The 53,940-nt window shown below is 63.0% G+C and carries 62 protein-coding genes, 1 tRNA gene and 1 pseudogene (2 of these 64 only partly in view); 26 read left to right on the top strand and 38 right to left on the bottom strand.

The window, feature by feature from the left end; genetic code table 11:
* Positions 1-468 carry the 5' portion of a DUF1772 domain-containing protein gene (locus tag FJ492_RS15045; RefSeq protein ID WP_140770650.1) on the bottom strand. The gene continues 18 nt to the left of window position 1, outside the view, so the window shows 468 of its 486 coding nt (coding positions 1-468); the start codon lies at positions 466-468; the stop codon falls past the left edge of the window.
* A 98-nt stretch (positions 469-566) separates the two neighbouring features.
* On the opposite strand from FJ492_RS15045, the pseudogene FJ492_RS15040 reads away from it, so the two are divergent.
* Both FJ492_RS15040 and FJ492_RS15035 read left to right on the top strand, forming a co-directional pair.
* Positions 567-650 (top strand): annotated as a pseudogene (locus FJ492_RS15040) (transcriptional regulator); the annotation flags it as partial.
* Between the two features lie 26 nt (positions 651-676).
* Complete coding sequence (locus tag FJ492_RS15035; protein WP_140770648.1) at positions 677-1,126, top strand: EVE domain-containing protein; 450 nt, start codon at positions 677-679, stop codon at positions 1,124-1,126.
* Between the two features lie 80 nt (positions 1,127-1,206).
* Here the strand turns inward: FJ492_RS15035 and FJ492_RS15030 are convergent, their stop codons facing one another.
* From FJ492_RS15030 to sppA, 4 genes are all read right to left on the bottom strand, one after another.
* Positions 1,207-2,172, bottom strand: a complete 966-nt coding sequence (locus FJ492_RS15030) for an ornithine cyclodeaminase family protein (RefSeq protein ID WP_140712036.1) — start codon at positions 2,170-2,172, stop codon at positions 1,207-1,209.
* Positions 2,173-2,209: 37 nt separating this feature from the next.
* The gene (locus FJ492_RS15025; RefSeq protein WP_140502983.1) at positions 2,210-2,587 is read right to left on the bottom strand and encodes a DUF1049 domain-containing protein; all 378 of its coding nucleotides are present in this window, start codon (positions 2,585-2,587) and stop codon (positions 2,210-2,212) included.
* Positions 2,588-2,627: 40 nt separating this feature from the next.
* Positions 2,628-2,912, bottom strand: coding sequence for an integration host factor subunit beta (locus FJ492_RS15020; protein WP_006200394.1), 285 nt, complete (start codon positions 2,910-2,912; stop codon positions 2,628-2,630).
* Between the two features lie 79 nt (positions 2,913-2,991).
* Positions 2,992-3,948: a signal peptide peptidase SppA gene (gene sppA, locus FJ492_RS15015; RefSeq protein ID WP_140770646.1), complete on the bottom strand. Its 957-nt coding sequence runs from the start codon at positions 3,946-3,948 to the stop codon at positions 2,992-2,994.
* A 353-nt stretch (positions 3,949-4,301) separates the two neighbouring features.
* Between sppA and lptC the strand changes: the two genes are divergently transcribed.
* The 6 genes from lptC to ptsN all read left to right on the top strand — a co-directional run bounded on the left by lptC (position 4,302) and on the right by ptsN (position 9,607).
* The gene (gene lptC, locus FJ492_RS15010) at positions 4,302-5,015 is read left to right on the top strand and encodes an LPS export ABC transporter periplasmic protein LptC (RefSeq protein ID WP_027143040.1); all 714 of its coding nucleotides are present in this window, start codon (positions 4,302-4,304) and stop codon (positions 5,013-5,015) included.
* Positions 5,002-5,598, top strand: coding sequence for an LptA/OstA family protein (locus FJ492_RS15005; protein WP_027143039.1), 597 nt, complete (start codon positions 5,002-5,004; stop codon positions 5,596-5,598). Before lptC ends, FJ492_RS15005 begins: the two co-directional genes overlap by 14 nt.
* Entirely contained in the window at positions 5,598-6,416 is an 819-nt protein-coding gene (gene lptB, locus FJ492_RS15000) for an LPS export ABC transporter ATP-binding protein (RefSeq protein WP_027143038.1), read from the top strand. Before FJ492_RS15005 ends, lptB begins: the two co-directional genes overlap by 1 nt.
* A 293-nt stretch (positions 6,417-6,709) precedes the next feature.
* On the top strand, positions 6,710-8,236 hold the full coding sequence (rpoN, locus tag FJ492_RS14995) for an RNA polymerase factor sigma-54 (protein WP_140770644.1): 1,527 nt from the start codon (positions 6,710-6,712) through the stop codon (positions 8,234-8,236).
* 264 nt (positions 8,237-8,500) lie between these two features.
* The gene (gene raiA, locus FJ492_RS14990) at positions 8,501-9,085 is read left to right on the top strand and encodes a ribosome-associated translation inhibitor RaiA (RefSeq protein ID WP_027143036.1); all 585 of its coding nucleotides are present in this window, start codon (positions 8,501-8,503) and stop codon (positions 9,083-9,085) included.
* Between the two features lie 57 nt (positions 9,086-9,142).
* Positions 9,143-9,607, top strand: coding sequence for a PTS IIA-like nitrogen regulatory protein PtsN (ptsN, locus tag FJ492_RS14985; protein ID WP_027056629.1), 465 nt, complete (start codon positions 9,143-9,145; stop codon positions 9,605-9,607).
* Between the two features lie 72 nt (positions 9,608-9,679).
* On the opposite strand, the gene FJ492_RS14980 is transcribed toward ptsN, so the two are convergent.
* The 3 genes from FJ492_RS14980 to FJ492_RS14970 all read right to left on the bottom strand — a co-directional run bounded on the left by FJ492_RS14980 (position 9,680) and on the right by FJ492_RS14970 (position 10,755).
* Positions 9,680-9,937: a DUF1150 family protein gene (locus FJ492_RS14980; protein WP_015315721.1), complete on the bottom strand. Its 258-nt coding sequence runs from the start codon at positions 9,935-9,937 to the stop codon at positions 9,680-9,682.
* Positions 9,938-10,001: 64 nt separating this feature from the next.
* Positions 10,002-10,427: an Hsp20 family protein gene (locus tag FJ492_RS14975; protein WP_013893014.1), complete on the bottom strand. Its 426-nt coding sequence runs from the start codon at positions 10,425-10,427 to the stop codon at positions 10,002-10,004.
* Position 10,428: 1 nt separating this feature from the next.
* Positions 10,429-10,755 (bottom strand): hypothetical protein, encoded by a 327-nt coding sequence (locus tag FJ492_RS14970; protein WP_140770642.1) that lies wholly within the window; start codon positions 10,753-10,755, stop codon positions 10,429-10,431.
* On the opposite strand from FJ492_RS14970, the gene FJ492_RS14965 reads away from it, so the two are divergent.
* Positions 10,730-11,674 carry a nucleoside hydrolase gene (locus tag FJ492_RS14965; protein ID WP_140770640.1) on the top strand — a complete coding sequence of 315 codons (945 nt, stop codon included), beginning with the start codon at positions 10,730-10,732 and terminating at the stop codon, positions 11,672-11,674. The genes FJ492_RS14970 and FJ492_RS14965 overlap by 26 nt on opposite strands.
* Positions 11,675-11,713: 39 nt before the next feature.
* Here the strand turns inward: FJ492_RS14965 and FJ492_RS14960 are convergent, their stop codons facing one another.
* The 10 genes from FJ492_RS14960 to FJ492_RS14915 all read right to left on the bottom strand — a co-directional run bounded on the left by FJ492_RS14960 (position 11,714) and on the right by FJ492_RS14915 (position 18,880).
* Positions 11,714-12,094 (bottom strand): hypothetical protein, encoded by a 381-nt coding sequence (locus FJ492_RS14960; RefSeq protein ID WP_140770638.1) that lies wholly within the window; start codon positions 12,092-12,094, stop codon positions 11,714-11,716.
* 75 nt (positions 12,095-12,169) lie between these two features.
* Positions 12,170-12,784, bottom strand: coding sequence for a LysE family translocator (locus tag FJ492_RS14955; RefSeq protein WP_140770636.1), 615 nt, complete (start codon positions 12,782-12,784; stop codon positions 12,170-12,172).
* A 93-nt stretch (positions 12,785-12,877) separates the two neighbouring features.
* Positions 12,878-14,323 (bottom strand): amidase, encoded by a 1,446-nt coding sequence (locus FJ492_RS14950; protein WP_140770634.1) that lies wholly within the window; start codon positions 14,321-14,323, stop codon positions 12,878-12,880.
* A gap of 1 nt (position 14,324) precedes the next feature.
* Entirely contained in the window at positions 14,325-15,230 is a 906-nt protein-coding gene (locus tag FJ492_RS14945) for a ribokinase (RefSeq protein ID WP_140770632.1), read from the bottom strand.
* A gap of 88 nt (positions 15,231-15,318) precedes the next feature.
* Positions 15,319-15,801 carry a hypothetical protein gene (locus tag FJ492_RS14940; RefSeq protein ID WP_140712018.1) on the bottom strand — a complete coding sequence of 161 codons (483 nt, stop codon included), beginning with the start codon at positions 15,799-15,801 and terminating at the stop codon, positions 15,319-15,321.
* The gene (locus FJ492_RS14935; RefSeq protein ID WP_140502964.1) at positions 15,776-16,294 is read right to left on the bottom strand and encodes a hypothetical protein; all 519 of its coding nucleotides are present in this window, start codon (positions 16,292-16,294) and stop codon (positions 15,776-15,778) included. The genes FJ492_RS14940 and FJ492_RS14935 overlap by 26 nt, the downstream gene beginning before the upstream one ends.
* Positions 16,261-16,653: a hypothetical protein gene (locus FJ492_RS14930; protein ID WP_140502962.1), complete on the bottom strand. Its 393-nt coding sequence runs from the start codon at positions 16,651-16,653 to the stop codon at positions 16,261-16,263. The genes FJ492_RS14935 and FJ492_RS14930 overlap by 34 nt, the downstream gene beginning before the upstream one ends.
* A 21-nt stretch (positions 16,654-16,674) precedes the next feature.
* The gene (locus FJ492_RS14925) at positions 16,675-17,145 is read right to left on the bottom strand and encodes a hypothetical protein (RefSeq protein WP_140502960.1); all 471 of its coding nucleotides are present in this window, start codon (positions 17,143-17,145) and stop codon (positions 16,675-16,677) included.
* Positions 17,146-17,369: 224 nt separating this feature from the next.
* Complete coding sequence (locus FJ492_RS14920; protein WP_140770630.1) at positions 17,370-18,248, bottom strand: bifunctional helix-turn-helix domain-containing protein/methylated-DNA--[protein]-cysteine S-methyltransferase; 879 nt, start codon at positions 18,246-18,248, stop codon at positions 17,370-17,372.
* A gap of 137 nt (positions 18,249-18,385) precedes the next feature.
* A complete protein-coding gene (locus tag FJ492_RS14915) occupies positions 18,386-18,880 on the bottom strand; it encodes a DUF2244 domain-containing protein (protein WP_140502957.1) in 495 nt (164 codons plus the stop codon).
* A 22-nt stretch (positions 18,881-18,902) separates the two neighbouring features.
* Here FJ492_RS14915 and nth point away from each other — a divergent pair, with 22 nt between their 5' ends.
* Positions 18,903-19,709, top strand: coding sequence for an endonuclease III (nth, locus tag FJ492_RS14910; protein WP_140770628.1), 807 nt, complete (start codon positions 18,903-18,905; stop codon positions 19,707-19,709).
* On the opposite strand, the gene FJ492_RS14905 is transcribed toward nth, so the two are convergent.
* Positions 19,703-20,158, bottom strand: a complete 456-nt coding sequence (locus FJ492_RS14905) for a DUF2214 family protein (RefSeq protein WP_140502953.1) — start codon at positions 20,156-20,158, stop codon at positions 19,703-19,705. The two genes, nth and FJ492_RS14905, sit on opposite strands and share 7 nt — an antisense overlap.
* 219 nt (positions 20,159-20,377) lie before the next feature.
* Here FJ492_RS14905 and FJ492_RS14900 point away from each other — a divergent pair, with 219 nt between their 5' ends.
* Positions 20,378-20,917, top strand: coding sequence for a GNAT family N-acetyltransferase (locus FJ492_RS14900; protein ID WP_140745239.1), 540 nt, complete (start codon positions 20,378-20,380; stop codon positions 20,915-20,917).
* A gap of 290 nt (positions 20,918-21,207) precedes the next feature.
* Here the strand turns inward: FJ492_RS14900 and FJ492_RS14895 are convergent, their stop codons facing one another.
* Both FJ492_RS14895 and FJ492_RS14890 read right to left on the bottom strand, forming a co-directional pair.
* On the bottom strand, positions 21,208-21,684 hold the full coding sequence (locus FJ492_RS14895; protein WP_140745241.1) for an NUDIX hydrolase: 477 nt from the start codon (positions 21,682-21,684) through the stop codon (positions 21,208-21,210).
* Positions 21,685-21,811: 127 nt separating this feature from the next.
* Positions 21,812-22,114 (bottom strand): hypothetical protein, encoded by a 303-nt coding sequence (locus FJ492_RS14890; RefSeq protein WP_246676034.1) that lies wholly within the window; start codon positions 22,112-22,114, stop codon positions 21,812-21,814.
* 85 nt (positions 22,115-22,199) lie between these two features.
* Here FJ492_RS14890 and FJ492_RS14885 point away from each other — a divergent pair, with 85 nt between their 5' ends.
* Both FJ492_RS14885 and FJ492_RS14880 read left to right on the top strand, forming a co-directional pair.
* Entirely contained in the window at positions 22,200-22,523 is a 324-nt protein-coding gene (locus tag FJ492_RS14885; RefSeq protein ID WP_246676031.1) for a hypothetical protein, read from the top strand.
* Positions 22,524-22,706: 183 nt separating this feature from the next.
* On the top strand, positions 22,707-23,288 hold the full coding sequence (locus tag FJ492_RS14880) for an invasion associated locus B family protein (RefSeq protein WP_140712010.1): 582 nt from the start codon (positions 22,707-22,709) through the stop codon (positions 23,286-23,288).
* 52 nt (positions 23,289-23,340) lie between these two features.
* Here the strand turns inward: FJ492_RS14880 and coaBC are convergent, their stop codons facing one another.
* The 3 genes from coaBC to ubiE all read right to left on the bottom strand — a co-directional run bounded on the left by coaBC (position 23,341) and on the right by ubiE (position 27,323).
* Positions 23,341-24,813, bottom strand: coding sequence for a bifunctional phosphopantothenoylcysteine decarboxylase/phosphopantothenate--cysteine ligase CoaBC (gene coaBC, locus FJ492_RS14875; RefSeq protein WP_210241539.1), 1,473 nt, complete (start codon positions 24,811-24,813; stop codon positions 23,341-23,343).
* A gap of 88 nt (positions 24,814-24,901) precedes the next feature.
* A complete protein-coding gene (gene ubiB, locus FJ492_RS14870; protein WP_140770626.1) occupies positions 24,902-26,476 on the bottom strand; it encodes a 2-polyprenylphenol 6-hydroxylase in 1,575 nt (524 codons plus the stop codon).
* Positions 26,477-26,546: 70 nt separating this feature from the next.
* Positions 26,547-27,323, bottom strand: coding sequence for a bifunctional demethylmenaquinone methyltransferase/2-methoxy-6-polyprenyl-1,4-benzoquinol methylase UbiE (gene ubiE / locus FJ492_RS14865; protein WP_140770624.1), 777 nt, complete (start codon positions 27,321-27,323; stop codon positions 26,547-26,549).
* A gap of 134 nt (positions 27,324-27,457) precedes the next feature.
* Between ubiE and FJ492_RS14860 the strand changes: the two genes are divergently transcribed.
* From FJ492_RS14860 to FJ492_RS14850, 3 genes are all read left to right on the top strand, one after another.
* Positions 27,458-28,432, top strand: a complete 975-nt coding sequence (locus FJ492_RS14860) for an adenosine deaminase (protein ID WP_140502939.1) — start codon at positions 27,458-27,460, stop codon at positions 28,430-28,432.
* Positions 28,433-28,580: 148 nt separating this feature from the next.
* Positions 28,581-29,210 carry a uracil phosphoribosyltransferase gene (gene upp / locus FJ492_RS14855; protein WP_140770622.1) on the top strand — a complete coding sequence of 210 codons (630 nt, stop codon included), beginning with the start codon at positions 28,581-28,583 and terminating at the stop codon, positions 29,208-29,210.
* A gap of 850 nt (positions 29,211-30,060) precedes the next feature.
* Complete coding sequence (locus FJ492_RS14850; protein ID WP_140502937.1) at positions 30,061-30,624, top strand: TIGR02281 family clan AA aspartic protease; 564 nt, start codon at positions 30,061-30,063, stop codon at positions 30,622-30,624.
* Between the two features lie 7 nt (positions 30,625-30,631).
* Here the strand turns inward: FJ492_RS14850 and deoA are convergent, their stop codons facing one another.
* From deoA to FJ492_RS14815, 7 genes are all read right to left on the bottom strand, one after another.
* On the bottom strand, positions 30,632-31,951 hold the full coding sequence (gene deoA, locus FJ492_RS14845) for a thymidine phosphorylase (RefSeq protein ID WP_140502935.1): 1,320 nt from the start codon (positions 31,949-31,951) through the stop codon (positions 30,632-30,634).
* Positions 31,951-32,760, bottom strand: coding sequence for a purine-nucleoside phosphorylase (locus tag FJ492_RS14840; protein WP_027143006.1), 810 nt, complete (start codon positions 32,758-32,760; stop codon positions 31,951-31,953). The genes deoA and FJ492_RS14840 overlap by 1 nt, the downstream gene beginning before the upstream one ends.
* 48 nt (positions 32,761-32,808) lie before the next feature.
* Positions 32,809-33,201 carry a cytidine deaminase gene (gene cdd / locus FJ492_RS14835; protein WP_140502931.1) on the bottom strand — a complete coding sequence of 131 codons (393 nt, stop codon included), beginning with the start codon at positions 33,199-33,201 and terminating at the stop codon, positions 32,809-32,811.
* 63 nt (positions 33,202-33,264) lie between these two features.
* Complete coding sequence (locus FJ492_RS14830; protein WP_140502929.1) at positions 33,265-34,236, bottom strand: ABC transporter permease; 972 nt, start codon at positions 34,234-34,236, stop codon at positions 33,265-33,267.
* A 1-nt stretch (position 34,237) separates the two neighbouring features.
* Positions 34,238-35,377, bottom strand: a complete 1,140-nt coding sequence (locus tag FJ492_RS14825; RefSeq protein WP_140502927.1) for an ABC transporter permease — start codon at positions 35,375-35,377, stop codon at positions 34,238-34,240.
* Positions 35,374-36,318 carry a GIY-YIG nuclease family protein gene (locus FJ492_RS14820; RefSeq protein ID WP_140770772.1) on the bottom strand — a complete coding sequence of 315 codons (945 nt, stop codon included), beginning with the start codon at positions 36,316-36,318 and terminating at the stop codon, positions 35,374-35,376. Before FJ492_RS14820 ends, FJ492_RS14825 begins: the two co-directional genes overlap by 4 nt.
* Before the next feature lie 23 nt (positions 36,319-36,341).
* Positions 36,342-37,874 (bottom strand): ABC transporter ATP-binding protein, encoded by a 1,533-nt coding sequence (locus FJ492_RS14815; RefSeq protein WP_140770620.1) that lies wholly within the window; start codon positions 37,872-37,874, stop codon positions 36,342-36,344.
* A 216-nt stretch (positions 37,875-38,090) separates the two neighbouring features.
* Between FJ492_RS14815 and FJ492_RS14810 the strand changes: the two genes are divergently transcribed.
* Complete coding sequence (locus tag FJ492_RS14810; protein WP_123151274.1) at positions 38,091-38,297, top strand: SlyX family protein; 207 nt, start codon at positions 38,091-38,093, stop codon at positions 38,295-38,297.
* A gap of 22 nt (positions 38,298-38,319) precedes the next feature.
* Positions 38,320-38,718, top strand: coding sequence for a hypothetical protein (locus FJ492_RS14805; protein ID WP_140745255.1), 399 nt, complete (start codon positions 38,320-38,322; stop codon positions 38,716-38,718).
* 62 nt (positions 38,719-38,780) lie between these two features.
* Here FJ492_RS14805 and FJ492_RS14800 read toward each other — a convergent pair whose 3' ends face one another.
* From FJ492_RS14800 to FJ492_RS14790, 3 genes are all read right to left on the bottom strand, one after another.
* The gene (locus FJ492_RS14800; protein ID WP_140502920.1) at positions 38,781-39,770 is read right to left on the bottom strand and encodes a BMP family ABC transporter substrate-binding protein; all 990 of its coding nucleotides are present in this window, start codon (positions 39,768-39,770) and stop codon (positions 38,781-38,783) included.
* A 244-nt stretch (positions 39,771-40,014) separates the two neighbouring features.
* On the bottom strand, positions 40,015-40,338 hold the full coding sequence (locus FJ492_RS14795; protein ID WP_140502918.1) for a hypothetical protein: 324 nt from the start codon (positions 40,336-40,338) through the stop codon (positions 40,015-40,017).
* 133 nt (positions 40,339-40,471) lie between these two features.
* Complete coding sequence (locus FJ492_RS14790) at positions 40,472-41,203, bottom strand: DUF2569 domain-containing protein (RefSeq protein ID WP_246676030.1); 732 nt, start codon at positions 41,201-41,203, stop codon at positions 40,472-40,474.
* Between the two features lie 374 nt (positions 41,204-41,577).
* On the opposite strand from FJ492_RS14790, the gene FJ492_RS14785 reads away from it, so the two are divergent.
* The 8 genes from FJ492_RS14785 to FJ492_RS14750 all read left to right on the top strand — a co-directional run bounded on the left by FJ492_RS14785 (position 41,578) and on the right by FJ492_RS14750 (position 50,404).
* Positions 41,578-41,667: transfer RNA gene (locus FJ492_RS14785), tRNA-Ser, on the top strand.
* 556 nt (positions 41,668-42,223) lie between these two features.
* On the top strand, positions 42,224-42,313 hold the full coding sequence (gene kdpF / locus FJ492_RS14780; RefSeq protein ID WP_015315765.1) for a K(+)-transporting ATPase subunit F: 90 nt from the start codon (positions 42,224-42,226) through the stop codon (positions 42,311-42,313).
* 20 nt (positions 42,314-42,333) lie between these two features.
* Positions 42,334-44,037: a potassium-transporting ATPase subunit KdpA gene (kdpA, locus tag FJ492_RS14775; protein WP_140770618.1), complete on the top strand. Its 1,704-nt coding sequence runs from the start codon at positions 42,334-42,336 to the stop codon at positions 44,035-44,037.
* A complete protein-coding gene (locus FJ492_RS14770) occupies positions 44,021-44,260 on the top strand; it encodes a hypothetical protein (protein ID WP_246672608.1) in 240 nt (79 codons plus the stop codon). The genes kdpA and FJ492_RS14770 overlap by 17 nt, the downstream gene beginning before the upstream one ends.
* Positions 44,257-46,350 (top strand): potassium-transporting ATPase subunit KdpB, encoded by a 2,094-nt coding sequence (gene kdpB / locus FJ492_RS14765; protein WP_140770616.1) that lies wholly within the window; start codon positions 44,257-44,259, stop codon positions 46,348-46,350. The genes FJ492_RS14770 and kdpB overlap by 4 nt, the downstream gene beginning before the upstream one ends.
* Before the next feature lie 11 nt (positions 46,351-46,361).
* The gene (kdpC, locus tag FJ492_RS14760; RefSeq protein WP_140770614.1) at positions 46,362-46,925 is read left to right on the top strand and encodes a potassium-transporting ATPase subunit KdpC; all 564 of its coding nucleotides are present in this window, start codon (positions 46,362-46,364) and stop codon (positions 46,923-46,925) included.
* Positions 46,926-46,982: 57 nt separating this feature from the next.
* Complete coding sequence (locus FJ492_RS14755) at positions 46,983-49,718, top strand: sensor histidine kinase KdpD (RefSeq protein ID WP_140770611.1); 2,736 nt, start codon at positions 46,983-46,985, stop codon at positions 49,716-49,718.
* The gene (locus FJ492_RS14750; protein WP_140504348.1) at positions 49,715-50,404 is read left to right on the top strand and encodes a response regulator transcription factor; all 690 of its coding nucleotides are present in this window, start codon (positions 49,715-49,717) and stop codon (positions 50,402-50,404) included. Before FJ492_RS14755 ends, FJ492_RS14750 begins: the two co-directional genes overlap by 4 nt.
* A gap of 24 nt (positions 50,405-50,428) precedes the next feature.
* On the opposite strand, the gene FJ492_RS14745 is transcribed toward FJ492_RS14750, so the two are convergent.
* From FJ492_RS14745 to rpsU, 4 genes are all read right to left on the bottom strand, one after another.
* The gene (locus tag FJ492_RS14745; RefSeq protein ID WP_140770609.1) at positions 50,429-51,865 is read right to left on the bottom strand and encodes an MFS transporter; all 1,437 of its coding nucleotides are present in this window, start codon (positions 51,863-51,865) and stop codon (positions 50,429-50,431) included.
* A 334-nt stretch (positions 51,866-52,199) separates the two neighbouring features.
* A complete protein-coding gene (locus tag FJ492_RS14740; protein ID WP_140770607.1) occupies positions 52,200-52,676 on the bottom strand; it encodes a DUF992 domain-containing protein in 477 nt (158 codons plus the stop codon).
* 209 nt (positions 52,677-52,885) lie between these two features.
* On the bottom strand, positions 52,886-53,728 hold the full coding sequence (locus tag FJ492_RS14735) for a tetratricopeptide repeat protein (RefSeq protein ID WP_027142988.1): 843 nt from the start codon (positions 53,726-53,728) through the stop codon (positions 52,886-52,888).
* A 141-nt stretch (positions 53,729-53,869) separates the two neighbouring features.
* Positions 53,870-53,940, bottom strand: partial view of a 30S ribosomal protein S21 gene (gene rpsU / locus FJ492_RS14730; protein WP_010911429.1) — the final stretch only. Its footprint extends 196 nt past the window's final position; only the last 71 of its 267 coding nucleotides appear in the window; its start codon lies beyond the right edge, outside the window — the gene reads right to left on this strand; it ends in the stop codon at positions 53,870-53,872.

Here is a 53,940-nt window from a genome sequence, read left to right as displayed (position 1 = left end):
AAGCAGGGCGACAACCAGCGAAACGAAGCCGACAGCCTTGGCCGCCGTGACGGCCATGTGGCCGGTCTCCCAGCGCAGCCGTATGGCTTCGAAATTGTCCGGAATCGGGCCCGGCACCCAGGTGGCGAGAACGTTATTGGCCGGTTTGACGAGAACGAACCAAAGCACCAAGGATAGCGCATAGAGCAAGGCGGCGCCTAGTGCGAACCAGAACGCCGGCCGATCCTCGCGCAGCAACCATGCCAGCAGTCCCGGGCAGGCGACCGCCGCGACATCCAGCGGCGTGCCAATGATAGCGAAGAGCAGGAACTGCCCGTTGAAAACGGTGGCCTCGCGCCAAAGCGCCGGGGACCACCGGGTGAGCCGGGGTGCCGATTCCAGGACATGGGCGAAGGACGGCCCGAGGCTGAGCGCAGCGATCGTGGCGGTCAAGACAGACCAGAAGAGCAGGAAGCCATATAGTCGCATGACGCGACAACGGTTCCGGGCCGAAGCCGTTCCGAACCGTCGCCACTTGCCGTTGCCTCAGCGCTGGCCCTATCGTTTACCACTCCCGGATAGCGTCGATGTCCCGTTCCGAACGCCTGCTTGACCTGATCCAGTCGCTGCGCCGGCACCGCCGGCCGGTGGGCGGGCAAGCATTGGCCGACGGAGAACAGGCCAATGGGGAACAGAAATGAGCGCGTGTTGGATCGCGGTAGCGTCGGCCGACCATGTCCAGCGCGGCCGGCAAGGCGGCTTCATGCAGGTCAACCACGGCAAGGCGGCACCGCTGCACCGCGTCAGGCCTGGCGACGGCATCGTCTATTACTCGCCGACCACCGTTTTGGGGGAGAAAGACGGTCTGCAGGCGTTCACGGCCATCGGCACGGTGCGGGAAGGACACCCCTACCAAGGCGACATGGGCGGCGGCTTCACGCCATTGCGCCGCGATGTCGACTGGGCGCAGGCCGAGGAAGCGCCGATCAAGCCATTGCTTGCGAGGCTGGAATTCACCAACGGCAAATCGAACTGGGGTTACCAGTTGCGCTTTGGTCTGTTTCCGATCAGCGCGGCCGATTTCGGCCTGATCGCAAAGGCGATGAGCGCCAAACTCGCTTCGACTACAGCATGTCGCGGCGAATAGGATTCGCCCGACCTGCTGCAAGCTTCTGATTTTATGCATGTCATTATCCCGGAACCGAGGACAGTTCCGGGCGACATGCATTAGCCCCTGAGCGCCTTGTAGACGGCAATGCCGGCGGCCAAGTCCTCGAGTGCCGCGCCAACCGACTTGAACAGCGTGATCTCGTCAGGGCTGCCGCGGCCTTCCCTTTGGCCGCGCGCCAGTTCGTGCAGGTCGGCGACGATGGCTTCCGGCTTCAGCACGCCGGAGGCCAGTGGCTGGACGATGTCGCCGGCCTCCTTGGTGGCGCCGGCGCGTGTGTCGACATAGACGCGGGCGCGCATGATCGCGTCGTCATCGCTTTCGCGCATCGTCGGGGTGAAGCCGCCAACCAGATCGACATGGGTTCCCGGCCGCAGAAGCGCACCCTTGATCAGCGGCGTGGTGGTGATTGTCGCCGAGGAGACTATGTCGGCCTGGCCAAGCTCGGCATCGAGATCGGTCGCCGCGCTGGCCGCGAAGCCCTCGGCGCACAGATCGGCCGCGACTTTCTCGGCGTTGGCCGGCGTGCGGTTCCAGATGCGGATGGTCTTGATTGGCCGCACGGCGCTGTGCGCCTTGGCCAGGAAGGGTGACAGCGCGCCGGCGCCGACCACCAGCAGCCGCGAGGCATCGTCACGGGCGAGATAGCACGCCGCGAGCGCCGAGGCGCAGGCCGTGCGCCACTGCGTCAGCCGCTGGCCGTCGATCAGGGCTTCCGGTTCGCCGGTGCCGCCGTCGAGCAGGAGGTAGAGCCCCATCACGGCGGGCTTGCCGATGGTGTTGTTGTCGGGCGAGACGGTGACGATCTTGACTCCGATATGGCCGCCGGCGGAACCGCCCGCGGCTTGAAAGTCGGTCCAGGCCGGCATCAGCAGCAGGGTCGACGCCGCACCGTCAGGCCTTTCGACCGCGTGATGATGCCTGACCGGCTGCACCGCGCCCTCGCGAAATGCCGTGCGCAGCGTCTCGACCAGACCAGGAAAGGTCAGCGCACGATCGACCTCGGCGGCCGAAATGGTCAGCATGAAAGGCTCCATGAAAAGAAATGCGCCGGCCGACGCTTCAATTGGTGGGCTTCGGCAATGCTGACCCTGGGCCTGACCCTGGGGCTGACTCTGGAGCCGACCCTTGGACCGGGGCTTGCGGCACTAAAGGCGCGCGGACCGCCTGGCGCAGGTTTTCCGCCTCGACGCCGCGCTGGCGTGCCAGTTTGCGGTAGCGGCCCTGCTTGACCCAGGTCGCCAGGCTGCCGACGACCATGCCGACGGCGAGCGCCAGGAACAGGAAAATAAACAGCGGCAAGGTCAGCGTCAGCTTCGGATTGCCGGGATTGAACGGGTCCAGCGTGAAGGCGACGAGTTCGCGGTTGGCGACGGCCAAAGCGATCAGGATGATCGCCAGGGGCACGAAGATCACGATAAGTATGAAGCGGTTGAGCATGATATTTTCCGTCGCAAGCGGGCCGGGACAAGCCGTCCGGCTACTTGCCGCCGTTCAGTCTTTCACGCAGTTCCTTGCCGGTCTTGAAGAACGGCACCCATTTCTCCTCGACCTCGACGGATTCGCCGGTGCGCGGGTTGCGGCCGGTGCGGGCAGGTCGGTTCTTCACCGAAAAAGCGCCGAAACCGCGCAATTCGACCCGGTTGCCCTCGGCAAGCGCGTCAGTGATTTCATCGAAGATCGCGCCGACGATGTTTTCGACGTCGCGCAGGAAAAGATGCGGATTGCGCGTGGCAATAATCTGCACAAGCTCGGACTTGATCATCAGACGGGTCCCCGTGAAAGCAGTTCGGCCAAAATTATCAGGATGATTTTATTTGCTTTTTCAGCTGTCCCAACGCGTCTCAAGGGTGCCAGACGGAAACGAGACCGTCAAGAAACAAGCGGTCGGCACCAAGTTCATGGATGACGTCGCCGCCGGAGTCCGGCAGGCCGAGCGCGCCGGCGACCGTGCGTGCCATCGCCTTCGACCACAGGAAACCGCCGCGCCGTTCCGTGTCTTTCCACTCGACCACCTTGAGCTTGGCATCGACACCCTTGGTCGCCAGCCAGTCGATCGCCACGGACTCGCCGCCGACGGCGTCGATCAGCCCGTTGGCAACACCCTGGCGGCCGGTGAAGATCGAACCGTCGGCGAGCGCCAGCGCCTGTTCGTGGGTCATCTTGCGGCGTTCCGCGACGATGCCGACGAACCAGTCGTAGCTGTCCAGGATGAGCTTGCGGACCATGGCGCGTTCGTCGTCATTGGTCGGCTTGAAGGGCGAGGGTGAGGCTTTCAGCGGCGAGGATTTCACCTCCTCCAGCTTGACGCCGAGCTTGTCCATCAGGCCGCTGACGTCGGGATATTGGATCAGCACGCCGATCGAGCCGACGATCGAGGTTTTGCGGGCGACGATATGGTCGGCGGCACTGGCGATCATGTAGCCCGCCGACGCGGCGAGCGTTCCGACCTCGGCCACGACAGGCTTGTCGGCGGCGAGCTTGCGCACCTCCTCGTAGACCGACTCCCCGCCGACGGTCGTGCCGCCAGGAGAATCGACCACCAGGATCACGCCTTTTACTTTCGGCGACTGGCGGATGGTCTCGAGCCGCTTGATCAGTTCGTCGTCCTCGGTGATGGTGCCTTCGACCCTGACCTTGGCGATGTGGTCGACGGCAAGGCCCCCGAAATCGTCGCCATAGAACCAGGTCGACAGCGCAATCACGCCGAGCGCCACGATGCCAAAGGCCGCAACACGCCAGAAAGTCAGTTTGCGCCGCAAGCGGCGGCGGTCGATCAGGTCGTCGGCTCTCAATGCCATCGTCAGCCTCACAGTCAGCGGGAAGAGACGCTTTTAGACCATGATGTCTTCATCGGGAAGCAGTTCCGTCCCGCACATGGCGCGGCGATCCGCGCGCGACGGTCCATATGCTGTCTTTTTTGTGACTGGCCTATGCGAGCGACGCGAGGTAAGTGCGAAGAACTTCAGTGATGAAAAAAGACGCAAGGGCGTCTATTTCTGCTATGAAGCACTGGCTGTTGCGCTGACCCGGTTTTGTTTGTGCACGGCAGCTGTCACATTTTTGCGGTTTTCGTCGGCTTGTGCTTGCGTGAGGTCGCTGGCGTCCCACCTATAGGCGGGGCTCCTGGGCAGGGTTTTGGAAGAAAGCAGTCATGTTAGCGCGACCGAATGAACCGACCAGCCCGGAGACGGAGTTGGCTCCCCCGGCGGATGGCTGGACGCGGGGCGAAGCTTTCGACCGCGCCCAGCGTCATTCGCGCCGCGTGCGCGTGCTCAAATTCGCCGTGCCCTTGGCCGCGGCGTTGATCGCCGTGGCCTTCCCGGTGTATTCCTATTTCGCCGCGCCCGTCTCCGTCGCGGTGCAGGCCGAAGGCACCGCCTTCTCCAACGGCAAGCTGGTAATGGCCAATCCCAAACTCAACGGTTTCACCAAGCAGAAGCAGCCTTATTCGATGACGGCGCTGCGGGCGATACAGGATGTGAGCACGCAAGGCATCATCGAACTCGAAGGCATCGACGCCAAGGTGCCGATCGCGCCCGATAATGTCGCGGCGGTAAAAGCCTCGCATGGTACCTACGATCGCGACGGCAACACGATGAACCTGACCAGCGACGTTATCATCACCACGACCGACGGCATGCAAGCCAAGTTCAAATCGGTCTTCCTCGACATGGGCAAAGGCACTATGAAGACGGGCGATCCGGTCGACGTCAGCCATGACGGGTCGCGGATCACGGCGAATACGATGTCGGTCCAGGACAATGGCAAGGTTCTGGTTTTTGAGAATAAAGTGCGCGTCAACATCGATTCCGCCGCCATGAAGACGGCAGAGGGAAACAGCGGAGAAACCAATGCGGCTCAGTAGTTCGACGCGGCTCGCGGCTGCAACTTCGGCGTTGCTGCTGCTCGGACTGGTGCCGTCACTGGCGCAGTCCACCACCCAATCAGGTCTCAAACTGTCCGGCGACAAGCCGATCCAGATCGAAAGCGACAAGCTGGAGGTTCGTCAGGCCGAGAGTGTCGCCATCTTCACAGGCAATGTCAGCGTCGTCCAGGGGCCGACGTTGATGAAGGCCGGCAAGATGACGGTCTATTACGTCAAGGATCCCAATGCCGCTGCCAAGGGGTCGGAAGCGGCAGGTGCGGCGATGACCGGCTCCGCCAACATCGATCACCTGGAGATCTCCGACAAGGTCTACATCAAGTCGGATGCGCAGGTCGCCACCGCCGATCAAGGCAGCTTCGACATGAAGACCCAGGTTCTGGTGCTTTCGGGTCAGAAGGTGGTGCTCTCGCAAAACGACAATGTCCTGGTCGGCTGCAAACTCGTCGTGCAGATGAAAACCGGGCTGGCCCAGGTTGATCCATGCGCTGGCAAACGCGTCGTGATGTCGATCACACCACCGCCGAAATCGGATGCGTCGAAATCGGGAGCGACGAACCCCTGATGGCCAGCCTGTCGTCGCTGACGGCGCGTCTTCCGGGACGGGCCGCAGGCAAGCTTTCGGCTCCGGCCGCGATCACCGTCGACAAGGCGAAGTTCAAGGGAACCTTGATCGCCAAGGGCCTGACCAAGAGCTACAAGGGCCGCAAGGTCGTCAGCGGCGTCACGCTGGGCGTGCGCGCTGGCGAAGCCGTCGGGCTGCTCGGCCCCAACGGCGCCGGCAAGACGACCTGTTTCTACATGGTCACCGGCCTGGTGCCGGTGGATGAAGGCACTATCGAGATCGACGGCTTCGACGTCACCTCGATGCCAATGTATCGCCGCGCGCGCCTCGGCATCGGCTATCTGCCACAGGAGGCCTCGATCTTCCGCGGCCTCAATGTCGAACAGAACATCCGCGCCGTGCTCGAAGTGGTCGAAAAGGACCGCAAGGTTCGCGAGCGCAGCCTCGACGAACTGCTCGAGGAATTTCACATCAGCCATCTGCGCAAGGCGCCGTCCATGTCGCTCTCGGGCGGCGAAAGGCGGCGCCTGGAAATCGCGCGTGCGCTGGCGACGCGCCCGGCCTATATGCTGCTCGACGAACCCTTCGCCGGCATCGACCCGATCGCCGTCGCCGACATCCAGCAACTGGTGCGTCACCTGACGGCGCGCGGCATCGGTGTCCTCATCACCGACCACAATGTGCGTGAGACGCTCGGCCTCATCGACCGTGCCTATATCATCCATGCCGGCCAGGTGCTGACCCATGGCCGCGCCGACGAAGTGGTGGCAAATCCCGACGTGCGGCGGCTTTATCTCGGCGAGGGTTTCACGCTCTGAGACGTTCGCTGTCCGAAACAGCGAACCGTCCCGTCTCTGTTTTCACGAATTCCGATCGGAAAGCCATTTTTTCCCGGCTCCTGGAAACGCTCTCAGCGTGAAATTTGTTTCCTGATACGATTTTTTGCGCGCCGACGACCAGTTTTCCGCGATTTTGATCCGCAATAACGCTCCGGTAAGCGAGTTTTGCTAGGCTTTGCCTTGACAAGCAAAAGCCGGGCCAGTTTCTATGGCCGGCCGAGAAATTCATTCTGGAAGTCCGGACGCGTAGAGGAGGCGTTTGAAACCGAACCATGGCATTGGCGGCGAAACTACAGCTCCGACAGTCGCAGTCGCTGGTGATGACGCCGCAGCTGATGCAGTCGATTCGGCTGCTGCAGTTTACCCATGCAGAGCTCGAGCATTTCATCGACGAGGAGATCGAGCGCAACCCGCTGCTCGAGCGCGCCGAGCCGCAGGACGATGCCGCGAGCGATCAGGCGCAGAAGCTCGAGGCTGAGCCGCAAGCGGCGCCCGATGGCGACTGGTTCGAGAACGAGACGGCATGGAGCGCCGAGGCGATCTCGGAAAAGCTCGACACGTCCCTGGAAAACCTGTTTCCCGATGATCCCGGCACCAGCGAACGGCTCGGGCCCGACCTGACGGCGCAATGGAAATCGGCTTCGGGCAGTGGCGGGGGCTCCTCTTCCGAGGGGCTCGATGCCGGCGACATGGCGGCGAGCGCGATCACGCTGCGCGACCATGTCGGCGAGCAGATCGCGCTCGCCTTCACCGATCCCGTACCGCGGCTGATCGCCGGAGAACTTGCCGATGGGCTCGACGAGACCGGCTATGTCAGGGCCGATCTGGCGGAGATCGCTGGGCGGCTTGGCACCGACGGCGTGGCGGTGGGCAAGGTGCTGGCCGTATGCCAGACCTTCGAGCCGGCCGGCCTGTTTGCCCGCGATCTCGCGGAATGCCTTTCCCTGCAGCTTGCGGTGCGTGACCGGCTCGATCCGGCCATGAAGGCCCTGATCGCCAATCTCGAACTGCTGGCGCGCCGCGATTTCCAGACGCTTAAGCGGCTCTGCGGCGTCGATGAGGAGGATTTGCTCGACATGCTGGCCGAAATCCGGGCGCTCGACCCACGGCCCGGCATGGCGTTTTCAGGCGGCGCCAGCGACTCGATCGTCGCCGATGTCGAGGTGCGGGCGGCCAATGACGGCAGCTGGACCGTCGAACTCAACGCCGAAACGCTGCCGCGCGTGCTGGTCGACCATATCTATTTCGCCCAAGTGTCGCCGCACGCGAAGAACCAGGCTGAGAAGGACTTCCTGGCCGAGTGCTTGCAGAATGCCAACTGGCTGACACGCAGCCTCGACCAGCGGGCCAAGACGATCCTCAAAGTGGCCTCGGAAATCGTGCGCCAGCAGGATGCTTTCCTCGTCCATGGCGTGCGCCACCTGAAGCCGCTCAACCTGCGCACGGTGGCCGACGCCATCGGCATGCACGAATCGACGGTCAGCCGGGTCACCGCGAACAAATACATGCTCACCCCGCGCGGCGTGTTCGAACTGCGCTATTTCTTCACCGCCTCGATCGCGGCATCGGGTGGTGGCGATGCGCATTCCTCCGAAGCGGTGCGTGATCGCATCAAGCAAATGATCGACGAAGAGAAGCCCGTCGATGTGCTGTCGGACGATGCTATCGTCGACATGCTGAGGGAAAGCGGCGTCGATATCGCCCGTCGCACGGTCGCCAAGTACCGGGAAGGCATGAATATTCCCTCATCAGTGCAGCGCCGGCGCGAGAAGCGGGCGCTCGCCAGCGCCGGCCGTTAGGCACTCGCGATTTCCACAGTTTTCGAGTTTCATTGACAAGCCACGGTGAAGTGGCTAGAAGCCCGCCCGCATGAGACGGGCTTGATGCCCGCTAGCGGATGGTCCGTCACGACAATGACCCGGGACGGTCAAGAAGGCGGCTTGTGATCAACCGGAAAGTTCGGATTTAAATCGGCGCGAGTGACGCCGCAAAGCTTGTGCGCACGGATCACGAGTATAAACTCGGGCCAGTTTGAAGCCTGAGCAAGGAAGGTCAGTTTTCAGATGAATCTGCGCATTTCGGGAAAGCACATGGATATCGGCGATGCGTTCCGCACACGCATCAACGATCGTGTCGGTGAAGCGATCGGCAAATATTTCGATCGCGGCTTCGCGGGGCACGTCACCGTCATCAAATCGGGCTCGCGCTATTCGGCGGATTGCATGATCAGGCTGGATTCCGGCGCCTCGCTGCAGGCCACCGGCGATGCCCAGGATCCGACGCTCGCCTTCGAGGCTGCTGCCGATCGGCTGGAGACCCGGCTTCGGCGCTACAAGCGCCGTCTGAAATCGCACAATTCGGGCAATGCCAATGGCGAGTTGACCGACATTGCCTATACCGTGATGGCACCGCTTGCCGATGACGATGAGGAAATCCCGGAGGATTTTGCACCGGCCATCGTCGCCGAATCAACCATGACGCTGAAGACCATGTCGGTGGCCTCAGCCGTCATCGAGCTCGATACCAAGGACAGTCCGGTGGTTGTTTTCCGCAATGCCGGAACCGACCACCTCAACATTGTCTATCGCCGGCCCGACGGAAACATCGGCTGGATCGATCCGTCCACGACCAAAGTCGCACAGGGATAAAAGCCGGCCGCACGAGGGGTGGGGACTGGCGCGGCAGGCGAACAAGGATTTTCAAGCATGGATCTGAGCGATCTTATCAGCGTTCCGGCGATCTTGCCGGCGTTGAAGGCGAACTCCAAGAAGCAGCTTCTGCAATTGCTGTCCGAGCGAGCCGCGGCGATTTCGGGCATCCCGGAACGGGAGGTGTTCGACACCATCCTGCAGCGCGAACGCCTGGGTTCGACCGGCGTCGGCAACGGCATCGCCATCCCGCATGGCAAGCTCGCCGGCGTGAAGCGCATCGCCGGCGTTTTCGCCCGGCTGGAAACCCCGGTCGATTTCGAATCGCTGGATGACCAACCGGTCGATCTGGTGTTTCTGCTGCTGGCGCCGGAAGGGGCGGGTGCCGATCACCTAAAGGCGCTGTCGCGCATCGCGCGCGTGCTGCGCGACGCCGACACGGTGGCCAAGGTCAGGGGAACGCGCGACGCCGCGGCGATCCACGCGCTTTTGTCGGACACACAGGCCTCGCACGCGGCCTGAAGCCATCTTTTTTAAGATATCACCCCAAGGGCCGCCGTGAGCGGCCCTTTTCAGTTAACCCGCTGGCCGACTTTAATGAATGGCGACGGTGGTCAGGTCGTTTTCCATGGCGCCGGCCAAGGCACGGTCACGCGCATCGGAAAGCAGGATCGGCTGGCCGTTGGCGCCAAACAGGGCCCACAGCTCCATACCGGGCGCGATTTCGCCGATGTTGGGGAAGCGGCCGAGCAGTTCATCGCTCGAGACCTTGCGCAGATAGGCGACCGAGCCTTCGCCGAGATGGGCGAACTCGCCGCTGGTCATGGTGATGGTTTCGTCAGTTCTGGTCATTTCAAGCCTCCTTGGCGCGAGGACGCCGCTCAAGGCCATCCCGCATGAGAGCCATCAGTGAAGATCAGTCTTTCACCGATATATTTATTTTCCGTACCAGCCGTTCAGACTCCGGCCGATCGAGGTCGATCGACAAAAGGCCATTCTTCAGCTCCGCCGCGATCACGCGCATGCCGTCGGCCAGCACGAAGCAGCGCTGGAACTGGCGTGCGGCAATGCCGCGATGAAGGAATTCGCGCTCGGTATCGTCGGTCTGACGACCGCGCACGACCAACTGGTTTTCCTCCGTTGTCACATCGAGATCGCTTTCGGCGAAACCGGCGACAGCAAGTGTAATGCGTAGCCTTTCGGCCTTGCCGTCGGCACCGCTGAGGCGCTCGATGTTGTAGGGAGGGTAGCTGTCACCGGACTTCGCCAGACGCTCCAGGGTCTTTTCCATGGCATCGAAACCCAGGAGAAGCGGGCTGGAGAAAGGCGTCATTCGGCTCATGTTACACTGTCCTCTCAAGAGCGACATAAACTGGAAAAACCCAAATGGCATTTTTCCCGATGGTCTTGATATGGTCCGCCCCACGACCAAGTTCAAGCCACCAAAAGACCCGCCCAAAAAGACCAAGCCGTGGACTCACAGGAATAATCGACATGGCGCTTGAAACGACGCGCGGATGCAAGGAGAAGCGCGCAGGCCGGGACGTTCCCCCGTCGAGCGGTTCGGCAGCTTGCAGCCGGTTGGCGTTTTTCGGGCGCACGATCGGTCCGGTGAGCTGATGGCTAGCCAAACAAGGAACTGAAATGCCCCAACCACGCAAGATCATCATCGACACCGATCCCGGCCAGGACGATGCCGTCGCCATTCTGCTGGCGCTCGGCAGTAGCGAACTGGACATCATCGGCATTACTGCCGTTGCCGGCAACGTGCCGTTGAAATTGACCGAAAAGAACGCCCGCAAGATCTGCGAACTGGCCGGCCGGCCAGATATCAAGGTCTATGCCGGCGCCATCCGTCCGTTGGCGCGCGAACTGGTCACCGCCGAGGAAGTGCATGGCAAGACCGGTCTCAACGGGCCGCAACTGCCCGAACCGACGATGAAGCTGCAGGAGCAGTATGCCGTCGACTTTATCGTCGAGACGCTGATGAAGGAAGAGAGCGGCACCATCACCCTTTGCCCGCTCGGGCCGCTCACCAACATAGCGCTGGCACTAATCCGCGAACCGCGCATTGCACCGCGCATCAAGGAAATCGTGCTGATGGGCGGCGGCTTCTTCGAAGGCGGCAATGTCACGCCGACCGCCGAATTCAACATCTATGTCGATCCACAGGCCGCCGATCTGGTGTTCAAGTCCGGCATCCCGATCGTGATGATGCCGCTCGACGTTACCCACAAGGCGCTGACCACGTCCAAGCGCATCGACGCTTTCCGCAAGCTTGGCAACAAGGTCGGCATCGCCACGGCAGACATGCTTGAATTCTTCGAGCGTTACGACGAGGAGAAGTACGGCACCGACGGCGGGCCGCTGCACGACCCGTGCGTTATCGCCTATCTGCTGAAGCCGGATTTGTTCAAGGGCCGCAATTGCAATGTCAGCGTGGAAACCGCCTCGGAACTGACCATGGGCATGACCGTGATCGACTGGTGGGGGGTGACCAAGCGGGAAAAGAACGCCATGGTGATGCGCGACATCGACCATGACGGGTTTTTTGCGCTGCTGGTGGAGAGGCTGAGGCGGCTTAACTGACGTTTTTTGGACAACGCGCGTTGTCACCAGCGCGCGTTGTCACCCATTGAGCAATCGATAGGTGTCGACGCCGTGCTTGTGGTGCTGCCGTTCAATAGGAACGAGAGAGCCAAGAAGATGCGGTCGCTCGACGTCATCGTCGATCGATATCCGCGTGTTGTCGTCATCAAGGCGTACATCGTAGGTGTAGTATAAATTGTGACCTACCATGGCATACGGGCTGATAGGCTTCACTCTAATGTATTCGACCACGGCCATCACGCGTTGGGTGGCGACGACCGGATTGGCCTGAAGCTCTACAATCGCGATGGATTTCATCAGCCCAAAGACGCAAAAGAAAGCGATGCCGACCACTGCGTCGCTGTACTCGTATTGCCAAATAAGCAAGCGATCCCGAAAGGAAACGTTTGATTTGCGCATAGTGAAGAATTGTGCAGTGGCGTGCAATTCTTCAATGTGTCTCTGCGAAAATTTATGAAGAAGGCGCTTTCGTGGTTACTTCGACCGCGAAAACGCCAGCCACAGGCCGCCGCCGACCATGAAGCTGCCGCTGATCCTGGACAGGAGCTTGACGCGGCTGGCCGAGAGCATGCGGCCGGCGCGGCCGGCGGCGAGCGCATAGGTCGAATCCGACATGACGGCGAAGATCATGGCGGTTAGGCCCATGACGACGATCTGCAGCGAATAATTGCCCTGCGGCGCGATGAACTGCGGGAAGAAGGCGCCGAAGAAAATCAGCGTCTTGGGATTGCTCAGCGCCACGAGCAGGCCCTGCAGGAAGAAGCCACCGCGTGGTTTCCGTGCGGTTCCGTCGGCGTTCAGCGTGCCCTTCGAGCGGAACATCTGCACGCCCATCCAGATCAGGTAGGCGGCGCCGATCAGACGCACCCACTCGAACCAGTGGCCCATGCCCGAGATCAGCGTGTTGAGGCCGATGCCGACGATGGCGATCGGGACGGCAAGGCCGGCTTGCGTGCCGGCAACGTTGGCGAGACCGGCACGAGTTCCGTGGCGGATGCTGTTGGCGATGATCAAGGTCACCGTCGGCCCGGGCACCAGGATGATGACGATGCAGGCAAGAACATAGGCGGCGTAGAGTTCCAGCGACATGATTTTTCCTCGCAATGCCGCTACGCGGCCTTTCAGGCGACAATCAATGCATGGCGGCGATAACGACGCAAGCCGGTGCGCGGCGTGCCTGGCTCAGGCGCCGGCCGGCCAAGGCAACGTCGTCTCATAGGCGGCCGCGGCCTTCAGCACGGCGAGGTCGCCGCGTGGCCGGCCGATCAGCTGCATGCCCATGGGCCGGCCCCTGCGGTCGAAGCCGACCGGCACATTGACCGCCGGGCAACCGCCCAAGGTGGCGAAGGCTGAAACCTGCATCCAGCGATGGTAGCTGTCCATCTCCCGCCCGGCGACCTCGCGGGGCCAATGGGTGCCGACATCGAAGGGAAAGACCTGCGCGGTTGGCAGCGCGATGAGGTCGAAGCGGTCGAAGATCGACAACAGCATCCGGTGCCAGGAGGTGCGCACGACCGAAGCCGCTCGGATTTGCGGCGCCGTCAGCCGCATGGCGTTCTCCACTTCCCAGACGGCTTCCGGTTTCAACAGGCCGCGCCTGGCGGGATCGTCATAATGCACTTTCAGGGCGCAGCCGCTGCTGGCCTGGCGCAGCGCCACGAAGGCCTGCCAGAGTGCTTCGAAATCGAAATCCGGTCGCAAGGGCTCGGTCAGGAAGGATACATCCGCGAACCGTGCGAGTGCTGCCTCGCAAAGGTCGAGGATGCCGGGCTCGATCGGCAGATGGCCGCCGAGATCGCCCAGCCAGGCGATGCGGCCGCCGGTCGCCACCGTCGCGAGCCCTTCAAGGAAGGAGCCCTGCTTTTCATAGGAGAGAGGCGCCTGCGGATGGTAACCGGCCTGCACGTCGAGCAACAGCGCCATGTCGGCGACGTTGCGGCCCATCGGCCCCTCGACGCCCATCTGCGCCTGAAAAACCTCGAAGTCGGGACCAGCGGGCACGAGCCCTTGCGACGGCCGAAAACCGTAGACATTGTTCCAGGCTGCCGGGTTGCGTAGCGAACCGCCGAAATCGCTGCCGTCGGCGACGGGCACCATGTCGAGTGCCAGCGCCACCGCCGCACCGCCGCTCGAGCCGCCGGCGGTGAGCGACGGATCGAAAGCATTCAGCGTTGGCCCGAACACGTTGTTGTAGGTGTTGGAGCCGAGCCCGAATTCGGGAACATTGGTCTTGCCGATGATGATGGCGCCGGCGTCGCGGATGCGTTCGACGAAGAAGTCGTCTTCCTGCGGCACGAAATCGGCGAAGATCGGCGAGCCGAACGAGGTTCTGAGGCCCGTTGTGGAGGCAAGGTCCTTGATGGCAATGGGAAGGCCAAAGAGGGACCCGCTTCCATCCGTCCGCCTGATATCGGCGGCGTCGGCCTCGCGCAGGATGTCGGCGCGGTCGCGCAACGAGACAATGGCGTTGACCAGCGGGTTGACCGCATCGATGCGATCGAGGAACGCCGTCACCACCTCGCGCACGCAGAGTTTCTTTCGGCGAATCTGGTCGGCGAGTTCGACAGCCGACAGGCGGCAGATGTCGCTGGCCGCGGGTACGGCATGTCTGGTGCGCGGGCGCATCATCTCAACGGGTTTTCTGCAAGGCCTGGTCGACATCCTTGGCCAGCGGGATTGCCGGCTGGGCGCCGGGCTTGAGGCAAGCCAGCGAGCCGGCGGCGCCGGCACGCGCCAATGCCTGTTCGAGCGTGAGGCCCGACGCCAGGCCGGCCGCGAAATAGCCGCAGAATGTGTCGCCGGCCCCGACCGTGTCGACCGGCGTGATCTTCAACGCGGGAACGGTCAGGAAATCGCTCGGCGTCGCAGCCATCACGCCTTCGCCGCCAAGCGTGACGACGATGGCGCGTCCGGTTTTCCCGGCAAAATCGCGCATGCGCGCCTTCCGATCGCGGCCGCTGAGCGCCAGCGCCTCGCCATAGAGGTCGAACTCGGTTTCGTTGGCTACGACGTAATCAGCCTTGCCGAGGAAGCCGGCCGCCTTGGCGTGGAACGGAGCCGTGTTGAGCACGGTGACCGCGCCGGCCGCCCTTGCCTGGTCGAGTGCCGCATCGATCGTCGCGAGCGGAATCTCATGCTGCAGCAGCACGACGTCGCCCTTGTTCAGAAAAGCCTTGGAGAGGTCGCCGGGCACCACGGAAGCATTGGCGCCGGCAACCACGGCGATGATGTTCTCGCCGTCGTCACCGACCATGATCAGCGCCGTGCCGGTCGAGGCAAAGGTCTCTCCCACACCCGACAGGTCGACCTTGGCCTCGCGCAGCAACGCCAGAGCTTCTGGTGCGAAATTGTCCTTGCCGACGGCGCCGACCATGCGCACCTGAGCACCGGCACGTGCGGCGGCGAGCGCCTGGTTGGCGCCCTTGCCGCCGGGCGCCGTTGTGAAACCGGAACCGCTCACCGTCTCACCGGGGCTCGGCAAGCGGTCGACATTGGCGATAAGGTCGAGGTTGATCGAGCCGACTACGATAATCAAGAAATGCCTCCTGCTGAATGCAGGGGAAGCTATCCTGCCAGGCCGCTCGATGCCAGACCACGCGAATGGTCCAGCGCGATTTGCCGCCTCACTCACACAGCACTGTGACGATGCCCTGATAGCTGCCGGCCGGGAAGATGCCGCTCGATTTGGTGGCGGTGAGGTCGACCTGCATGGCGTGGGTGCCGTTGACGACCCTTTGCGGCACGCCCCCATTGTTGTCGACGCCCGAGCCATCGAGGCGGAAGACCGAGACGAAGGTCACGTTGGTGCCACCGCCGCTCGGCGCGGACGAGAATGCCGCAGGCGCCGGCGCTGAAACCGAATAACAGTCCAGCAGGTTGAACAGCGAGCACAGCGTGGAGCTTGCCACCACGGTGGCACTGGCGCTCGATCCGCCTGCCTGCTTGGATCCGAGTATGCCGATGGCCGGATTTGCGGTCATCGTTCCCGATGCCCCGACCATGATGGTGCAGGTGCCGATGATCGCCGCCTGCGCCGGAAGGCAGAAGCCGGCGAGCGCGGCCATCGCAAGCAGCGCTCGGTTATTTCTTCTTCTTTTTCTTGCCATCGCCGCTTCCGGTCCTGATGCTCCAGCCTTCGTTGGCCCATCCGGGTGATGCGGCCACGGGCGTGGGAGCGCTGGCGGCCACGCTCGCCGTCGGGCCGTCGCCGCCGAGGCCCATCTTGAGCAGTTTCAGCTCCAGTTGCAGGCGCTCGACCTCGAGTTCATAGAGGCGGCTGCAATCGACACGTTTCGGCGCACGACCGATCGGGATCACCACGCGGCCGTAGGTGGCGACGTCGTTGTTCGACTGGCTGTTGCCTCTGATAACGCCGAGGTCGAAATAGGCGCCGGTGCCCGACACCGCCGAACGGCAGGTGGTGCCGTCGGAAGCGTGGACCTCGTCCTGGCCCTGAGGCAACGTCACGCCGGGCAAATTGAAGCCGCTCTCGTTCTGATTGAGGTTGTAGACATCCTCGGCCAGCACCGGCGAGATCCCCGCCCACATTGCCGCACACGCGACTGTCAGGACTTGCGGTGCCCAAAAAACTTTCCGCATATCTGTGCCTTTATCTGCGTCTGTTGATTGGGAAAGGGGATGCTCTCGGTACAGATACGCACTTTACGCTCGGCAGCGCCGCCGAAGGGCACGACCACAAGGACGGGGCGGGAAGCCTGCGAGCCCAGCTGAAAGACGCTCGGAGAGATCTTGGCGTCCACTGGCTGAAAATCCTGATCGTAGACGTGGATTTCGACCCTTATCTTCTGGCCGTAGGGATTGGCGGGGAAGACGCGGACCGCGAAGGCGTCGGTGAAACTGTTGACCTCGCCCCGCATCGGCGACATCGACTGGGCGTTGGCCGCAATGGCCGGCAGGCAGACGGCCACCGCCGTCGCCAGGATTCGTGCATGTTTCAAGGACCTCTCCTTCGCGACGGCCTATTCGCAGCGCAGTGTTACCGTTGCCTGATAGTTTCCGGTGGCAAAGCGGTTGCTGCCGCCCTTGGTGCCGGCGAGATGGACCGAGACAAGGTCGGCGCCGGGGACAGTCAGGGCGGTGGAGGACGCCGTTTCCGCGATCGTGTGGGCGCCGCTGGCAGAATAGGTCGGTGTCCAGGTGATGGCCGTGCTGTCGGCGGCCGGCACGGTGGTGAGGGTCACCGGATCGACGCTGAGCGAAACACCCCCGGTGGTGGTGAGCGTGACTGTTCCAGCCGAACCGCCGCTGTTGTGGGAGCTCAGCGACTGAAGGTCGGCGCTCACCGTCATCGTGCCGTTGGTGCCGACAACGAGCGTACAGGTCGCGGTGACCGTGCCATTAAAGATAACATTCTGCGTTGTGGCCATCGCCGCGCGGTCCAGGCACGCGACCAGCAAGGCTGCACCAAACACGGTGCGGAACAACTTCATCGAGATCCTCCTATTAAGTCGGATCGCCCGAATTAATATGGGTCATCATCGCTTTATCGTGGTTAATTTAGCGTAAACTTAAATAAGACGCCGAAATAAAGCTCTTGAAGGAACCGACGGTTGTCCACGGTTGTATCCAGAAATTCCAAAATCATGCGTAATAATACTGCGCATTTCCAAATGTTCGTATATATTCTCCGCAGCAGAAAGCAAAAATCGACATTTCACGACGAAATCTGCCCCGCCTCCCAGCCCAGGATGGCGCGCTTGCGGGTCAGGCCCCAGTGATAGCCGGTGAGATCGCCTGATTTGCCGATGGCGCGGTGGCACGGCACCACGAAGGAGAGCGGGTTGGCGCCGTTGGCGGCGCCGACCGCGCGGCTGGCGCTCGGCGCACCGATGCTGGCCGCGATCGCGGAATAGGTACGGGCCTTGCCCATAGGGATCTGGAGCAGCGCCTCCCAGACGCGGACCTGAAAGTCGGTCCCGATCATGACGACATGAAGCGGCTGATCGGCGCGCCACAGCGTCGGCTCGAAGATGCGCGCGGCATAGGGCCCTGTCGCTTCCCTGTCCTCGACATAGAGCGCGTTCGGCCAGCGGCCGGACATGTCCGCAAAAGCGGTGCGTTCCTCGCCGGGGTCGCAGAAGGCGAGGCCGGCAAGCCCGCGGTCGGTGGCCATGATCAGGGCAGCGCCGAACGGGGAGGTGTGATAGCCGTAGCGGATGGTGAGGCCAGCGCCGCGCGTCTTGTAGTCGCCCGGTGACATCGCCTCATGGGTGACGAACAGGTCGTGCAGCCGGCCGGGGCCGGACATGCCCAGTTCGAAGGAGGTTTCGAGCAGAGGCATGCCGGAATCGAGCAGCCTGCGCGCATGGTCCAGCGTCACCGCCTGCAGGAAGGCCTTGGGCGACAGGCCGGCCCAGCGAGTGAATAGTTTTTGCAAACCGGTCGGCGTCTCGCCGACCTCCTCGGCCAGTTCTTCCAGCGATGGCTGGTCGCGATAGTCGAGGCTGATCTTCTCGATGGCGCGGCGCACGATCTCGTAGTCGCTGCCCTCGGGCGTGATGTCCTTCTTGAGGACTGCCGTGTGTGTGCTCATGGACCTGTCTCCTTGGGCCGGAATATCGCCTCTTGGGGCGCCGATCGCCACCCGAAACTTGCCTTCTTGCAGCACTTGCCCAGATAGACTCCGGGTTCGAGCCCGGACGGAAAACCGCTTCTTTTCCTGGAATTGCTTTAGCGCGCCTTGGCGGTCGCCAGCGCGCGCGCGAAGGCGGTGGCGAAGCTCTCGCGGGAATCGGGGTCGAGGAAGCCGCCGATCGGCACGTTCTGGCCCTGTGCTTCCACGATCATTCTGGTGATGCCGATCTCGGCGTGACGGGCGACCGAAAAACGCGCCCAAAAAGGGTTGAAGCGATGCGCTTCCGATTTTCCCGAGGGGGCCGTCTTGCGGATGTCGAGGCTGGTGCGCGAGACCGACACTTCCTCGCGGGCGCGTGCGGCCCGATAATTGACGCGGAAGGCGATATAGACGGCAATCACGTCGATGCCGAAGAAGCCGAACACCGGCCAGGCGCCGCGCGACAGGAAAAACGCACCCGTGACCAGCCAGCCGAACATCAGTGCGCCCATCAGGATCAGGAAGCCCGTCCGGCCCAGCGACCGGTGTGGGGTCAGCAATGCGTGAAAGAAGGGCTCATCAGCCTGAAACGAGGCGTTTGTGTCGCTCATGACGGGATATTATAGGAGGGAAATGGCCAGCCCCAAGTCCAAAGAATCTTCCATGCCCGAAAAAGAGCCGCCGTCCGGACGGCGCGACGGCTCCAATGCCAAGCCGCGTCCACGGCCCGCGCGGCGGACTTCGCGCTACAGCCCGGCCGAAGTGCACGAGATATTCCGACGCTTTTCGGTGCAGCGGCCAGAGCCGAAGGGCGAGCTTGAACATGTCAACCCCTTCACGCTGCTTGTGGCGGTGGTGCTGTCGGCGCAAGCGACCGATGCCGGCGTCAACAAGGCGACGCGGGCTTTGTTCAAAGCCGCCGATACGCCGCAAAAGATGCTGGCATTGGGTGAAGCCAGGGTCGGCGACTATATCAGGACCATCGGTCTCTGGCGCAACAAGGCCAAGAACGTCATCGCACTATCGGAGGCGTTGATCCGCGACCATGGCGGCGAGGTGCCCGATGACCGCGATGAGTTGGTCAAGCTGCCCGGTGTCGGGCGCAAGACCGCCAATGTCGTGCTCAACATGGCCTTCGGCCAGCATACGATGGCGGTCGACACCCACATCTTGCGCATCGGCAACCGGCTTGGCCTGGCGCCCGGCAAGACCCCGGAACAGGTCGAGCAGGGACTTCTGAAGATCATCCCGGACGAATATATGCGCCATGCGCATCACTGGCTGATCTTGCATGGCCGCTATGTCTGCAAGGCGCGCAAGCCGGATTGTCCGGCCTGCGTTATCGCAGATATCTGCAAGGCAGAGGTGAAGACGACCAGCATTCCGGCACCGCTGGTGCCGATCGCTCCGCTTGAAACGATTGCCGCCGACGATCAGTAGCCGTAGCCACGCGCCATCGCCGCGGCGAAAACCGGGATCAGCAGGAAAACGAACGCCTCGGCGCGGATATAGGTCTTCACCGAAGCCAGTTCGCCGACAGGCACCGCGAAGGCAGGATTGGCGCTCGCCTGCCGGCTCCAGGACATGAAACGCACGGTCGGGATGATCGACAGCAGGCCGACGGTGCCGAATGCCGCCATCTTGGCCCAGAACACCCAGTTGTAGACGTAGAACTCCCAACCCTTGAGCCCCCAGGCGACACGGCCGATGCCGACGATGATGATGAGCGCGGCGATGATGCCGTAGTGGCGGTCGATGCCGGCGAGCCGCTTGAGCGTCGCGACCGGCAGATCCCCACGGATCAGCACGAATTCGGCGCCGATGATCCCGGCTAGCGAGAACACCAGCAGATGGTGGATGATGGCGAGCACGAGGTCGGTGGTGTCCATGCGGATTTCCTTGGATCGGCGGCAGTGGCCGGGGCGTGAAAAATTGGGACGTGCTGAAACAGCCGGCGTCGAAAATAACACCGCCGCGCGAAAATCCCATAGCGCCCGGATGTCGTGAAGGCTGCCGGACGTTGCGCCTTGGATGATGGTTCCTGGTTCCTGGCTCTTGCACCGCGCCGGCGATTTGCTAACCGCAGGCCGTAACGCGAGACAAATCCAATGAACACGACGCAAGCGACCATCGCCCCGGTCATTGAGACCCCGCGAACCATCCTGCGGGCACACCGGCTCGGCGATTTCGATGCCTATGCCACGATGTGGGCCGACCCCGTCGTCACCCGTTTCATCGGCGGCAAGCCGCGCACGCGTGAGGAAAGCTGGATGCGCTTCCTGCGTCACGCCGGCCTGTGGTCGCTGCTCGGCTACGGCTTCTGGGCCATCGAGGAGAAAGCGACTGGCCGCTTCGTCGGTGAGGCCGGGTTCCACGATCTGAAGCGCGACATGGAGCCGTCGATCGAAGGTATCCCCGAGGCGGGGTGGGCGCTCGCTCCGGCCGCGCACGGCGCCGGCCTCGCCACGGAGATCGTCAGCCGCGTGCATGGCTGGGGCGACGAGACGTTCGGACGTGCCAGAACCGTCTGCATCATCGATCCCGAGAATACGGCTTCGTTGAACGTCGCCAGGAAGTGCGGCTATACCGAGCTGACGCAGACCCTCTATCACGACGCGCCTGCCATCCTGCTGGAGCGGCTGTCCTGAGCGGCGTCAGCGACTGGACATACCCGCTCTGCTAGCATCCATCATCAAGCGAGGGCCGGAGCCGGCATGATGGCGCCCGTCGCCAGCAATGACGAGGAGACCGGCCGCGCCAAGAACCGTCGGGTGGTTCTGGTCAAGTTGAACTAAGCGCTTTCGAGCGCTTCAAACTCTTTGTTGCGACGCAATACGGACAGGAAACCGCCCACACTTTTCCGCGCGAATGGCTGTGGGCCTTTAGCGGCCCGCCGGCACGGCCGCTTCCTGCAGATGAGGGCACGGATAGTTGAGGCTTATGCCTGCTCGAGCGGCACGGGCTTGGGCAGCGCCAAGGTGTTCACCAGCGTCGAGAGATCGGGCTCGTCGATGAGCATCGCGGCCTCGGCCGGCGCCAGCCAAGCCCGCTGCCGCCGTTTGGCCTCCTGCCAGTCGGCAAGCTCTTCCGTCACTTCCAGCAGAAACACGATGACGTCAACGCGGACAAAGCGGTTGGCCAAGCGTTTCCAGTAGGAATAGGTGCCCACCGGCTGCTTCAGCGTTTTGCCAAGCACCCCGGCTTCCTCCAATGCCTCGATGGTGGCTGCCTTGTGCCCGCTCTTGCCTTTCATCGGCCACCCCTTGGGCACGATGAAGCGTCTCGTCGTTCTCGATGTGACCAGCATCACCTCGATACCGCCGCGCGGGTTCAGCCGAAAGGGAATGGCCGCCACCTGGCGGATCCTTTCGCCTTTCTTGGCCTGGCGCACGGCCTTTTTCTTGGTGGCTGCCATCTTGATAATCCAGTCGCTCCAATGCCCCTTAGCGTGATGCGACGCCTTTGCAAAATCCAAACTGCCGCAGGGGCACCTAAAGTGCCCTACCATGTAAGTCGGCTAAATAAAAGAAGATGCCCGTCGATCAGCGGCAGGTGCTGACGGCGGTGTTGCCGATTATCTGCGTCTGGCAGCTCGGCCTGACCTGCGGAACGACAGGCGGCGGCTGCTGGACGATAACGCGATCCTGGGCACGATACTGCTGTTGCTCTTGCTGAAATTGCTGCCGCTGAATCCGGCTCTGCAAGGCCTGCAGGTCATTCTGCTGGATGAGCACATTGTTTCTGGCCGCAGGATCGAGCACCTGCGCGGAAGCAGGCGATGCAAAGCCTACGGAAGCCGCCCCGGCCAGCACCGCCAGCACGAAACTCATAGGTGTACGACGCATGTACATCCGCTCATTCCTGCAAGAAAACCTCATCGCACCAGATATATAGGGTGTTTGTCCTGCGATGCCATGGCGGGAATACGACGTGGACCTCAACAACCTCGACGGCGAAGCTCCGCTGAACTTCCTGTCGATCGACAAGCTGTTCACCGAATATGCGGTGGCCAAGGGTTCGGCGACGGCTGATTCCGGCATCGAGGCGAAGACCTTGCATCCGGCAGTGGACTTCAACGTCCAGTTCAAGGTGGATAACGGCACCGATCTCGTTCTCTACGCCGACGATCCGACTTTCCTCGAACTGGCGCAGGATCCGGGTTCCGGCACTCACCGATCCGGGCGTGTTCCAGATGGCGCAGTGGCCGATTTGCGGCTGCGGAGAATCTGCCCGGCTATCCGGCATTGCACTTGACGGAAGCGATCGATTCGCCGCTCTATCGGGTCGGCGCCCGCCTCGAGCCGAAAGGCGTCAATGCGTCGGCATGTCCGTCAGGTATAATGGCGCCTTCGGGGAAACGGTCAAACAGAATGCAGTCAGCGCGTCTCTCAAGGCCAGTTTCTAGACTGGCTCGAGGCGGAGCCGGGAGAGGTCTTGATGAGGAAATACGCGTATTTCGCAGCAGTGCTGGGTGCCGCCTGTATCGCCGGCCTGCCGGCCATGGCGGCGCAAGCCAAGAGCGACAAGGTGACGGCAACACCGCCCGCCGCAGTTGACGCGCCGCAGCTGCCCGGGGGTGCATCGGCCTTGTCCGAAACTCACGGCGACTGGACGGTCAATTGCCAGATATCGGGCACGAACAAGGTCTGCAGCCTGTCGCATCAGCAGTTCAACAAGCAAAGCAACCAGCGGCTGCTGGCGATCGAGCTGTCGAGCAAGACCGGCGAGGATGCGACCGGAACCCTTGCCCTGCCGTTCGGCCTGGCGCTTGCCAAGGGTGTCGCGCTGACCATAGACGACCAGAAGCTCGATGGCAGCCTGCCGTTCAACACCTGCCAGGTGGTCGGCTGCCTTGTGCCGGTGGCGTTCGATGCCAATGTCACGCCGCTGCTGAAGAACGGCACCACACTCAAGATCGACGCGTTCGCGGCCGATACCGGGCAAGTCGTAAGCTTTTCAATTCCGCTCAATGGCTTCGGCGGGGCGCTTGCCCGCACGGCTGAGCTTTTGGCCAACTGACGGCTTAGCGCACAGCACGCGACAGGATGTTGGCGGCTTCCGTCAACACTTGTCAGACGACGATCGTTTTCAACCGCTCGGCGATGAGCGCGGCGAGCCGCGCCGCCACCTCGTCCTTGGTCATCTCAGGCCATTCCTCGATGCCGGTCCTAGACACGATCCGGACCCGGTTGCGATCGCCGCCCATCACGCCTGAAGGACCGATGCCGCTGGTCTGCGACACATCGTTGGCGACGATGAGATCGGCACCTTTCTTGCTGAGCTTGGCCTCGGCGTTGCGCAAGAGATCCTGCGTCTCGGCGGCAAAGCCGACGACCAGGCCGGGTCGCTGCTCGTGGTGACCGACACCAGCCAGGATGTCGGGGTTCTCGACCATGCGCAGCACCGGCGGGCCTTCGCCCGCGACCTTCTTGATCTTCTCACCGGCCGAATTCTCGGTGCGCCAGTCGGCAACGGCGGCGACGAATACCGCGGCGTCGGCAGGCAGAAGCTGTTCCACCGCGTCGCGCATTTCCTGCGCTCGCTCGACATGGATGGTTTTCACGCCGGCTGGGTCGGCAATGCTTACGGGACCGGAGACAAGTCGGACATCGGCGCCAAGCCTTGCCAATGCCGCGGCGATGGCATGGCCCTGCTTGCCGGACGACCGGTTGGCGATATAGCGCACGGGATCGATCGGCTCGTGCGTCGGGCCTGACGTGACGATGATCTTGCGCCCCGCCAGCGGTTTGGGCCCGGCATCGAGCAGCGCCTCGACCGCGGCGACGATCTCCAACGGTTCGGACATGCGGCCTTCGCCGGCCTCGTTGCTCTCGGCCATCTCACCCTTGGCGGGGCCGACGAAGGTGATGCCGTCCTTGCCTAAGGTGGCGCGGTTGCGGCGGGTGGCGGGATGCGACCACATCTTCGGGTTCATGGCCGGGGCCATCAGCACCGGCTTGTCGGTGGCGATGAGCACGGTCGAGGCCAGATCGTTGGCATGGCCATTGGCGAGCTTGGCCATCAGGTCGGCGGTTGCGGGCGCCACCACCAGGAGGTCCGCCTCGCGCGACAGCCTGATGTGGCCGACATCGTGTTCATCGTTGCGGTCGAACATGTCGGTGAAGACATGGTCGGCGGAGAGCGCCCCGACCGACAGCGTCGTCACGAATTCCTGCGCCGCCGACGTCATGACCACCCGCACCGCCGCACCACGCTCGCGCAGCCGGCGGATCAGATCGAGCGCCTTGTAGGCGGCGATGCCGCCGCCGATGATGAGCAGGATGCGCTTGTTGGAAAGTGTGCCTCGCGGCAAGCTCTTGACTGCCAAGGCCGACGCCACGGTCGGGGCGCCTTGCGAATTGGCCAGTTCAAGGAGGGCTTTCTCGATCTGATCGAGACGGCCAACCGGGCCGATCTGGCCGTCGACAGCGGCCCGCATCATCACCCGCGCCTGTTCTTCCATGGAGCGATCGTTTTCCGCCGCCAGCCGGCGCAGCAGTTCCTTGACCTTATCATCAAGGTTGCGGATCGTGATGCTGGCCATATGATTGCACTCTACTCATTTTGTCCGATAGCGATGATAGCAATGCAATCAAATTGCCGCAAGCCGCAGGCCTCGGAGCGACGGGGGCCTAAAGAAGCTTCCAGGCGATATAGACCAGCGTCAGCGCGATCACCCACAGCGCCACACGGCCAGAACGGCTGTAGCGTGCCTCGGCCTTGCCGATGGCGCGGGCGGTCGCCTCATCGAAGCGCAGGCCGTGCTCGGCCATCAGGTCGATCTCTCGCGACAGCCGTTCCGTACGGGCCGCGAGTTCCGGCGCCTGGCGGATTAGCGCCAGCATCGCTTTGCCGCCGTCGCGCGCGTCGGTCAGCAAGCCGCGCGGCCCGAGGTTGCCGGCTATCCAGCCGCTGACTACCGGCTCGGCGGTCCTCCACATGTTGAAAGCCGGATCGAGCGTGCGCGCCACGCCCTCGACCACCACCATCGTTTTCTGCAGCAGGATCAATTCAGGCCGTGTCGCCATGTCGAAGAGTTCGGTCACCTCGAACAGCAGCGTCAAAAGCTTGGCCATAGAAATGGTTTCGGCCGGCTGGCCGTGAATCGGCTCGCCGATCGCACGGATCGCCTGCGCGAAGGCGGAGACGTTGTGCTGGCGGGGCACATAGCCGGCCTCGAAATGCACCTCGGCGACGCGCAGATAGTCGCGTGTGATGAAACCGTAGAGGATCTCGGCGAGGAAGCGGCGCTCCTTCTTGCCGAGGCGTCCGGCAATGCCGAGATCGACGGCGACGATGGTGCCGTTTGCCTCGACGAACAAATTGCCCGGATGCATGTCGGCGTGGAAGAAGCCGTCGCGCAGTGTATGGCGCAGGAAGGACTGGATGAGATTGGCGGCGATCGCCTTCAGGTCATGGCCGGCGGCTTCGAGGCCGGCGAGGTCATTCATCTTGACGCCGTCGACCCACTCCATGGTCAGCACGTCGCGACCGGTGCGTTCCCAGTCCACCGAAGGGACGCGAAAGCCAGGGTCTTCCCTGGTGCTTTGGCCAAGTTCCGAGAGCGCGGCCGCCTCGAGGCGCAGGTCCATCTCGATCCTGGTGGTCTGCGCCAGCGTCTCGGTTACTTCGACCGGCCTCAGCCGGCGCGACGACCGTATGTATTTTTCCTGCAGGCGGGCGGCGAGGAAATAGCTTTCGAGGTCGTGGAAGAAGCGGCGGCGCACGCCCGGCCGGATCACCTTGACCGCTACCTTCCTGGCGATGCCGCCATCGACGGTTTCAGCGGCATGGACCTGAGCGATGGAGGCGGCGGCGACCGGGTCGCCGAATTGCTTGTAGAGATCGCCAAGCTTGCGCCCGAGCGAGGCTTCGATCGCCGCGACCGCCTCGGCCGTCGGGAAGGTGTGCATCTTGTCCTGCAGCATGGCGAGATCGAGCGCCATGTCGTTGCCGACGACATCGGGCCGCGTCGCCAGGAACTGGCCAAGCTTGACATAGGAAGGCCCGAGCCGGACCACTGCCTTGGCCAGCCGATCGCTACGCTCATAGGCAAGCGCGCGGCGGCGGGTGAACAGCCGCGCCAGCCGCCAGCCGAATTTCGGCAGGCCGGACAGTTCCTCGCCGGGCAAGGCAGCGACGACGCCCTCGCGCACCAGCACCCAACCGGCCCGTACGAGCCGGAACCCCGCGCTGACGGTGCTCATGGCCGCGTCCGCCCCACTGGTTCATTGAACTGGCGCAAGGCACGTCGCGTGTTGGAGATGGGCGACGACGTCAAAGCTTCCAGCCCGAATGCAGGGCCGCTATGCCGCCTGAATAGTTGCGGAAGGAGACGCGATCGAAGCCGGCGCGGGAAATCATCGCCGCGAAGTTTTGCTGATTGGGGAATTTCGCGATCGATTCGACCAGATAGGAATAGGGCTCGCCGTCGCCGGTGACCAACTTGCCGATCCTGGGAATGGCATTGAACGACCAGGCTTCGTAGACCTTGTCGAGCAACGGCATCTCGACCTCGGAAAACTCCAGGCACAGGAAGCGGCCGCCGGGCTTCAGCACGCGGAACGCCTCGTCCAGGGCCACGTCGATATGGGGGACGTTGCGAATGCCGAACGCGATGGTGTACGCGTCGAAACTGGCATCAGGGAAGGGCAGTTCCTCGGCGTTGGCCTCGACGAAATCGGTGTTGCCGGACAGGCCTTTCTTTTCGGCCCTGTCACGGCCGACAGCGAGCATCGAGCCGTTGATGTCGAGCACGGTGGCATGGGCATGGCCATGGCTGGCATCGACGATGCGGAAGGCGATGTCGCCGGTGCCGCCGGCAACATCGAGCACACGCCAGCCCGAGCGCTTGGGCGGATTGAGCCAGGCGACCATGGCATCCTTCCACAGCCGGTGCAGGCCGCCTGACATCAGGTCGTTCATCAGGTCGTAGCGATTGGCGACCTTGCGGAAAACATCGTTGACCAGGGACTGCTTCTCGCCTTCCCCTACACGCCTGAAACCATAGGAGGTTTCCATGCCGCCGGCGGCCGTGGTTCTCTCAACTGACATTTTTTTGATCCGTCATAAAACCGGCGGGACCATAGCCGATCGGTGATGCGGGCGCTATTGTTTAAGGCGCGGTGTTCAGCCGCGCTTCCAGGTGGTGGGTTTTCAAGACCTGGACTGACCGACGGGATGTTTGAATGCCTTTGAAAGCGGAACTGCACTGCCACATCGAAGGGGCAGCGGCGCCAGATCTCGTCATCCGCCAGGCGCAGAAATACGGCAAGGATACCTCGCCCTATATCCAGAACGGGTCCTTCGTCTGGCAGGATTTCACCTCCTTTCTCGCGGCTTACGATTTTTCCGCCGACCTGTTCCGGACCGAGGAGGATTACGCGCGGCTGGCCGACCATTATCTGACCAGCCTGGCCCGCGACGGGGCAATCTACTCCGAGGTGTTCACCTCGCCGGACCACGCGACGAAAGCCGGACTGTCGCCCAAGGCCTACACCGATGCGCTCGGCGAAGGCATGCTGCGCGCCAAGGCCAAGACCGGCATAGAGGGCCGCATGATCGTCACCGGCGTGCGCCATGTCGGCGTCGAATCGATCGAGCGGGCGGCACGCTTCGCGGCGCGCTGCGGCCATCCGCTGGTCGCCGGTTTCGGCGTCGCCGGCGACGAGCGCACGGGCGACATGGAAGACTATGTCAGGGCTTTCGAGATCGCGCGGGAGGCCGGGCTCGGCATCACCGTCCATGCCGGCGAACTGACGGGCTGGGAGACTGTCCAGGCGGCACTCGACCATATCCGCCCGTCGCGCATCGGACATGGCGTGCGCGCCATCGAAAATCCCGACCTTGTCCGGCGCATCGCTGACGAGGGCATCGTGCTGGAGTGCTGCCCCGGTTCCAACATCGCGCTCAAGGTCTTCGACAGTTTCGCCGACCATCCGTTTCCGGCCCTGCAGGCGGCGGGCTGCAAGGTGACGCTCAACTCTGACGACCCACCCTATTTCTGGACCTCGCTGAAGCGCGAATACGACATTGCGGCGGAGCATTTCGCGATGAATGAGAAAGCGCTCGCCGCGGTCACCAGGACGGCCATCGAGGCGGCTTTCGTCGACCGCAAGACCAAAGCGGCGCTTCTTGCCCGGCTGAACAGTGCCGCTCGCTGATTTCTTCCGACAAAGCTGTGGTCGATGCGGCCAAGCGGTTCCTTGGCCGGTCCAATACCGCTAGGGTTCGCCCAAGCAGCTTGAAGCGCGACACGTCCGAAAGGGTCCATGCGCGCGGTTTCGGGCGACACCGCATCAGGAGAACATCATGAAGGGCGTCACCGTCGTCGACCATCCGCTTGTCCAGCACAAGCTGACCATCATGCGCAAGAAGGAGACCTCGACGGCAGGCTTCCGGCGGCTGCTGCGCGAGATTTCGCTGCTGCTCGGCTATGAGGTCACCCGCAATCTCGAACTGACGACGACAACGATCGAAACGCCCATGGAGATGATGGAAGCTCCGACGCTGGAGGGCAAGAAACTGGTCTTCGCCTCGGTCCTGCGCGCCGGCAACGGCTTGCTCGAAGGCCTGCTCGACCTGGTGCCGGCGGCCCGCGTCGCCCATGTCGGCCTCTACCGCGATCACGAGACGCTGGAGGCTGTCGAGTATTTCTTCAAGGCGCCGAGCGACCTCGCCGACCGGCTGGTCATCGTCGTCGACCCGATGCTGGCGACAGCCAATTCGGCGATCGCGGCGATCGACAAGTTGAAAGAGCGCGGCGCCACCAATATCCGCTTCCTGTGCCTGCTGGCGGCGCCCGAAGGCATCGAGCGCTTTACCAAGGCGCACCCGGATGTTCCGGTCTTCACCGCGTCCATCGATCGCCAGCTCAACGAGAAGGGCTACATCATGCCTGGCCTCGGCGACGCCGGCGACCGCATGTACGGGACGAAATAGGCTTCTGATCGTCTCAGGTCTATAGAACGTCCCCGTACCGGCGAATTGAGCAGTAGTTCTCTGGCATCCAAGGTATTTTCGCGTGTTACCCATACTCGGATTCTTGCCTCGATTAAGGCGCCCCACGAAAGAGACAAGGCGGATCTTCATCAGTGGGACGGGGAGGGCTGGAACCACTTATCTTGTCGAGCTGCTAACAGAGCTTGGTCTGGATACCGGCGAATGGTCGGCGACAGATTATTCTCCGAAAGCCCGAGCAGGCCTGGAAAGAGGGATCTTTGATCCGTGTGGCCCGAGAATAATCAAGAGTCCATTTCTATGTGAGAATGTGGACGCGGTCTTGGCTGCTGGCATTAAGATAGATCACGTCGTCATTCCGGTCCGACGGTTTGAGGATGCCGCGGCCAGTCGAGCTTACGTGCAGGAAATAACAACTGGCTCGCCAGACGGCTCCCCGGTTGCGGGAGGACTGTGGGAGACGGACCATGCGGATGAACAGATTGGCGTTTTGTATCGCAAGTTCGCAAATCTGATTGAATCATTGTCAAGAAACGACATTCCAATGACGCTAATCTCCTTCCCACGTAGCGCAACGGATCCCCAATACCTATTTGGCAAACTGTCGTCTCTAATGCCAGGCGTTAGCGAATCCATGTTTCAGCAGGCGTTTTCACGAATAGCGAAGCCGTCATTGATCCATAAATTCGCATAGGCCAGGAGCAACACTACTGATACAGGCTGGCGATTCCCCTGCCCGATACGGTTCGTTTACGAAAACCTGCGGTTTCGGCCCTCGTTAAAAAAGCAAACACCATAACGTGGTAAGTGTCGACTTCACCAAGGCCGATCCATGCTGCGCAAGCTTCTCATTCTCAGCGTCTTTGCCGGTGCGTCGGCATCGATCCCGGTTGTCTACCAGTCAAATCCGCGAGTATTCGAAGACCTGCTGAAATCGGCGGTGACGGCCAAGCCTGGGGCCGAGACGCAACCCGAGGCCAGTCTGGCGTCTGTTCCCGACAAGCCGGTGGCGCCGCTGCCAACCGGCCGCAAGGTCGTGGTTGCGGCTGACGGGCGTGGACACTTCTCGTCCACCTTCAAGCTCAACGGCCGTCAGGTCGACGGCATGATCGACACCGGCGCGACGCTGGTGGCGGTCAATACGTCGACGGCGCGCAGGATCGGGCTGTCGCTCAATCCTTCCGATTTCAGTCATGAGGTCAGCACCGCCAACGGCGTTATCAAGGCCGCGGTGGTGATGATCGACCGCCTGCAGATCGGCAGCATCAGCGTCGACGGTGTGCAGGCGATCGTGCTCGACGACAAGGCACTGCGCACCAACCTGATCGGCATGAGTTTTCTCAACCGGCTCGGCAAGTATCAGGCCGAGAACGGCACATTGCTGCTGGTTCAGTAGGGTCCACTCAGTCGCGCGGCAGAATCCGCCGAATGACCGACTTGTCGGCGACCGGCTTCGAAGCACCGATCGCATAGGCTGAAAGCACGGCCGCGGCAGCCGCCTCGGCATCGGACGGCGAGCGGGCGTGGATTAGCGCCAGCGCATCTCCGGCGTTTACTTCCGCGCCTATGGGCAGCAGCCTGGTGATGCCGACCGCGGGGTCGACCTTGTCGTCGGGCCGTGTGCGCCCGCCGCCCAGCCCGACCACCGCGAGGCCGATGTCGCGGGTGGCTATGCCGGTAACGAAACCGTCCGTCGTCGCCTTGACCGCGAATTCCGTTGCCGCCCCGGGCAGGTATTTTTCCGGCTTTTCGATGAAATCCGCAGGGCCGCCAAGCACGGTCACCATGCGCGCGAAGGTGACGGCGGCGCGGCCGCTGGCGAGCGTCTCGGTGGCGCGGCGCATCCCGTCCTGGTTGGACGATACCAACCTTGCCGACTGCAGCATTTCAGCGGCAAGCGCAAGCGTCACGTTCTCCAGCCGCCGGTCGCGCAAGCGGCCGGTCAGGAAATCGACGGCGTTGCGCACCTCGACGGCATTGCCGGCGGCCGAGGCCAGCGGTTCGTTCATGCCGGTGATCAGCGCCGAGACCTTCAGCCCGGCGCCGCTGGCGACCTCGACCAGACTGTTGGCGAGCGCGGTCGCATCGCGGGATTTCTCCATGAAGGCGCCATTGCCGACCTTGATGTCTAGCACCAGCGATTGCAGGCCTGCCGCGAGCTTCTTCGACAGGATCGATGCGGTGATCAGCGGCACCGATTCCACGGTTCCGGTGACGTCGCGGATGGCGTAAAGCCGGCGATCGGCAGGTGCCAGATCGGCGGTCTGGCCGATGATGGCGCAGCCTGTTTCCAGCACCGCCTTGCGGAACAGCGCGATGTCGGGCTGGCTGATGTAGCCGGGAATGGCATCCATCTTGTCCAGCGTGCCGCCGGTATGGCCGAGACCTCGGCCCGAGATCATCGGCACATAGGCACCGCAGGCGGCAACGATCGGCGCCAGCATCAGCGAGACATTATCGCCGACACCGCCCGTCGAATGTTTGTCGGTGACGGGGCCCGGCAAATCCGACCAGTCGAGCACGTCGCCGGAATCGCGCATGGCAAGCGTCATCGCCACGGCCTCGTCGCGGCTCATACCGTTAAAGAATACCGCCATGGCGAAGGCCGCGACCTGGCCGTCGGTTACGGTGCCCGACGTCACGCCGTCGATGAAGGCGGCGATTTCGTGAGGCGCCAGCCTATGGCCGTCGCGCTTGTGACGGATGATTTCCTGCGGAAGCATCAGCTCTCCAGCAGCCCGTCACGGAACACGCGCTGCAGCACCGTTGCCAGCCGCGAACCGCCAACCGGCGCCATGTCCTTGGTTTCCTGGTGCGAAAGCTCGGCGCCGGTCATGCCGGCGGCCAGGTTGGTGATGACCGAGCAGGCGGCGACGCGCAGGCCGAGGAAGCGGGCGAGAATGACTTCCGGCACGGTCGACATGCCGACGGCGTTGGCGCCCATGATGCGCGCCATGCGGATTTCGGCTGGCGTCTCGAAGCAGGGGCCTGAGAACCACATATAGACGCCCTTGTGCAGCGCTGTGCCGGTCGCCTTCGCCGCGCGTTCGATCGCGTCGCGCATGCCGGCATCATAAGCTTCGGTGAGGCCGACGAAACGGCGGTCGCTCGGCTCGCCGATCAGCGGATTGGTGCCCGAGAAGTTGATGTGGTCGGTGAGCAGCATCACCGAGCCCGGCGGCATATCCGGATCGACCGAGCCGGCTGCGTTGGTGAGGATCAGTTTCGTGATGCCGATGCCGGCAAGCACTTCCAGCACCGGCCGCATCGCCGCCGCAACGCCATGCTCGTAATAGTGGGCGCGGCCGGACAGCATCAGCACCGGAACGCCGGCAAACAGCCCGGCCACCACTTCGCCGGCATGGCCGCTGACACCGCTCCGGGGAAAGCCGGGCAGGTCGGCATAGGAGACGCGGATGGGATTCTCGATCCGGTCGACCAGGCCGCCCAGGCCCGAACCCAGCACCAGCGCGGTCGACGGCGCCAGGCCGTCGAGCCTTTCGATAAGATGGTCCAGCGCCTTTTCCGTCATCTCGGCCTACGCGTCATTTGATCCAGCTTTTCATTTTGAGCAAGCTTGTCATTTGAGAATATCGCCGCGAAAACCATAGGGCAGCATGTCGCCCATCGTGACTGTTTCTGCGACGCCCGTAGCATCGCACAGATAGAGCTTCGTTTCCGGACGGCAGAATTCGGCCAGCCGCTGGCGGCAGCCGCCACAAGGCGAGCATTTGGCCATGCGTTCGGCGAGGACGGCGATTTCCACGATCTTGCCACCGCCGCCCATTATGTAGTGGCCAAGCGCAGTGGTCTCGGCGCACCAGCCTTCCGGATAGGAGGCGACCTCGACGTTGGCGCCGGTGAAGATGCGTCCGTCCTCGGTGCGCAAGGCGGCACCCACCGGGAATTTCGAGTAGGGCGCATAGGCCTTGGCCATGGCGGACTTGGCCGCTTCGAACAGATCATGCGACATTCAGTTGTTCTCTCCGATGATCGTGTCCAAAACCCGATGCTTCGTCCGCCGAACTGTCGACCCTTAGCGTTCCTTGACATAAGGCACGCCGCCGGCACGCGGCGGGATGGCCTTGCCAATGAAGCCGGCGAGCAGGATGACGGTCAGCACATAAGGCAGGGCCTGCATGAACTGCACCGACACCTTGCCGACAATGGGCAGCGGTGTCCCCTGCAGGCGGATCGACGCCGCGTCGAGGAAACCGAACAGCAAGCAGGCGAACATGGCGTTGACCGGCTTCCATTTGGCGAAGATCAGCGCGGCCAGCGCGATGTAGCCCTTGCCGGCGGTCATGTCCTTCACGAAGCCACCATTCTGCACCATCGACAGATAGGCGCCGGCGACGCCGGTGAGGATGCCGGTGCAGATCAGCGCGCGGTAGCGCAGCCACGCGACCGAGATGCCGGCGGTGTCGACCGCGGCCGGATTTTCGCCGACCGCGCGCAGCCGGAGACCGAAGCGCGTGCGAAACAGCACCCACCAGGTGAACGGCACCATCGCAAAGGCGAAATAGACGAGGATCGAGTGGCCGGAGATCAGTTCGGCATAGATCGGACCGATGACAGGCACGTCCCTGGCCGCGTCGGCGCCAGGCCAGATGATCGCCTCGAACCGCTCGCCCGGTTGCAGCGCCGGCGTGCGGCCACCCTGCTGGAACCAGGCCTGGCCAAGGATGATGGTCGATCCGGCGGCGACGAAGTTGATCGCCACGCCTGAAACGATCTGGTTGCCGCGATGGGTGATCGAGGCAAAGCCGTGCACCAGTGCGAAGGCGACAGAGATCAGGATCGCCATGCCGAGACCGATGAGCGCCGAATGGAACACGGAAGCCGCGGCAGCACCCGCGAAGGCGCCGACCAGCATCTTGCCTTCGAGGCCGATGTCGAAAATGCCGGCCCGCTCCGAGTAGAGGCCGGCGAGGCAGGCAAGCAGCAGCGGCACCGACAGGCGGATGGTCGAGTCCAGCACCTGGATGATTGCGTTGAAGATATCCATTTCAGGCACCCTTCCCGGTGACCGCCTGCATGCCCACCGATTTCGGGCTGAACGAAGCGAACAGAGCCTGGATATAGGGCCTGAACATGTGCTCCAGGGCGCCGGCGAAGAGGATGACCAACCCTTGAATGATGACGATCATGTCGCGGCTGATCGCCGGCATCTCGAAGGCGAGTTCGGCACCGCCCTGGTAGAGCATACCGAACAGGATCGCCGCCAGCACGATGCCGACCGGATGCAGGCGGCCCATCAGCGCCACGGCGATACCGACGAAACCGGCGCCCGAAACAAAGTCGATCGCGACATTGTGCTGGTCGCCCATCACCGGATTGAGCGCCATCATGCCGGCCAACGCGCCCGAGATCATCATCGCGGTAATGATGATGCGGGTTTCCGAAATGCCGGCATAGCGAGCCGCCTTCGGGCTGTGGCCATAGGTGCGCATCTCGTAGCCGAGCCTGGTGCGCCAGATCAGCAGCCAGACCAGGAAGGCCATCACCAGCGCCAGCAGGAAGCAGACATTGAGCGGCGCCGAGCGGATCTTGGCGCCGAACAGTTCGATGATCCAGTTTAGCTTCGGCAGTTCCGCGCCGGCGAGGAAGTTACGCGTCTGTGGCGCCTGCGAGCCCGCCGGCTTCAACGGGCCGACCAGCAGGTAGACCATGATCGATGCGGCGATGAAGTTGAACATGATCGTCGTGATGACGATGTGCGAGCCGCGCCTGGCCTGCAGGTAGGCGGGGATCAGCGCCCACAATGCGCCCACAAGCGCCGAAGCGACGATGGCCAGCGGAAATGTCAGCCACCAGGGCAGCGTGCTGTCGAAGGAAAGGCAGACGATGGCGATGCCGAGGCCGGCGATGTAGGCCTGTCCCTCGGTGCCGATGTTGAACAGGCCGCAATGCGCCGCCACCGCCACCGAAAGCCCGGTGAATATGAAAGTCGTGGCATAGAACAGGGTGAAGGCGATGCCTGTGCCCTTGCCGAAGGCGCCTTCGACCAGGATGACGGCGGCGCGGAGCGGGTTTTCGCCGACCAGCATGACGACGAAACCGGCGACGATGAAGGCGACCGACAGGTTGATCAGCGGGATCAGCCCATAATCGGCCCAGGCCGGCAATTTGGCGTAAGGGGTGCTCATTGCGCGGCCTCGGCTATCTTTCTGGATTGATACTGGGCCAAGTTCTCTCCGGTACCTACAACCTTCCAAGAGTAACGGCCGTTGTCACTGCGGCCTAAGATGACAGCCGACGCCGCACTCGGACTTCTGAAGGCAACATCTCTACTGAAAATCAATATATCGCTGCGAGTCGGATGGGGGATCAAAGATCCATCGTCAATTAGCGAGTTTCGTAGAGCATTGTAGCCACTCAAGTGCTTGGCTAGAGAATCCACCACCTTAGCTCTCGCTGACGAATCGCGAAAGACCAGATACTCGCCGCCGCTCAGAACTGCGGTTGCATCGACCCCCGTCTTCGGATCAACCAATCGAAGCTGTGTGACGTCGCTGGCTGTATTGTCTCCGTTGCTATTGGTTTCAGGGCTGTCTACAAAAAAACCTTCTACAGATGGCTTGGCTTTTATGGTTGACGGGCGCCCCTTGAGAAAGTCATACCCAAGTACTGGCAATACGATTTCTATCTGAGAGATAAAAAACTCCATATCAGCAATATCAGATTCCGGAAGATTGCCTGCTGGCGGAGTGTTACTGTTAAGTAAAGTAGCTCTTCCTGAGTCTCCAGATATAGAATTCAACCTATTTTCTAGGTATCTCGCATGCGCCTTAGTTAAATTTGCGTCTTTGCTTGTGAATATGCAAAATCTTTCAAAGAAATCCTCTTCCTTCGACGATGCATGCTGCTCGATCCGCCTTCCGACATCGTCGCTTTCCCCAATATAAACCGAGCGTTTCTCCGAAGACGTAGCCACTTCACCCAGCAAAAAGTAAATGCCTGTTTTTTGAGACTCAGGCCGCTTTCGAATGCGTCCTATTTCACTCCGCGGTGCAAGGAGCGCATGCCCGGTCCAGTTCATTATTTCAGCGGTTACTATCCCGGATGGGGTACCGTCGACCAAGAACATCCTCACCGTTCGCCCAACGGTGCTCAAAGTGCGGCCTCCTGATGTTCGACACCGGCCATCAGCAAGCCAAGCTCGCCTTCGGTCGCGTCGGGGCCGCGCTCGCCGACGATGCGGCCGGCAAACATCACCAGGATGCGGTCGGAAAGCGAACGGATCTCGTCGAGCTCGACCGAGACCACCAGCACCGCCTTGCCCTGGTCGCGCATGGCGATTAGGCGCTTGTGGATGAATTCGATGGCGCCGACATCGACGCCGCGCGTCGGCTGGCCGACGATCAGCACGCCCGGGTCCTGTTCGATTTCCCGTGCGAGCACGATCTTCTGTTGGTTGCCGCCGGAGAAATTGGCGGTCTTCAGGCGCGGATTGCCGGGACGGATGTCGTATTTCTCGATCTTGTCCCTGGCATCGGCCATGATGGCATCGATGTTGAGGAACGGTCCTTTGAGGTAGCGGGGATCGTCATGGTAGCCGAGGATGGAATTCTCGTTCTCCTCGAAGGCCAGCACCAGCCCGACATGATGGCGGTCTTCCGGCACGTGGGCGAGGCCGCGGTCGCGCAATTCGCCGGGATCGGCCTTGCCGGTGAGATCGATCGGCTTGCCCTCGAGCATCACGGAACCGGAAACGGCATGCCTGATGCCGGAAATCGCCTCGAGCAGTTCGGATTGGCCGTTGCCGGCGACGCCGGCGATGCCGACGATCTCGCCTGCGCGCAAATCGAAGGAGACGTCGTCGACCATGGTGACGCCGCGGGAATCCCTGACCGTCAGGTTCTTGACCACGAGCTTGACGGCACCGGCCTCGGCCTCGCCCTTCTCGACCCTCAGCAGCACGCGCCGCCCGACCATCAGTTCCGCCAGTTCCTCGACAGTGGTTTTCCTGGTCTCCCGGGTCGCCACCATCGTGCCCTGACGCATCACCGACACGGCGTCGGTGATGGCCATGATCTCGCGCAGCTTGTGGGTGATCAGCACCACCGTCTTTCCCTGTTCCTTCAATTGCCGGAGGATGCGGAACAGGTGGTCGGCCTCGGCCGGCGTCAAAACGCCCGTCGGTTCGTCGAGGATCAGGATTTCGGCGCCGCGATAAAGCGCCTTCAGGATTTCGACACGCTGCTGCAGGCCGACCGGCAGTTCCTCGATGATCGCATCGGGATCGACTTCCAGCCCGTATTCGCGCTCCAGCCGGTCAAGCTCGGAGCGCGCCTTGGCGATGCTGCTCTTCAGAAGCGCATCGGTTTCGGCGCCGAGGATGATGTTCTCCAGCACCGAGAAATTGTCGACCAGCATGAAATGCTGGTGCACCATGCCGATGCCGAGCGCGATCGCGTCGTTGGGTGTCTTGATCGACGCCGGCTGGCCGCCGACACGAATCTCCCCGCTATCGGCCTGGTAGAAACCATAGAGGATCGACATCAGCGTCGACTTGCCGGCGCCGTTCTCGCCGACGATGCCGTGGATGGTGCCGCGCGCGATCTCCAGATTGATGTCGCGGTTGGCGCGCACCGCGCCAAAACTCTTGTTGATGCCGATCAGTTCGATTGCGGCTTGCGCCATGCAGCCCGTCCCACTCTTATTTTTTATCGCTTGGTCAAGACGCCTAGCATGACGCTCCGCCCGTGCCAATTGTCCGGAGCAGCCTCCACTCTCGACAAATCCCCGCGCGCTTGTCAATTTCGAACGTGGCCGAAGCTCTCGCATCCGCTAATATGCGGAGGTCGATTTGACATTGCGGCGCAAGGTGTCGCGGTACAAAACTGAGGACTTTGCATGATCATGCCCGCCGACCGGCTGACGACGCTGGAAATCCGCGCCGCCGAGCAGGAGAAGACCATCGAGGAGCTGTCGGGCCAGATCGCCGAGCAGTGGAAGGTGATCGAACGCATGCAGCGCAAGCTCGATGCGCTGACCGACCGCTTCCTGGCGCTCGAAGAGCAGGCGGCACCGGACGTGCCAGTGACCAAACCGCCACACTGGTGAGCAAAAGGGGAGGGTCCTGGCCATGGCCGGTGAAAGCGACCGCATCGCGAGGGCCGGCGACTATGTGCTCGGCCTGATGAACGATGCCGAGCGCGAGCGGGCCGAGCGCGATCTCGAGATCGATCCTGCCTTCCGCGACGCGGTGGTGCAGCTCGCCGAACGCATGCATGTTTTCGATCGCACCGAAAAACCAGCAGGCGCCAATCATTGGGCGCTGGTTGCGCAACGCCTCGCCGAATTGCCGCAAATGCGCAGCGTTGGCCTGGGCGGCAACGATGCCAGGTCACCGACAGTGATCCGAAGCCTGTCCCGGCCACCACACGGCGTCGGCGTGCACGCGCCTGGCGGCCGGCGTGGGTACGTCATTGCCATCGGGCTGATAGTGGTCTTCGCCCTCGGTTACTTGGCCGGCAAGCTATAGGCCGATGCAAAACCGCCGGGCATTGCCCGGCGGTTCCAGTCATTGCCGTATGGCGCCGCCGATCAATAGGGGCAGGCGTTGTCGGCGGTGTAGTCGTGGACCTTGACCGTGCCGGCGATGATGTCGGCCTTGGCCTTTTCGACCGCCGCCTTCATCTCGGCCGTTACCAGCGCCTTGTTGTTGTCGTCCATGGCGTAGTCGACGCCACCTTCCTTGAGGCCGAGATTCTCGACGCCACCCTTGAAGGTGCCGTTCTTGCCGTCCATGAAGGCGGTGTAGACGGCAACGTCAACGCGCTTCAGCATCGAGGTCAGCACCTTGCCGGGCTGCAGGCCGTTCTGATTGGAATCGACACCAATGCCGAGCTTGCCGGCATCGGCCGCTGCCTGCAGCACGCCGACGCCGGTGCCACCGGCGGCCGCGTATACAACGTCGGCGCCCTGGTCGATCTGCGTCTTGGCGATCTCGCCGCCCTTGGCCGGATCGTTCCACGCCGCCGGCGTGTCACCAGTCATGTTCTGGATGACGTCGGTCGCGCCGGCCGACTTGGCGCCGCCGACATAGCCGCATTCGAACTTGCGGATCAGCGGGATGTCCATGCCGCCGACGAAGGCAACCTTCTTCGACTTCGACGCCATCGCCGCCATGATGCCGACGAGATAGGAACCTTCATTCTCCTTGAACACCAGCGAGCGGACATTGGGCAGGTCGACGGCATCGTCGATGATGGCGAAGTTGAGGTCCGGGTATTCGGCCGCGACCTTCTTCAGCGCATCCTCCCAGGCAAAGCCGGCCATGACGATCGGGTTGTGGCCGTCCTCGGCGAAGCGGCGCAGCGCCTGCTCGCGCTGCGAGGCGTTCGACACTTCGAACTCGACATAGGGGGTGCCGGTCTCGGTCTTGAACTTCTCGGCGCCGTGATAGGCAGCCTCGTTGAAGGATTTGTCGAATTTGCCGCCCAGATCGTAAAGGATGGCCGGCTGGACATCCGCGGCGAAAGCCGGAAGAACCATTGCGGTTGCGGCCAGGAGGCCGAGAACGATACGTTTCATGTGATCCACACCCTGTCGGTTATTTTTTCCGTTACGCACCGCCTGCCTGCCCGGTTCTCCGGCCGGCAAACGACGTCAGCCAGGAGTGTATTCCCCTCCCGCTCCCGGGCAATCTGGCACGGCCCGAAACAAAATTCACGCGGAATTTTGACCTTTTGGAAAAGCGTGCCACGGGCAAGCCACACAGCGATCTGACCTTGTGTGCAAGCCGTGAGGAGGCGGCCGGAATGGTGCAGGCGATGGGTCAGTTCGCCGCGAACTGTCCCGTGCGCCGCTGCCGCCGGTAGCCGATGGCGTAAAGCAGGAAGGCCAGCACCGCGAATACGGCAAAGCCCGGCTGGTTGAGCACCCAGGCGATGACGCCATCCCACAGCAGCGGACTGGCCTTGGTGCGGACGAAGCCTTCGAAGGCGGCCCGCGTGTCCGGCGAGACGGCCAGCCAGCTCGCGTTGAGGGGGGTCAGCACAAGGGCAGAAGCCGCCACCGTGCGCGTCGTGTCGAGCACCGCCATGATGACGGAAACCGACAGCGCGACCATGGCTGCAAGACGAAAGACGAAGCGAAACATCAAGGCTCTCCCCCGGTCCCTCCTGGACGCCAACCAGGAGACCTCCGGCATATGTCCCGAAACCAGAAATAGAATGCGTGCGGCTTGTCCGCAATCGGGATACGCGAATTTGAAGCCCCGCGCTTGCTGAACCCTATGCGGCCGGCTCGCGCCGGCGGCGGTGAACGAGCAAGACGGCAAGAATGCCCCCAGCAATGGCGCCGACCACCAGCCCGGCCAAGCCGATGAAGGCGGCAAAGTAGCCGCAGCCGCCCTCGAAGCAACTGACCTCGGCGACATCGGCGATCACAGAGCCAGCCAGGAAGCCGCCAACGGCGCCGATGACCGCGCCCAGGATGATGCCGAGCAAGGCAGCGACGATGGAAACGAAGACCGATGGCGCTTCGGCTTGCTGCCTAGCATAGACGCCTTCGACGCCGGAGCCGCGGCGCAGCAGATAGATGCAGAGCAGGCCGATGGCGATTTCGGCGCCGCCTATGAGCAAGCTCCTGGCGGAGAAGACGAAATCGGGCACGGCAAGCACATAAGCCAGCCTCGCCAGCACCCAGACGATGGTCGTCACCTGCCAGATGATGAAGCGGCGCGGGAAACGCGCCGAGCGGCCAAAGGCAAGGCCGAGAAGGTAGAGTCCCCACAGAATGGTGATGATGTCGACGGCAAGCCCGCCGAGGAGGAAATAGAAGATCCTGTCCGGCAGGCCGGAATTGCCGGTCAGCCACCAGGCCGAGGCCAGGCCGTAGACCGACCAAGCCATGACGAAGATGAGCCAGCCCACCGGCACGTAGGACAGCCCGCTGTCCGGGTGCCCTGTCGGCGCCTGTCCACTGTCCGGCGTTCCGCCCGGTTTTTCACTGCTTGAAGACATCTCCGGACGATGCCCCCCGCAAAGCCTCCGCTTCACTCGACAGGTGGGCCGCGGCGAAGTCAAGCGCGGCCGGCCCTACGGCCATGGCTGTGCACATCATTCGGGCGGTGGCGGCTTGAAAAACGGGTGCGACGCAGCTTGGCGAAGCTGTGTGTGGCCGGCAAAGCGAATAGACCGCCGTTATGGCTTGGCATTCGGCGCGGGATCGACTAGATGAGCCCCGCGCCTGTTGCTTTGACGGCTCAGGTGCGAAGGGAAGGTGTTCGCTGGTTGGCGGCACCCACGGCGCTGATATCGCGTACCGGCCTCCCTGAAGGGACTGCATTGTCCCCAACCCGCGCGGCGAAACCGGCCAACGCGAAAAATGCAAGGACGGAGAGGTGGCCGAGTGGTTGAAGGCGCACGCCTGGAAAGTGTGTTTACGGGAGACCGTAACGCGGGTTCGAATCCCGCTCTCTCCGCCATAACAACCTGACTTTCCTGAGTAATTTGAAAATTTTTCAAACCTTGCCCGCCAAGAAGCCCTGTCATTGGAAATGCCATTGGATGCGACTGCGTGCAACAGCATCCTACAGCGCGTCACTGCGTTAGGCCGCAATTCCCGCCTGGCGTTGGCTTGGGATGGTCCTTTGCCGCTTTCACAATACGCCGCCTGATAGTCGGTGCCACCTCCAAACCGTGGCTCGCTGGTAGTCGTCGAAGGCGACCCTCTATCGCCGGTGGCCCGCCGCCTACCCCGAAACCTTTATAAGATTCCTATTTCTTTGCCCTCCGTCCCGTCTCGAACCTTTATGGCGATCGGGTCCATATAACACGCCGACAGAAGCTTTGAATGCCATCGCCATCGAGGCGACGAACAAGCGCGAGCGGTTTTTGGCCTCTTCGATTGTGGCCGAAAGACAGTGAAAGCAAGGAAGGCAATCATGGACGTCATTGTTCTCGGGATCGGGGTTTTGTTCTTCGCCCTGTCCATCGTCTACGTCAAAGCTTGCGACAGAATTTAGGCTGAAGGATCAAACCATGCTTGTCGATTACATCCTCGGTGGTGGCGTGACCTTATTCCTGCTCGCCTACCTCACCTACGCGCTCATTCGTCCAGAACGCTTCTGAAGGCACGGAAAGCCACGGCCATGACAATCAACGGATGGATACAGATCATCCTCTATTGCGGGATCCTCGTTTTGCTGGTGAAGCCGCTCGGCTTCTACATGCACCGCGTCTTCAAAGGCGATCGCACGCCGCTTTCGCCGATCTTCCGCCCGGTCGAACAGGGGCTCTACCGCATTTGCGGAACCAGCGAGCGCGAGGAACAGCACTGGGCCAGCTATGCGGTGGCGCTGCTGCTGTTCAACCTGGCAGGCTTCCTGGTGCTCTATATGCTGCAGCGCCTGCAGGGCGGCCTGCCTTACAATCCGGCAGGCATGAGCGCGGTCGACCCGGCGCTCGCCTTCAACACTGCCGCCAGCTTCATGACCAACACCAACTGGCAGAACTACGGCGGCGAAAGCACGATGTCCTACCTCGTGCAGATGGCTGGCCTGACTGTCCAGAATTTCGTTTCGGCCGCCACAGGCATTGCCATTGCGATCGCGCTGATCCGCGGCTTCGCCCGCGCTTCCGGAAGATCGATCGGCAATTTCTGGGTCGATATGACGCGCGCCACGCTCTATGTGCTTTTGCCGCTCTGCGTCGTGCTCACCTTGGTCTATGTCTGGCTCGGCATGCCCCAGACGCTCGGGCCTTACGTCAACGCCACCACGCTGGAGGGCGCCAGGCAGACGATCGCGCTCGGGCCGGTCGCCTCGCAGGTCGCCATCAAGATGCTCGGCACCAATGGCGGCGGGTTCTTCAATGCCAACGCGGCACATCCATTCGAAAACCCCGATGCCATCTCCAACCTGATCCAGATGCTGTCGATCTTCGTCGTCGGCGCTGCCTTGACCAACGTCTTCGGCCGCATGGTCGGCAACCAGCGTCAGGGCTGGGCGATCCTGGCCGCCATGGGCGTGCTGTTCATCGCCGGCGTCGCCGTCTGCTATTGGGCGGAGGCCGCGGGCAATCCGCTGGTGCATGCGCTCGGCATCGACGGCGGTAACATGGAAGGCAAGGAGACCCGTTTCGGCATCGCGCTCTCGGCGCTGTTCGCGGTCATCACCACGGCTGCCTCCTGTGGCGCGGTCAACGCCATGCATGACTCGTTCAGCGCGCTCGGCGGCATGATCCCTCTCATCAACATGCAGCTCGGCGAGGTCATCGTCGGCGGCGTCGGCGCCGGCTTCTACGGCATGCTGATGTTCATCCTGATCGCCGTCTTCGTCGCCGGCCTGATGGTCGGCCGAACGCCCGAATATCTCGGCAAGAAGATCGAGGCCAAGGAGGTCAAGATGGCGATGCTGGCCATCCTGTGCCTGCCGCTGGCGATGCTGGTTTTCACCGCCATCGCGGTGGTGCTGCCGAGCGCCGTCGCGTCGATCGCCAATGGAGGGCCGCACGGCTTCTCCGAAATCCTCTACGCCTACACCTCGGCGGCGGCCAACAATGGTTCGGCCTTCGGCGGCCTCAGCGGCAACACGCCCTGGTACAACATCACGCTCGGCATCGGCATGCTGATGGGCCGTTTCCTGGTCGTCATACCGGCGCTCGCCATCGCCGGCGCGCTGGCGGCGAAGAAGACCGTGCCCGCCTCGGCCGGCACCTTCCCGACCGACGGCCCGCTGTTCGTCGGGCTGCTGGTCGGCGTCATCGTCATCGTCGGCGGCCTGACCTTCTTCCCGGCGCTCGCCGTCGGACCTGTCGTCGAGCACCTGGCAACGATTCATGGACAAACATTCTGAGGCAGACATGTCCTGGTTCAGCAACAAGCGCCGCAATGTCAGGCATCGGGCCGATCCGGGGAAGGAGGGAATGCCGCCTCCTTTCCCGACCCTGTCGACATTTCTTGGGCTTGCCGCCGCCATGATCGCGCTCTGGCTGCTGGCCTACGGGCTTCCTCATCTCTTTCCGGCATCCGACCAATCGGTGCCGCACATCAATACTGAAGCCGGAGCTTCAAAATGAGCCAGTCAAAATCGGCCAGCATCATGGATGCCGGCATCCTGTGGCCCGCCATCGGCGGTGCCTTCCGCAAACTCGATCCGCGCACGCTGGCCCGCAATCCAGTCATGTTCGTCGTCGCCGTCGTGTCGGCGCTGACATCGGTGCTGTTCGTCAAGGACCTCGTCACCGGTGGCGGCGATCTGCGCTTCACGCTGCAGATCATCATCTGGCTGTGGTTCACGGTGCTGTTTGCCAATTTCGCCGAAGCCGTCGCCGAGGGGCGCGGCAAGGCGCAGGCGGATTCGCTGCGCAAGGCGCGCACCGAAACCCAGGCCAAGCTTTTGACGGGCGAGGATCGCACCAAGTTCAAGCTGGTGCCCGGCACCGGTTTGAAGGTCGGCGACATCGTCCTCGTCGAGGCCGGCGACATTATCCCGTCCGACGGCGAGGTGGTGGAAGGCGTCGCCTCGGTCAACGAGGCGGCGATAACGGGCGAGTCCGCGCCGGTCATCCGCGAATCCGGCGGCGACCGCTCGGCGGTCACCGGCGGCACGCAGGTGCTCTCCGACTGGATCCGCGTGCGCATCACCGCCGCCGCCGGCCATACTTTCCTCGATCGCATGATCTCGCTGGTCGAAGGCGCCGAGCGCCAGAAGACGCCGAACGAAATCGCGCTCAACATCCTGCTCGTCGGCATGACGCTGATCTTCGTGCTGGCCACCGCGACCATCCCGAGCTTTGCCTCCTACTCAGGCGGCTATATCTCGGTGACCGTGCTCGTCGCGCTGTTCGTGACCCTTATCCCGACCACGATCGGCGCGCTGCTGTCGGCCATCGGCATTGCCGGCATGGACCGCCTGGTGCGCTTCAATGTGCTGGCCATGTCGGGCCGCGCCGTCGAAGCCGCCGGCGACGTCGACACGCTGCTGCTCGACAAGACCGGCACCATCACGCTCGGCAATCGCCAGGCGACCGAGTTCCGCCCGGTCAGGGGTGTCAGCGAGCAGGAATTGGCCGACGCGGCACAGCTTGCCTCGCTCGCCGACGAGACGCCGGAAGGCCGCTCGATCGTGGTGCTGGCCAAGGAGAAATATGCCATCCGTGCCCGCGACATGGCGACATTATACGCCACGTTCGTGCCCTTCACGGCACAGACCCGCATGAGCGGCGTCGACGTAGACGGCTCTTCGGTGCGCAAGGGCGCGGTCGATTCGATTCTGACCTATGTCAGCCAGCCGACATCAGCCACACACGGCACACGGCCGGGAAGCGATACCGTGCGCGACCTGCAGGCGATCGCCGACGAGATCGCCAAATCGGGCGGCACGCCGCTGGCGGTCGAGAGGGACGGGCGGCTGCTCGGCGTCGTCCACCTCAAGGACATCGTCAAGGGGGGTATCCGCGAGCGCTTCGCCGAACTGCGCAGCATGGGCATCCGCACGGTGATGATCACGGGCGACAATCCGATGACGGCGGCAGCCATCGCGGCGGAAGCCGGCGTCGACGACTTCCTTGCCCAGGCAACGCCCGAGGACAAGCTGAAGCTGATCCGCGACGAACAGGCCAAGGGCAAGCTGGTCGCCATGTGCGGCGACGGCACCAACGACGCGCCAGCCCTTGCGCAGGCCGATGTCGGCGTGGCCATGAACACCGGCACGGTCGCCGCCCGCGAGGCCGGCAACATGGTCGACCTCGACAGTGATCCGACCAAGCTCATCGAGATCGTCGAGATCGGCAAGGCGCTGTTGATGGCGCGCGGATCGCTGACCACCTTCTCGATCGCCAATGACGTCGCCAAGTACTTCGCCATCATTCCGGCCATGTTCGCCGTCTTCTACATCGCGCCAGGCCAAATGACGGGCCCGTTGCAGGCGCTCAACATCATGCACCTTGCGACACCGCAGAGCGCCATCCTGTCGGCCATCATTTTCAACGCGCTGATCATCATCGCGCTGATCCCGCTGTCGCTGCGCGGCGTGAAATACCGGGCGATCGGCGCCGGTGCGCTGCTCAGCCGCAACCTTCTCGTCTACGGCCTCGGCGGCATCGTCGTGCCGTTCGTCGGCATCAAGATAATCGACATGGCCATCACGGCCCTCGGCCTTGCATAAGGATCATTCCGATGCTCAAGCAAATCAGACCCGCGATCATCATGATCATCTTCTTCACCGTGCTGACCGGGCTCGTCTATCCCATCGGCATGACCAGCATCGCCCAGGCGCTGTTCCCGCGCCAGGCCAATGGCAGCCTGATCGAGAAGGACGGCAAGGTGGTCGGCTCCGAACTGATCGGCCAGGCCTTCGCCAGCGACAAGTATTTCCACGGACGACCTTCGGCGGCGGGCAATGGCTATGATGCCGGCGCCTCGGGCGGCTCCAATCTTGGCCCGACCAATCCGAAGTTGATCGAGCGCATCAAGGACGGTGCCGGGAAGCTGAAGGTGGAAAATCCGAATGCGCCGGTGCCGATGGACCTGGTGACCACATCCGGCAGCGGCCTTGATCCGCAGATCAGCCCCGAGGCCGCTTATTTCCAGGTTCCGTGCGTGGCCAAGGCAAGGGGCATCGACGAAGCCAAGGTCAAGGCGCTCGTCGACAGCCAGGTCGTGGACCGGGAGTTGGGCGCGCTCGGCGAGCCGGCGGTCAATGTGCTGGCTCTCAATCTAGCGCTGGATGCCGCGAAATAGGTGATGGCCGGCGCCGGGGATCGACACGGTCCCCGGCGCCATTCATGATCGGACCCGATGCCGGACAACAGAAGCTACGTCGAAAACAGACCATCTCCCGACGCGCTGCTAGAGCATGCCGGGCGGGAAGGGCGCGGCCGTCTGCGCATATTCCTGGGTGCGGCACCGGGTGTCGGCAAAACTTACGAGATGTTGATGTCGGGCCGTGCCAGGCTGGCCGACGGTGTCGACGTGGTGATCGGCGTGGTCGAGACGCATGGCCGCAAGGAAACCCGGGCCCTGGTCGAGGGGTATGAAGTCATTGCCCGCCGCAAGGTCGATTACAGGGAGCGTGTCCTCGACGAGATGGATATCGATGCCATCCTTGCCCGGCGTCCGGCGCTGGTCCTGGTCGACGAACTCGCCCACACCAACGCGCCCGGCAGCCGCCACCCCAAGCGTTATCTCGACGTCCAGGAAATCCTGGCGCGGGGCATCGACGTCTATACGACGCTCAACATCCAGCATGTCGAAAGCCTGAACGACGTCGTCGCCCAGATCACGCGGGTCAGGGTGCGCGAGACGGTGCCCGATTCCATCATCGACCAGGCCGACGATGTCGAAATCATCGATCTGACGCCCGACGACCTGATCAAGCGGCTGGGGGAGGGGAAGGTCTATTTCCCCAATACGGCGCAGCGTGCCGTCGAGAACTATTTTTCGCCGGGCAATCTGACCGCGTTGCGGGAATTGGCGCTGCGGCGTACCGCCCAGCGCGTCGACGAGCAGTTGCTCAACCACATGCAGTCCCACGCCATCCAGGGACCGTGGGCTGCCGGGGAACGGGTTCTCGTCTGCGTCGATGCGCGTCCGGGCGGGGCGGCCCGCATTCGCTACGCACGCAGGCTGGCCGACAGGCTTCGTGCGCCATGGACGGCACTTCATGTCGACACGCCTCGCTCGGCCGGCATGTCCGAGGACGACAAGGACAGGCTCGCCACACTCCTGCGCCTGGCCGAGCAGCTCGGCGCCGAGGTGACGACCATTCCGGGCCAGAGCGTCGCGCAGGACATCGTTCGCCATGCGACGGCGAACAATTTCACCCACATCGTGGTCGGCAGGCCGACCCGGTCGCGCTGGCGGGAACTGATCGAGGGATCGCTCACCTATGATCTGATCCGCAATGCCGGCGACATCAGCGTCCATGTCATCTCCGGAACGGAGCGGGACACCGAGACGCCTTCCAGGAGAGTGAGCGCGGCAGCCGAGCAGAGGCAGTTTCAGGCCAAGCCGTATTTGCTCGCCACGGCTTACGTTGCCGGATCATTGGCCCTCAGCACTGTTCTCGACCAGTTCCTCGACGTTCGCAACCTGGCGATCGTCTTCCTGCTCTCCGTGCTGACCTCGGCGGTGGGCGGTGGTCTCTGGCCGGCGCTTTACGCCTGTTTCCTCAGTGTCCTTGCCTTCAACTATTTTTTCCTCGAGCCGCGCTACACTCTGACGATCCGGGATCCCGAGAGCATCGTCGCGATTGCCGTCTTCATCGCCGTTGCCGTCATCGCCAGCAACCTGACGGCGCGCGTCCAGCGTCAGGCCGCCGCCGCCCGCTCACGGGCGCGGGCGACCGAGGACATCTATCTCTTCTCCAAGAAGCTCGCCGGCGCCGGCACGCTCGATGACGTGCTCTGGGCCACCGCCTTCCAGATAGCCTCGATGCTGAAGCTGCGCGTGGTGCTGCTGCTGCCGGAAGACGGCACCATCACCGTCAAGGCAGGCTATCCGCCCGACGACACGCTGGCCGAGGCCGACATCGCCGCCGCCCGCTGGGCCTGGGAGCACAACCGTGCCGCCGGACGCGGCGCCGACACGCTGCCCGGCGCCAAGCGCCTCTATCTTCCCTTGCGTACGGGACGCACGGCAATCGGCGTCGTCGGTCTCGACAATGACAAGCAGGGCCCCCTTTTGACGCCCGAGCAACAGCGGCTGCTCGACGCGCTGGCAGACCAGGCGGCGGTGGCGATCGAACGCGTCCAGCTCGTCGCCGATGTCGACCGCGCCAAGCTGGCCGCCGAAGCCGACCGGCTGCGCTCGGCGCTGCTGACATCGATTTCGCATGACCTGAAGACGCCGCTCGCGGCCATCATGGGGGCGGCAGGCACACTCAAGGAGTTCGCGCCCGACCTGCCCGAGCAGGACAGGGCGGAGCTTCTGTCGACGGTGATCGACGAATCGGAACGGCTGAACCGCTTCATCGCCAATCTGCTCGACATGACCAAGATCGAGTCCGGTGCGATGGAGCCGAATTACGCCCTTCACTATCTGGGGGATATCGTCGGTACGGCACTCGACCGTGCCCGCAAGATCGCCAGCGAACACAAGATCGAGGTCGATATTCCGCCCGACCTGCCGATGCTGAGGCTCGATCCCGTGCTGTTCGAGCAGGTCCTGTTCAACCTTCTCGACAATGCGTCGAAATATTCGCCGCCGGGCTCGGCGATCCGCTTCCAGGCCTGGGTCGACAATGGCTCTGTCATCGTGCAGATCATGGATGAGGGGCCGGGCATTCCGGCGCAGGACCTGGAACGCGTGTTCGACACCTTTTACCGGGTGCGCAAGGGTGATCAGGTGCGCGCCGGCACCGGGCTCGGCCTGTCGATCTGCCGTGGCTTCGTCGAGGCGATGGGCGGCACGATCGCGGCCGCCAACCGGACCGACCGCCTCGGTGCCGCCTTCACCATCAGGATGCCGGTGCCGGCGCAAGCGCGCGGTGTCGGCAACCGCGGCGACGAACCCGGCGTGGACCAGCCTCGATGACCAATTCGAATGTCAGGATACTGGTTGTCGATGACGAGCCGCCGATCCGCAAGCTGCTGCGGGTCGGCCTTGCCAGCCAGGGCTACGGGGTCAGCGAGGCGCCGAACGCCAAGGTGGCGATCGAGCTGATGGAACAGGAAAAGCCGGATCTGGTGTTGCTCGATCTCGGCCTGCCCGGCATAGGGGGCCACGACCTGCTGCGCAAATGGCGTGACGAGGGCGTCGACATTCCCGTCGTCATCCTCTCCAGCCGCACCGACGAGGCCGGCATCGTCAGCGCGCTCGAACTCGGCGCCGACGATTATGTCACCAAGCCGTTCGGAATGAACGAACTGGTGGCGCGCATCCGCGTTGCGCTGCGCCACAAGTTCCAGCAACAGGGCGAAAAGCCAGTTTTCCAGAGCGGCGACCTCAGCGTCGATCTGGTCAAGCGCATTGTCAAGGTCGAGGACAGGGAGGTGAAGCTCTCGCCGAAGGAGTACGACATACTGCGCATCCTGGTGCAGCATGCCGGCAAGGTGCTGACCCACCACTTCATCCTGAAGCAGATTTGGGACGATTCGACAGATGTGCAGTATCTCAGGGTCTATGTGCGCCAGCTCAGGCAGAAGATCGAAAAAACCCCCGACCAGCCGCGCTACATCACCACCGAGACCGGGGTCGGCTACCGCCTGCGTGTCGAGTGAATAACCTGTCCGATAGAACCTGCGTCAGCCGATGGCTGCGAGCGGCCGATTTGCCGCCGCCGATATCCGCAAGGCGGCGAGGCAGCCGAGAACGCCGAGCGGCACGAAGGCAAGGAACAGCCAGCTCGCGACACCAGCGGCCGCGTCATGGTTCAGGCCTTGCGAAAAACCGCTGGCATTGGCGACAATGCCGGCAAGGGCGGCACCCACGGCATAGCCGATGCGCTGCATGGTCGGCACCGCGGCCGAGGCGATGGTCTGTTCGTCGTCCGGGGCGGAGGCGACGATGACGCGGGTCAGGAACGGCCAGGCAATGCCGAAGCCGCCGCCCTGCAACAGGGCGCAGACCAGGATCAGCGCGATCGAGCCCAGTGGTATCGTGTAGGCGAAGCCGGCGATGCCCGCCGCGATCATCAGTGCGCCGCAGACGATGATCAGCCTTTCGCGCCGTGGCGGCGCGTTGGCGACGAGGATCGACAGGATCGACCAGGCGATCGATTCGGCGGCGATGATGTAGCCGGTGGTCAGCAGCGGAATGTCGTGCAGGCTGGTCAGCAGCAGCGGCCCGTAGACGCCGAAGGAGCAGGTCGCGATGGAAAAGGCGGCGACCATGGTCATGCCGGCGCCGACCGGCGCGCGCCATGAGAACAGCCGCGCCGGGAAAAGCCGGGAGCGCGGCTTCAGCGCATCGATGTAAAAGAACAGCGCGAGACCTGCCAACCCCAGCACGATCAGCAGCGAGGAACGCGGCAGGGCGATGTCGACGCCGGCTGAGGCGATCAGCACCACGGCAATGGCAAGGCAGCCAAGCGCCATGAACGGAAAAGGCGGCGCCTTGCCGACGCTCGTGCTGGGTCTTGTCGCTTCCGGCGTGTCGAGCACGAGGAAGCTTGCCAGCGCCATGGCGGTGCCGCCGAGAGTGAAGACGCCGAAGGCCCAGCGCCACGACAGCAATTCGGTCATAACAGCGCCGAGGAGCGGACCGCTGAACGCCGCGACGCCCCAGATCGCCGACATGATGCCGAAAAGCTGCGGCCAGATGGCACGCGAAAACAGCCGTTCGACCGAGACGAAGGCCAGCGACACCAGCGCGCCGCCGCCCAGCCCCTCGATCAGACGGCCGGCCAGGAACAATTGCATCGAAGGCGAGGTGGCGCAGATCAGCGCCCCGGCCGCGTAAAGCAGGGCCGCGACCACCATGTTGGTGCGCAGCGCCACATAGCTCACCAGCCGTCCCGCCGCGGCACCGGCGACGATGGCGCCGAGTTCGTAGATCGCCAGCGACCAGCCGACGAGCTGCACGCCGGCCAGTTCGCCGACCATGGCCGGCATGACGGTCGCCACCATCGTCTCATTGGTGGCATGAAGCAGGATGCCGAGGCTGATGAAGCAGAAGCGCGCCAGGTCGCCGCTTGCCCACAATGCGCGCCAGTCGACCCTGTTTGTGCTGATCTCGGTCATGTCCATCCCTGCTTTGCCTATCTCGATGCAGCCGCACGGCACCAGAAGCCAACGCGAGGCTTCCGGCAGGACCATGCGCGCCGCGTCGAGACGCTGTTTTGCCCGGGACGGGTTTGTAGAACCTCAACCGCGATTGAGCTCAAGCGATTTTTTCGAGATATGTTTGGACCAGCGTCGTCCTGGATGCACCGCTTGCCGGCAAGCATGATTTGCAATCATGGCAGCGGCGATAGCTGTCCTCGGCATGGCGTCCCCCAAAAACAAACGGCGCGAAACCATCCTATCCGGTTCCGCGCCGCAGAGTGAAGGGTCTGGAGCCGAGGCCCCAAACCGCTTATTTGAGCGAGTGGATCAGCTCCAGCGAAGTCACCGCCACGGCGAGATTGACGCCGGTCTGCGCCTGGACGCTGAGCGGCTCCAGCATGAAGGCGCTGTCGAAGCCACCGACGAGCAGGTTGGCGCCGCCGCCGGTCACAACGCTCGCCTCGGCGTTGACGCCGTAGTAGCTGCCGGCAAGGTCGCCCGCGTCACGGTCGCGCGTCGCGGCAAAAACCGCCCAGATGAGCTGGCCCTGATGCGTCTTGCCGACATCGACACCGAGCTTCGAGATCACGCCTGTATAGATTTCCGACGGCCCGTGATGATGGGGCCGGAAGACGCAGGACACGCCCTTGTTGGACGTCACGATATAGCCGGAGCCGCCATCGATGGTGCAGTCGAGCGTGCCGAGTTGCAGCCTGCCGGCGCTGGCCGGAGCGGCAGCGAAAACGGTCGTTGCAAGAGCAGCGGCGCAGACGAGTTTCTTGATCATGGGGAGGGTCCTTTTGCAATCAGTCTTCAGTAACGTCTCGAGCGCCGCGACCGTTCCGCCGAAAACTTGGCGCGAACAAGGCAGGGGTTAACGGCTTGTCGCGGGGGTAACACACGGTTGCCGGATTGGCGGCGATCCGCCGCGCCGCGTGTCCTTTCGCACACGCACGATGCAATGGGGCGCTTGGCGCGGGCTTGCGGAAGCCGATGTCAGCTGACGCGAGCGAGGCCGTCCTTGGCCGGCTGGTAGGTGGGGTTGAGGCGCACGGCCTCGCGATAGGCCTTCGCCGCCTTTGCCTTGTCGCCGCGCCGTTCGTAGATCAGCGCCTGGTTGGCCCAGGCCTCGGCGTTCTGGCCGTCGAGCTTGATGGCCATGTTGAAGTCGGAGAAGGCGTTGTCCTCGTCGCCGGTCGCAAGATAGGAGAGGCCACGGCCGTTGTAGGGCTCGGCGGCGTCAGGGGCCAGCGAGATGGCGGTCGAGAAGTCCTCGATGGCGAATTTGTGCTGGCCCTGGCTCTGATAGATCAGGCCGCGATTGTGATATGCGCGGGCATCCGTCGTGTCGAGCTGGATCGCCTTCTGGAAGTCGGTGAAGGCATCCTGGGTGCGGCCCGCCTTGCGGTAGAGATTGCCGCGGCCGATATAGGCGGCGTCGTAATTGCCGTTGATCTGGATCGAGCGATTGTAGTCCGCGAGTGCGGCTTCCTGGTTGCCGAGGAAGCGCTGGATGAGGGCCCGGTTCGAATAGGCCTGGTAGAAATTCGGGTTGAGCTGGATGGCCTGGTTGAAGTCCTTGAGCGCCTGCTGGTACTGGCCGCCGCGGCCATAGGCCGAACCGCGCACATTGTAGCCTTCAGGATCCTGGGGATTGCGCTGGATGACCGCCGACAGCGAGGAGATGTTCTCGCTCGAGCCTTGCGCCTTGTCGATGTTGTTGAACTCGCCGGCCGGGCCCGACGTCTGGCAGCCGGCAAGCACCAGTCCGGAAAGCAGGGCCGCTGTCAGGGCGAAACCACGCAATGCGGTCCCGCGCTCCACGCTTGTTGCGTTCATGTCTGCCCTGTCCTCACTTGCGCCGTCGTTCAGGTCCGGTTCCCCCCTCCGGGCCGGGTCACAATCAAAATAAAAGGGTGGCGGCGATTCCGCATCGCGCCACCCTGGTATCCTTCGAAAAGGACGAAATATTGGCGATAATCAGCGCGGCGGACGCGCTGCACCGGCGGCACCGCCAGCAGCAACCGGACGCGGGGTCATCGGCAGCAGGC

It is taken from the genome of Mesorhizobium sp. B2-5-4 (assembly GCF_006441095.1).
Taxonomy (GTDB): Bacteria; Pseudomonadota; Alphaproteobacteria; order Rhizobiales; family Rhizobiaceae; genus Mesorhizobium; species Mesorhizobium salmacidum.
Note: the sequence above shows the minus strand (reverse complement) of the source record. Positions and strands in the feature narration are given on the sequence as shown.

Bases quoted from the DNA above. Each gene is read 5' to 3' on its own strand.
- FJ492_RS14740 (WP_140770607.1), bottom strand. From the start codon at position 52,676: ATGATCAAGAAACTCGTCTGCGCCGCTGCTCTTGCAACGACCGTTTTC.
- FJ492_RS14895 (WP_140745241.1), bottom strand. From the start codon at position 21,684: ATGGCAGCCACCAAGAAAAAGGCCGTGCGCCAGGCCAAGAAAGGCGAA.
- FJ492_RS15030 (WP_140712036.1), bottom strand. From the start codon at position 2,172: ATGCTGACCATTTCGGCCGCCGAGGTCGATCGTGCGCTGACCTTTCCT.
- coaBC (WP_210241539.1), bottom strand. From the start codon at position 24,813: ATGGCCAGCATCACGATCCGCAACCTTGATGATAAGGTCAAGGAACTG.
- FJ492_RS14750 (WP_140504348.1), top strand. From the start codon at position 49,715: ATGACCAATTCGAATGTCAGGATACTGGTTGTCGATGACGAGCCGCCG.
- FJ492_RS15025 (WP_140502983.1), bottom strand. From the start codon at position 2,587: ATGCTCAACCGCTTCATACTTATCGTGATCTTCGTGCCCCTGGCGATC.
- deoA (WP_140502935.1), bottom strand. From the start codon at position 31,951: ATGCTTCCGCAGGAAATCATCCGTCACAAGCGCGACGGCCATAGGCTG.
- FJ492_RS14960 (WP_140770638.1), bottom strand. From the start codon at position 12,094: ATGCGCAAATCAAACGTTTCCTTTCGGGATCGCTTGCTTATTTGGCAA.
- FJ492_RS14860 (WP_140502939.1), top strand. From the start codon at position 27,458: ATGCCTTTGAAAGCGGAACTGCACTGCCACATCGAAGGGGCAGCGGCG.
- FJ492_RS14795 (WP_140502918.1), bottom strand. From the start codon at position 40,338: ATGTTTCGCTTCGTCTTTCGTCTTGCAGCCATGGTCGCGCTGTCGGTT.
- ubiB (WP_140770626.1), bottom strand. From the start codon at position 26,476: ATGAGCACCGTCAGCGCGGGGTTCCGGCTCGTACGGGCCGGTTGGGTG.
- kdpA (WP_140770618.1), top strand. From the start codon at position 42,334: ATGACAATCAACGGATGGATACAGATCATCCTCTATTGCGGGATCCTC.
- lptC (WP_027143040.1), top strand. From the start codon at position 4,302: ATGTTAGCGCGACCGAATGAACCGACCAGCCCGGAGACGGAGTTGGCT.
- lptB (WP_027143038.1), top strand. From the start codon at position 5,598: ATGGCCAGCCTGTCGTCGCTGACGGCGCGTCTTCCGGGACGGGCCGCA.
- FJ492_RS14905 (WP_140502953.1), bottom strand. From the start codon at position 20,158: ATGGACACCACCGACCTCGTGCTCGCCATCATCCACCATCTGCTGGTG.
- FJ492_RS14745 (WP_140770609.1), bottom strand. From the start codon at position 51,865: ATGACCGAGATCAGCACAAACAGGGTCGACTGGCGCGCATTGTGGGCA.
- kdpB (WP_140770616.1), top strand. From the start codon at position 44,257: ATGAGCCAGTCAAAATCGGCCAGCATCATGGATGCCGGCATCCTGTGG.
- ptsN (WP_027056629.1), top strand. From the start codon at position 9,143: ATGGATCTGAGCGATCTTATCAGCGTTCCGGCGATCTTGCCGGCGTTG.
- FJ492_RS14975 (WP_013893014.1), bottom strand. From the start codon at position 10,427: ATGAGCCGAATGACGCCTTTCTCCAGCCCGCTTCTCCTGGGTTTCGAT.
- FJ492_RS15035 (WP_140770648.1), top strand. From the start codon at position 677: ATGAGCGCGTGTTGGATCGCGGTAGCGTCGGCCGACCATGTCCAGCGC.
- FJ492_RS14965 (WP_140770640.1), top strand. From the start codon at position 10,730: ATGCCCCAACCACGCAAGATCATCATCGACACCGATCCCGGCCAGGAC.
- upp (WP_140770622.1), top strand. From the start codon at position 28,581: ATGAAGGGCGTCACCGTCGTCGACCATCCGCTTGTCCAGCACAAGCTG.
- FJ492_RS14955 (WP_140770636.1), bottom strand. From the start codon at position 12,784: ATGTCGCTGGAACTCTACGCCGCCTATGTTCTTGCCTGCATCGTCATC.
- FJ492_RS14950 (WP_140770634.1), bottom strand. From the start codon at position 14,323: ATGATGCGCCCGCGCACCAGACATGCCGTACCCGCGGCCAGCGACATC.
- rpoN (WP_140770644.1), top strand. From the start codon at position 6,710: ATGGCATTGGCGGCGAAACTACAGCTCCGACAGTCGCAGTCGCTGGTG.
- FJ492_RS14825 (WP_140502927.1), bottom strand. From the start codon at position 35,377: ATGAGCACCCCTTACGCCAAATTGCCGGCCTGGGCCGATTATGGGCTG.
- FJ492_RS14970 (WP_140770642.1), bottom strand. From the start codon at position 10,755: ATGATGATCTTGCGTGGTTGGGGCATTTCAGTTCCTTGTTTGGCTAGC.
- FJ492_RS15005 (WP_027143039.1), top strand. From the start codon at position 5,002: ATGCGGCTCAGTAGTTCGACGCGGCTCGCGGCTGCAACTTCGGCGTTG.
- FJ492_RS14890 (WP_246676034.1), bottom strand. From the start codon at position 22,114: ATGCGTCGTACACCTATGAGTTTCGTGCTGGCGGTGCTGGCCGGGGCG.
- FJ492_RS14935 (WP_140502964.1), bottom strand. From the start codon at position 16,294: ATGCGGAAAGTTTTTTGGGCACCGCAAGTCCTGACAGTCGCGTGTGCG.
- FJ492_RS14805 (WP_140745255.1), top strand. From the start codon at position 38,320: ATGGCCGGTGAAAGCGACCGCATCGCGAGGGCCGGCGACTATGTGCTC.
- FJ492_RS14980 (WP_015315721.1), bottom strand. From the start codon at position 9,937: ATGACCAGAACTGACGAAACCATCACCATGACCAGCGGCGAGTTCGCC.
- FJ492_RS14800 (WP_140502920.1), bottom strand. From the start codon at position 39,770: ATGAAACGTATCGTTCTCGGCCTCCTGGCCGCAACCGCAATGGTTCTT.
- FJ492_RS14790 (WP_246676030.1), bottom strand. From the start codon at position 41,203: ATGTCTTCAAGCAGTGAAAAACCGGGCGGAACGCCGGACAGTGGACAG.
- kdpC (WP_140770614.1), top strand. From the start codon at position 46,362: ATGCTCAAGCAAATCAGACCCGCGATCATCATGATCATCTTCTTCACC.
- FJ492_RS14925 (WP_140502960.1), bottom strand. From the start codon at position 17,145: ATGAAGTTGTTCCGCACCGTGTTTGGTGCAGCCTTGCTGGTCGCGTGC.
- FJ492_RS14940 (WP_140712018.1), bottom strand. From the start codon at position 15,801: ATGGCAAGAAAAAGAAGAAGAAATAACCGAGCGCTGCTTGCGATGGCC.
- ubiE (WP_140770624.1), bottom strand. From the start codon at position 27,323: ATGTCAGTTGAGAGAACCACGGCCGCCGGCGGCATGGAAACCTCCTAT.
- FJ492_RS14880 (WP_140712010.1), top strand. From the start codon at position 22,707: ATGAGGAAATACGCGTATTTCGCAGCAGTGCTGGGTGCCGCCTGTATC.
- FJ492_RS14900 (WP_140745239.1), top strand. From the start codon at position 20,378: ATGAACACGACGCAAGCGACCATCGCCCCGGTCATTGAGACCCCGCGA.
- FJ492_RS14915 (WP_140502957.1), bottom strand. From the start codon at position 18,880: ATGAGCGACACAAACGCCTCGTTTCAGGCTGATGAGCCCTTCTTTCAC.
- FJ492_RS14755 (WP_140770611.1), top strand. From the start codon at position 46,983: ATGCCGGACAACAGAAGCTACGTCGAAAACAGACCATCTCCCGACGCG.
- FJ492_RS14770 (WP_246672608.1), top strand. From the start codon at position 44,021: ATGGACAAACATTCTGAGGCAGACATGTCCTGGTTCAGCAACAAGCGC.
- raiA (WP_027143036.1), top strand. From the start codon at position 8,501: ATGAATCTGCGCATTTCGGGAAAGCACATGGATATCGGCGATGCGTTC.
- cdd (WP_140502931.1), bottom strand. From the start codon at position 33,201: ATGTCGCATGATCTGTTCGAAGCGGCCAAGTCCGCCATGGCCAAGGCC.
- FJ492_RS14840 (WP_027143006.1), bottom strand. From the start codon at position 32,760: ATGACGGAAAAGGCGCTGGACCATCTTATCGAAAGGCTCGACGGCCTG.
- FJ492_RS14820 (WP_140770772.1), bottom strand. From the start codon at position 36,318: ATGTTCTTGGTCGACGGTACCCCATCCGGGATAGTAACCGCTGAAATA.
- sppA (WP_140770646.1), bottom strand. From the start codon at position 3,948: ATGGCATTGAGAGCCGACGACCTGATCGACCGCCGCCGCTTGCGGCGC.
- FJ492_RS15020 (WP_006200394.1), bottom strand. From the start codon at position 2,912: ATGATCAAGTCCGAGCTTGTGCAGATTATTGCCACGCGCAATCCGCAT.
- kdpF (WP_015315765.1), top strand. From the start codon at position 42,224: ATGCTTGTCGATTACATCCTCGGTGGTGGCGTGACCTTATTCCTGCTC.
- FJ492_RS14850 (WP_140502937.1), top strand. From the start codon at position 30,061: ATGCTGCGCAAGCTTCTCATTCTCAGCGTCTTTGCCGGTGCGTCGGCA.
- FJ492_RS14815 (WP_140770620.1), bottom strand. From the start codon at position 37,874: ATGGCGCAAGCCGCAATCGAACTGATCGGCATCAACAAGAGTTTTGGC.
- FJ492_RS14830 (WP_140502929.1), bottom strand. From the start codon at position 34,236: ATGGATATCTTCAACGCAATCATCCAGGTGCTGGACTCGACCATCCGC.
- nth (WP_140770628.1), top strand. From the start codon at position 18,903: ATGGCCAGCCCCAAGTCCAAAGAATCTTCCATGCCCGAAAAAGAGCCG.
- FJ492_RS14920 (WP_140770630.1), bottom strand. From the start codon at position 18,248: ATGAGCACACACACGGCAGTCCTCAAGAAGGACATCACGCCCGAGGGC.
- FJ492_RS14735 (WP_027142988.1), bottom strand. From the start codon at position 53,728: ATGAACGCAACAAGCGTGGAGCGCGGGACCGCATTGCGTGGTTTCGCC.